Annotated in this window: 33 protein-coding genes and 1 pseudogene; 21 read left to right on the top strand and 13 right to left on the bottom strand. The window is 41.6% G+C overall.

The window, feature by feature from the left end; genetic code table 11:
- Window positions 1–103, top strand: a pseudogene (locus tag L2764_RS10480) (IS1595 family transposase); the annotation flags it as partial.
- Between the two features lie 53 nt (window positions 104–156).
- A complete protein-coding gene (locus L2764_RS10475; protein WP_248940166.1) occupies window positions 157–924 on the top strand; it encodes a hypothetical protein in 768 nt (255 codons plus the stop codon).
- Window positions 925–1206: 282 nt separating this feature from the next.
- On the opposite strand, the gene L2764_RS10470 is transcribed toward L2764_RS10475, so the two are convergent.
- The 9 genes from L2764_RS10470 to hisG all read right to left on the bottom strand — a co-directional run bounded on the left by L2764_RS10470 (window position 1207) and on the right by hisG (window position 10316).
- Window positions 1207–2310 carry a phosphoribosylaminoimidazolesuccinocarboxamide synthase gene (locus L2764_RS10470; protein WP_248940165.1) on the bottom strand — a complete coding sequence of 368 codons (1104 nt, stop codon included), beginning with the start codon at window positions 2308–2310 and terminating at the stop codon, window positions 1207–1209.
- A gap of 386 nt (window positions 2311–2696) precedes the next feature.
- Window positions 2697–3323 (bottom strand): bifunctional phosphoribosyl-AMP cyclohydrolase/phosphoribosyl-ATP diphosphatase HisIE, encoded by a 627-nt coding sequence (gene hisIE / locus L2764_RS10465; RefSeq protein WP_248940164.1) that lies wholly within the window; start codon window positions 3321–3323, stop codon window positions 2697–2699.
- Between the two features lie 101 nt (window positions 3324–3424).
- Complete coding sequence (gene hisF, locus L2764_RS10460; RefSeq protein ID WP_248940163.1) at window positions 3425–4198, bottom strand: imidazole glycerol phosphate synthase subunit HisF; 774 nt, start codon at window positions 4196–4198, stop codon at window positions 3425–3427.
- 108 nt (window positions 4199–4306) lie between these two features.
- Window positions 4307–5044 (bottom strand): 1-(5-phosphoribosyl)-5-[(5-phosphoribosylamino)methylideneamino]imidazole-4-carboxamide isomerase, encoded by a 738-nt coding sequence (hisA, locus tag L2764_RS10455; protein ID WP_248940162.1) that lies wholly within the window; start codon window positions 5042–5044, stop codon window positions 4307–4309.
- A complete protein-coding gene (gene hisH / locus L2764_RS10450) occupies window positions 5041–5781 on the bottom strand; it encodes an imidazole glycerol phosphate synthase subunit HisH (RefSeq protein WP_248940161.1) in 741 nt (246 codons plus the stop codon). The genes hisA and hisH overlap by 4 nt, the downstream gene beginning before the upstream one ends.
- Window positions 5778–6845, bottom strand: a complete 1068-nt coding sequence (gene hisB, locus L2764_RS10445; protein WP_248940160.1) for a bifunctional histidinol-phosphatase/imidazoleglycerol-phosphate dehydratase HisB — start codon at window positions 6843–6845, stop codon at window positions 5778–5780. Before hisB ends, hisH begins: the two co-directional genes overlap by 4 nt.
- An 80-nt stretch (window positions 6846–6925) precedes the next feature.
- Entirely contained in the window at window positions 6926–8008 is a 1083-nt protein-coding gene (gene hisC, locus L2764_RS10440) for a histidinol-phosphate transaminase (RefSeq protein ID WP_248940159.1), read from the bottom strand.
- A gap of 111 nt (window positions 8009–8119) precedes the next feature.
- Window positions 8120–9412 (bottom strand): histidinol dehydrogenase, encoded by a 1293-nt coding sequence (gene hisD / locus L2764_RS10435; RefSeq protein WP_248940158.1) that lies wholly within the window; start codon window positions 9410–9412, stop codon window positions 8120–8122.
- A 4-nt stretch (window positions 9413–9416) separates the two neighbouring features.
- Window positions 9417–10316, bottom strand: coding sequence for an ATP phosphoribosyltransferase (gene hisG / locus L2764_RS10430; protein ID WP_248940157.1), 900 nt, complete (start codon window positions 10314–10316; stop codon window positions 9417–9419).
- Between the two features lie 567 nt (window positions 10317–10883).
- Between hisG and yoaA the strand changes: the two genes are divergently transcribed.
- Window positions 10884–12827: a DNA repair helicase YoaA gene (yoaA, locus tag L2764_RS10425; RefSeq protein ID WP_248940156.1), complete on the top strand. Its 1944-nt coding sequence runs from the start codon at window positions 10884–10886 to the stop codon at window positions 12825–12827.
- Window positions 12828–12841: 14 nt separating this feature from the next.
- Here the strand turns inward: yoaA and L2764_RS10420 are convergent, their stop codons facing one another.
- Together L2764_RS10420 and L2764_RS10415 are read right to left on the bottom strand one after the other, a co-directional pair.
- Window positions 12842–14224, bottom strand: coding sequence for a metallophosphoesterase family protein (locus tag L2764_RS10420; RefSeq protein WP_248940155.1), 1383 nt, complete (start codon window positions 14222–14224; stop codon window positions 12842–12844).
- A gap of 264 nt (window positions 14225–14488) precedes the next feature.
- Window positions 14489–15583 carry a metallophosphoesterase family protein gene (locus tag L2764_RS10415; RefSeq protein ID WP_248940154.1) on the bottom strand — a complete coding sequence of 365 codons (1095 nt, stop codon included), beginning with the start codon at window positions 15581–15583 and terminating at the stop codon, window positions 14489–14491.
- 367 nt (window positions 15584–15950) lie between these two features.
- Here L2764_RS10415 and L2764_RS10410 point away from each other — a divergent pair, with 367 nt between their 5' ends.
- From L2764_RS10410 to L2764_RS10365, 10 genes are all read left to right on the top strand, one after another.
- Window positions 15951–16349 (top strand): glycosyl hydrolase family 18 protein, encoded by a 399-nt coding sequence (locus L2764_RS10410; RefSeq protein WP_312018351.1) that lies wholly within the window; start codon window positions 15951–15953, stop codon window positions 16347–16349.
- On the top strand, window positions 16322–16915 hold the full coding sequence (locus L2764_RS28515; protein WP_446539679.1) for a carbohydrate-binding protein: 594 nt from the start codon (window positions 16322–16324) through the stop codon (window positions 16913–16915). Before L2764_RS10410 ends, L2764_RS28515 begins: the two co-directional genes overlap by 28 nt.
- Window positions 16916–17163: 248 nt before the next feature.
- Window positions 17164–17298, top strand: a complete 135-nt coding sequence (locus tag L2764_RS10400) for a DUF2835 family protein (RefSeq protein WP_248940167.1) — start codon at window positions 17164–17166, stop codon at window positions 17296–17298.
- 350 nt (window positions 17299–17648) lie between these two features.
- Complete coding sequence (locus L2764_RS10395) at window positions 17649–19709, top strand: DUF1302 domain-containing protein (protein ID WP_248940151.1); 2061 nt, start codon at window positions 17649–17651, stop codon at window positions 19707–19709.
- Between the two features lie 72 nt (window positions 19710–19781).
- The gene (locus L2764_RS10390; RefSeq protein ID WP_248940150.1) at window positions 19782–21146 is read left to right on the top strand and encodes a DUF1329 domain-containing protein; all 1365 of its coding nucleotides are present in this window, start codon (window positions 19782–19784) and stop codon (window positions 21144–21146) included.
- 144 nt (window positions 21147–21290) lie between these two features.
- Window positions 21291–22328, top strand: a complete 1038-nt coding sequence (locus tag L2764_RS10385; RefSeq protein WP_248940149.1) for a WD40/YVTN/BNR-like repeat-containing protein — start codon at window positions 21291–21293, stop codon at window positions 22326–22328.
- A 24-nt stretch (window positions 22329–22352) separates the two neighbouring features.
- Window positions 22353–24656 carry an efflux RND transporter permease subunit gene (locus tag L2764_RS10380; RefSeq protein ID WP_248940148.1) on the top strand — a complete coding sequence of 768 codons (2304 nt, stop codon included), beginning with the start codon at window positions 22353–22355 and terminating at the stop codon, window positions 24654–24656.
- 260 nt (window positions 24657–24916) lie between these two features.
- Window positions 24917–29761: an NAD-glutamate dehydrogenase gene (locus L2764_RS10375; protein WP_248940147.1), complete on the top strand. Its 4845-nt coding sequence runs from the start codon at window positions 24917–24919 to the stop codon at window positions 29759–29761.
- Between the two features lie 61 nt (window positions 29762–29822).
- Complete coding sequence (gene pyrD / locus L2764_RS10370; protein WP_248940146.1) at window positions 29823–30842, top strand: quinone-dependent dihydroorotate dehydrogenase; 1020 nt, start codon at window positions 29823–29825, stop codon at window positions 30840–30842.
- 164 nt (window positions 30843–31006) lie between these two features.
- On the top strand, window positions 31007–31546 hold the full coding sequence (locus L2764_RS10365) for a cell division protein ZapC (RefSeq protein WP_248940145.1): 540 nt from the start codon (window positions 31007–31009) through the stop codon (window positions 31544–31546).
- Between the two features lie 122 nt (window positions 31547–31668).
- Here the strand turns inward: L2764_RS10365 and L2764_RS10360 are convergent, their stop codons facing one another.
- The gene (locus tag L2764_RS10360; protein WP_248940144.1) at window positions 31669–32238 is read right to left on the bottom strand and encodes a TetR/AcrR family transcriptional regulator; all 570 of its coding nucleotides are present in this window, start codon (window positions 32236–32238) and stop codon (window positions 31669–31671) included.
- A gap of 1136 nt (window positions 32239–33374) precedes the next feature.
- Here L2764_RS10360 and L2764_RS10355 point away from each other — a divergent pair.
- From L2764_RS10355 to L2764_RS10345, 3 genes are read left to right on the top strand one after another with little or no spacing between them, the layout of a single operon-like run.
- A complete protein-coding gene (locus tag L2764_RS10355) occupies window positions 33375–34349 on the top strand; it encodes an HlyD family secretion protein (protein ID WP_248940143.1) in 975 nt (324 codons plus the stop codon).
- A complete protein-coding gene (locus tag L2764_RS10350) occupies window positions 34346–35275 on the top strand; it encodes an ABC transporter ATP-binding protein (protein WP_248940142.1) in 930 nt (309 codons plus the stop codon). Before L2764_RS10355 ends, L2764_RS10350 begins: the two co-directional genes overlap by 4 nt.
- The gene (locus L2764_RS10345; protein WP_248940141.1) at window positions 35272–36423 is read left to right on the top strand and encodes an ABC transporter permease; all 1152 of its coding nucleotides are present in this window, start codon (window positions 35272–35274) and stop codon (window positions 36421–36423) included. The genes L2764_RS10350 and L2764_RS10345 overlap by 4 nt, the downstream gene beginning before the upstream one ends.
- A gap of 122 nt (window positions 36424–36545) precedes the next feature.
- On the opposite strand, the gene L2764_RS10340 is transcribed toward L2764_RS10345, so the two are convergent.
- Window positions 36546–39617 carry an Ig domain-containing protein gene (locus tag L2764_RS10340; RefSeq protein WP_248940140.1) on the bottom strand — a complete coding sequence of 1024 codons (3072 nt, stop codon included), beginning with the start codon at window positions 39615–39617 and terminating at the stop codon, window positions 36546–36548.
- 421 nt (window positions 39618–40038) lie between these two features.
- Between L2764_RS10340 and nirK the strand changes: the two genes are divergently transcribed.
- From nirK to L2764_RS10315, 5 genes are all read left to right on the top strand, one after another.
- Window positions 40039–41226 (top strand): copper-containing nitrite reductase, encoded by a 1188-nt coding sequence (nirK, locus tag L2764_RS10335; protein ID WP_248940139.1) that lies wholly within the window; start codon window positions 40039–40041, stop codon window positions 41224–41226.
- 173 nt (window positions 41227–41399) lie between these two features.
- Window positions 41400–42278, top strand: coding sequence for a hypothetical protein (locus L2764_RS10330; protein WP_248940138.1), 879 nt, complete (start codon window positions 41400–41402; stop codon window positions 42276–42278).
- Between the two features lie 56 nt (window positions 42279–42334).
- The gene (locus L2764_RS10325; RefSeq protein ID WP_248940137.1) at window positions 42335–43075 is read left to right on the top strand and encodes an SCO family protein; all 741 of its coding nucleotides are present in this window, start codon (window positions 42335–42337) and stop codon (window positions 43073–43075) included.
- Window positions 43076–43180: 105 nt separating this feature from the next.
- On the top strand, window positions 43181–43645 hold the full coding sequence (locus L2764_RS10320; RefSeq protein WP_248940136.1) for a copper chaperone PCu(A)C: 465 nt from the start codon (window positions 43181–43183) through the stop codon (window positions 43643–43645).
- Between the two features lie 98 nt (window positions 43646–43743).
- The gene (locus L2764_RS10315) at window positions 43744–44565 is read left to right on the top strand and encodes a Crp/Fnr family transcriptional regulator (protein ID WP_248940135.1); all 822 of its coding nucleotides are present in this window, start codon (window positions 43744–43746) and stop codon (window positions 44563–44565) included.
- Window positions 44566–45350 lie beyond the last annotated feature (785 nt).

Below are 45350 nucleotides of genomic sequence, written 5' to 3'. Positions count from 1 at the left end.
AAGGTTCTCGCTTGAAGACATGTTGCCACGATTTATGTATGTCGCACTACGAACTGCTCCTATGCCACAGAAGTATTTAAGCATGGCTGAGCTTTATGGGTAATCAGGAAAGTTTTTGCAAAAAAAATGGGCCAGCATCGTGATGTTGAAATGGCTGTGAATGCGTTAATTAAAGGAATGCAGTCAACGGGTGGTTTAAGAGAGAGGGGGAAGATTGTTACTGCCTATATGGCTCAACGTCAACTTTTACAAGATTTGGGGACTGCACGCAAAGATATCTATGAAGTGGGTAGCATCGGGGCGCTTGAAAGGACGATAATGGATCTCCGTAATTGGTGGTCAATAGCGCCAATGAAAACGAGAGTGTTTACAGCAATGACAACACTGAGTATTACTCTAGGTATGTCAGCGGCAGCAGTAAGCTTTTCTTTGTTATCAACGGGTGTTGGGGTTATGGGGTTAATTGCTGCATCAATATTTGGAACCGCTGGTGCTGTCATGGGGCTGTTGACGAGTCGGAGTGTTGTTAATCGATTAAGTGCCACATCTTTATTTGGTTTAGACAATATAAGAAGTAAAGTTGTTGATAAAATGACAGAACATAGGATAGATCATATTTTTAAACAATTAGAATTACGCCAGAAAGGGACAGTAAAACCTGCAATGTTAGAACAGTTTAAAGCCGGGGTTGTCAATAAGTTGAGTAATGTAAAAGAGGCTTTACGTGGGGAAGAGTTAAGAAAGGTGATATTACAACAAGCTTCTATAGAAGAAAACAAACTTAATGTAAAAATGAAAAAGCATAATAAAACGCTCATTGAGAGTTCAAGAGATACACTCAATTTACTTGGTATCAATGAAACAATAATGATGACTTCTTTATCAAAAATAGATGGCGCTTTAATGTCATTTAATAATAAATGATAACTCTATCGTTTGCTATATTCAGATTAAGAGTAAGGGGAGACTTACCGTCTTATGGGAGACTAAATGGTGTTTAATTTGTATTTGAGATAAGCCATATAATATAGAGGGCCGTTGATGAGCTGGGGATCGTTCGGTGAAACCGACATGAATGGCATGCATTGGGAATACTGTTCTCAAACCGACCAAGATGATGAAATGTTAGCGATGTGATCTGAGACTTAATTTAAAAGATAAGCGTCAAACAAGTCTGGCGCTTACCTTATCAGTTTACATTAATGATTAATCAATGAGTTGATATTCATTACGTAATACGTCGATAATTTCTTGTTTTGGATGTAAGCTCAAAGGTAGGCTTTTACCAATAATTTTTTCTGCTATACCGATATAAGTATCTGAAATCATCATCATGATCTCTTGAGGCAATAGATTATCGCTTGCTAAGGCTAAGCGCTCTGGCATGCGGTTTTTATTGAGTAGAATATCGGGTTCAGGGAAGTGGTTCAGTAACCATTGTCTAAAGCCTTCTTTAGATTGCTCGATAATATTACCCTGCTCAAAGGCTTTACCTTCCCAAATTCGTGAGCTATCGGGCGTACCCACTTCGTCCATATAGATCAACTTATCATTACCTGCTGCATCTTTCACGTAACCAAATTCGAATTTGGTGTCGACAAAGATTTCATTTTGTTCAGCTAAAGCATTACTGATGACCTCAAAGCCCTCTTTTAATAGTTTTTCATACAGACTGACATCGTGTTCATTATTAAAATTAAACCCTTCAAGATGACGAAGAATATCCTCACGCGACACATTGACATCATCGGCTTCAGGGACGCCTTCAAGACCCGTGAGGATCCCTTTTGTGGATGGGGTGATCAGTAATTCAGGTAGTTTTTGATCTTTTCTCAATCCTTCGGGTTGGATAATGCCACAAAAATCACGCTCCCCTTGGCTGTAACTACGCCACATTGAGCCGGTAATATATTGGCGGGCAATGGCCTCAATCATGACGGGACGGGCTTTTTGTACAATCCAGACTAACGGATGAGGAATATCTAAAATATGGCTATCAGCCAAGCCTTTTTCTTTGAAAAGTGTAAACCAATGGTTAGAAATGGCATTAAGTGCCATGCCTTTTCCCGGTACACCATTGAGGCCATCTTCACCTTTCCAAATGCAATCAAAGGCAGAAATACGATCGCTTATCACCATAATCGCAAGCGGGGTGTTGGCTGGAATATCGTAGCCTTTTTCTTCAATTAAGCGGGCACTGTCACTGGCCGTTAGCCAGTAGACGCTGCGAACTTTTCCTGAATGGACGGGTTTATCGGTACGAATGGGAAGATTATCATTAACGACTAACACTTTATCTGCAAGAACCATAGGGGGACACTTTTATGAGAGTAGTAGGCTTAATTTGAAGCAGATTGTAGCAGAAGTTAAATGACCCAACACTAAGATAAATTGATAAATTGGATATAAAAAACAGAGTTCTGAATAATAGGTTAATGGAGGTTGCTGAGGATTTTTTATGATATTGATGATTGTTTTTGATGCCGTTGTTTAACGTTCAGTTTAAGGGTGAACGGAGAGGTTAAAATGGCTTTATTGTGTTTACAACAAACGTCACTTTAAGCAATAAATAGATATTCGTGAACGATCATTATCGATGATGAAAGCGCGAGCGTATGACTCGAGCGTTCATCTTTAGCCCATTATCTTCACTCATGAAAGTTTCATTAACGCCACTTAGGTGGGTGTTTTATCTTTTACTTATCGGCGTTATTAGCTTTGAGGTGTCGCTGCATTAAATTTTGCGTAATATCACTTAAACTCAGCTGCTGATCTTCAAGGAGGACCAATAAATGATAAAGCAGATCGGAGGCTTCATCGATAAGCTCAGGTTTATCATGGGTGGCTGCTGCTAGCGCTGTCTCTAAGCCTTCTTCACCCACTTTTTGAGCGATACGTTTGGTGCCACGATCAAATAAATAGGCGGTATAACTGCTTTTAGGATCTTGGCCTTTCCGCTCGGCAATGAGTTTGGATAAATTATCAATAAAGCTATGACTTTTACCGTCTTTCCAGCAACTTTCAGTGCCTAAATGGCAGGTTGGGCCATTGGGAAGTACTTGTACAAGCAAGCTGTCATTGTCACAATCTTTATCGATGGCGATGAGCTCGAGCGTATGGCCTGAACTTTCGCCTTTGGTCCATAATCGTTGTTTGCTACGACTGAAAAAGGTCACTTGTTTGCTACTGAGGGTTTTTTCCAATGCGGCTTTATCCATGTAACCGAGCATAAGCACCTTACCACTTAAGTGATTTTGCACGACGGCAGGAATAAGTCCATCTTGTTTGTCCCAGTCAAGTTGCGTAATAAGAGAGTCTGTCATGGTTCAATCCTTGGCGCTAGGTTTTTATAACGCGTTAATGTTAAAGAGTAATAGATTTATCAAAGTCGATTGCGGTTTGAAGTTATATGCCTAACTTTATACTAGCGTCGGATAGCGATACCTTGTTGTTGTAAGTAGGCTTTTAATGCTTGAATATTAATAATGGCTTTATGAAACACACTTGCGGCGAGAGCTGCATCGACTTTAGCTTCTAAAAAGACGTCTTTAAAATGCAACAGGGTGCCCGCACCGCCTGAAGCGATAAGCGGTACATCACATAAGGCACGTACAATAGACAATTGTTTTATATCGTAACCTTGCCTAACACCATCTTGATTCATTACATTGAGCACAATTTCACCGCAGCCTCTTTTTTGCACTTCTTCTACCCAATCTTGGGTATACCATTGAGTGTCTTTGGTCGCCGTTTCATCCCCAGTAAATTGTTTGACTTTGTAGCTCTGGCTGTCTTTATCAAAATAAGAGTCGATCCCAATGACGATACATTGGCGGCCAAACTCATCTTGCAGTCTTGAAATAAGCGAAGGATCGCTGAGGGCTGGTGAGTTAACCGATATTTTATCAGCGCCATAGGCGAGCAATTGTCGTGCCTGAGCCAGCGTTTTAATGCCGCCTGCCACACAAAAAGGGATATCAATTTGCTCAGCGACTCGGCTGACCCAAGACTTGTCAATGACTCTGTCATGGACACTGGCGGTGATATCATAAAAGACTAGTTCATCGGCACCTTCAACGGTATAACGTGCGGCTAAGGGCACAATGTCACCGACAATTTCATGATTGCGAAATTGTACGCCCTTGACCACTTTGCCGTCTTTAACATCTAAACAAGGAACAATACGTTTAGCGAGCATGAAAGACTCTCCTGATGATTAAGCTAACCGCTTGATTGACGATTGAGTAAGGTATTTTGTCAGTGATTTCAATGGATAATGTGTGCATGGTTTTTTGTGGATCATCCATTAACGATTTGGCCAACATGTGATTGCCTCTTTAACATCAAATGCTTCAATGAGTAAGGCTTTACCGATAATAATACCGGATGCACCGCTGTCTCGGACGGCGGCGACATCATCAATATTGGCAATACCGCCAGAAGCTTGCCATTGAATATCAGGGTAAGCTTTTGCAATTTCTTGATAAAGCTGAGTATTTGCGCCTGACAAAGTGCCATCTCGACTGATATCGGTCACTAAAGCATGTTTGAGACCAAAAGGGGTAAATTGAGCCACAAGTGACTCTAATGTTTTACCGCCACCGGATTGCCAGCCAGAGACGGCCACGATTTTTTCACCATTGTCATTAATGTTGACATCTAAGGCTAGACAGATGGTCTCTGCGCCGTACTTTTCAAACCAAGACTGCACTAATTCAGGTTGGCTGACCGCAAGGGAGCCGATGACGACACGGCTTACGCCGAGATCAAGTAGCTCAGCCACTTGCGCCTCACTGCGAATGCCACCACCCACTTGAATTTTGGTTTGTAAACCATCCACTAAGGATTTTATCAAGGCTGTTTGGCGTTTGTCGGGATCTTTCGCGCCCGTTAAATCCACGATATGCAATAAATTAGCCCCTTGAGCTTGGTAGGATTGCAACTGCTCCAGCGGACTGAGCTTAAAGGTGGTTTGCTTGTCGTAATCTCCTTGATAGAGGCGAACCACTTGTCCATCAATGAGATCGATAGCAGGAATAATCATACATTTGTCTCTACAGGGTTTGAAAGAGTTAAAGGGGTGAAAGCGTTAAAGTCAGTATTGCTGTTCATGTTGACAAAGTTGCTGAGAATGTTAGCGCCCACATCGCTACTTTTTTCAGGGTGAAATTGCACGCCCATGAAATTATCTTTGGCAATGGCTGCACTAAAGGTTTCGCCGTATTGGCAGCGGGCAATCGTATAGTCGCTTAATGGGGCGCGATAACTATGGACAAAATACACATAGCTGCCCGCCTTAATGCCATCAAATAAAGGGTGCGCTGAAGGCATGATTTGATTCCAGCCTATATGGGGCAGGGGCGCACCTCGACTGTCCAGTTCACTGATCTGTGTCGGAATAAGGCCTAAACATTCACAGTCTTTATCTTTGCCGCCGCGCTCGCTAGACAATGTGCTCATCATCTGCATGCCTAGACATACGCCCAATACGGGTTGGGTTAAGCCTTTAATGAGATTAATTAATTGCTTATTTTGCAATGAATTCATTGCCGCCCCTGCGCTACCAACACCGGGCAGCACCACGCGAGTGGCCGCTTTGATGAGAGTGAGATCATCTGTGACTAACACATGTGTGTTGATCGCAGCGTCATTATTGAGGCGTTCAAAAGCGTAACGGACTGAATTGAGGTTGGCACAACCCGTATCGATGATCACCGTGGTATCTTGGACAGTATTACTGATACTGTCATTGCTTGGGTTATTGAGACTCTGCTGGCTCATAACACACCTTTACTCGAAGGCAGGGTATCGCCTTCAATAGTGACCGCTTGGCGTAATGTACGGCCAAACACTTTAAATAAACTTTCGACTTTGTGGTGATCGTTATCGCCATGGGTTGATAAATGCAAGGTGCAACGAAGACCATCAGCCAGTGAACGGAAGAAATGCGGCACCATTTCCGTTGCCATGCTGCCGACCATTTCACGTTCAAAATCGCCATTAAATTTAATGAAAGGGCGACCCGATAAGTCTAATAAGCATTGTGCTTCGGCTTCATCCATGGGGATGCTAAAGCCGAAGCGGGCGATGCCGCGTTTATCGCCTAAGGCTTGGCGCAGTGCATCACCGATGGCTAATGCCGTATCTTCGACACTGTGGTGATCGTCAATGTCGAGATCGCCATCTACCACCACATTCATCTTGAAATTTCCGTGGGTTGAAATTTGATCTAGCATATGGTCAAAAAAGCCGATCCCCGTATCGATTTTGCCTTTTTGGCTTGAGTCGAGATCCACCGTTACTCGAATATCGGTCTCTTTGGTGGTACGTACCACCGTTGCAACGCGATGACGACCGAGTAGCTGATCGCAGATCGTGTCCCAATTGAGAGTGTGTGGATGATATTGTAAGCCTTGAATGCCCATGGCGTCGGCCAGACTGAGATCCGTCACTCTATCGCCAATGACTGCCGATTGGGTGAAGTCGATTTTACCTTGAGTCAGGTAGTTTTTGACCAGTCCCAGTTTCGGTTTACGGCAGCTGCAATTTTCATCATTAAAATGCGGGCAAATTAATACATCGTCAAACTGGATCCCTTGGCTTTGTAAAATCTGCATCATCATGTTTTGTGGCGCATCGAAGTCTTCTTTTGGAAACGACGGGGTGCCCAAACCATCTTGGTTACTGATCATGACCAAGCGAAAGCCCGCTTTTTGCAATTTAAGCAGTGCAGGAATGACGTTGGGCTCAAACACTAACTTGGCTAAGGTATCGACTTGTTTATCGGTGATCGGCTCTTCAATCATGGTGCCGTCTCTATCGATAAAGAGTATTTTCTGTTTCATGTTTTGCTTACCTGTAACTTTCAATTCAAATTTAATGTCTGCTAACTGACGCATTGGCTTTTAGCAATGTACGATCTGTCTTATTCGCTGTTTTTAGCTTGGCTTAAAAAGGCGACTAAGCGATTAGTTTGCGCTTCATTGGTAAAACTAAAACGAATGAAGCGGCTTAGTCGGGGATCGCTATACGCTCTGGCGACGATGCCAGCCGTTTTCAGTTGTGCTGTTATTGCATCGATGTTGTCAAATTTAGCGAGGACATAGTTACCGTTTGCCGGTAATACCGTGGCGCCATACTGTTTCAGTGCCTGAGTCAAACGTCCACCTTGATTGAGAAGCTCATCCACCTGTTGTTGCATCATGATCAATGATAGTGGGGTTAAGGCTTTGGTGGCTATTTGATTCACCGGCTCAGAAATAGGATAAGGCGCGATGACACGCATGACCATGTCTATAATATTGCTGTTAGCGAGTAAAAATCCACAGCGAGCCCCCGCGAGTGAGAAGGCTTTGGAGAGGGTGCGCAGCACCACAAGGTTGGGGTATGTATCGAGTAAATCACAGACACTGTATTGAGGACAAAATTCAATATAGGCTTCATCAACCACGACCAAGCAATCGGGCAGGCTTTTGATAATCTCAATCAGTCTTGGTTTTTCAATAATGGTGCCCGTGGGGTTATTGGGATTACAAATAAACACCAATTTAGTTATTCCCAATGATGCTTGGTCTTTTATTTGTGATAGATAATCTTGCGGTAAATTATAATCGGTGGTTAACGATAATGCTTTTACGCCCACATTAAAGGTGCGTGCACTGATGGCATACATACCATAGGTGGGACCAAAAATGGCGATGTTATCTTGAGCGGGGACACAAAAAGTGCGAATGAGTAACTCAATGGCTTCATCTGCGCCGCGACTGGCGATAAGCTGGGTTTTGTCAATGCCTGCATATTGACTATAAGCACGTAAAAGGGCCGGAGGTTGGCATTCAGGATAACGATTGATATTGTCAATATCACTATTGTTAAAGGGAGATTCATTGGCATTAATCCAAATATCACCCTGTCCACCAAGACGACGAGCCGATTGATAAACTTCAAGATCCAGTAGCTCAGGGCGGGCTAGGCGCTGGGCTAAATTAAGCGAGTTGAGTGCGGTCATTATCGTTTTTACCTCGTCTACCTTGTTGATGACTCATTGTCATATCGCTTAGATAATCTCTATTGCGATGATGATTGCCGCTAGGGTATTGGCGGCTATCATTGCGGCGAATTATGATGTTGTTAAGCTTGCCAGCCTAATGGCGATGGCATTTTTGTGGGCATCTAATTGCTCTGCATTGGCCAGTGTCATCACCGTTCCCCCTAAATGGGCTAAACCTTGAGCGGTGAGCTCCTGTACTGTAAAGCGGCGACAAAAATCGGCCAAAGACAGGCTGGAAACTGTACGGCTGTAACCATAAGTCGGTAAGACATGATTGGTACCACTGGCGTAATCGCCAACCGATTCTGGCGTATAAGCCCCGAGAAAAATAGAGCCCGCGGCGCGAATATTCTGGAGCAGCGCTCGCGGCGCTTGTGTTTGAATAATCAGGTGCTCAGGCCCGTAGCGATTGGAGACCTTGACGGCTTCATCCAAATTGTCAACGATGATGGAGCGACTGCTACTTAACGCTTGTGTGGCTATGTCAATACGAGAAAGCTGGGCCAGCTGCGACTCGAGTGCCAGGTTAACCGCCTTGGCTAAAGTGTTACAGTCCGTGACGAGTATGACTTGTGAGTCGGGGCCGTGTTCTGCTTGTGATAATAAGTCGGCGGCCACAAAATCAGGGTTGGCCAAGCCGTCAGCAATGACGAGCACTTCTGAAGGGCCTGCAGGCATGTCAATACTGACGGTACAACGGTTATCTTGACTGACGCTGCGTTTAGCCTCGGTGACAAAACGATTACCCGGACCAAAGATTTTATCCACTTGAGGGACTGACTCTGTGCCGAACGCGAGTGCTGCAATGGCCTGTGCGCCGCCGACTTGGTAGATCTCTTCTATACCGCAGGCATTAGCCGCATAAATAATGGCATCATCAATCGGCGGTGGACTGACTAACACTCTTTGTTGACAACCTGCGATTTTAGCGGGTAAGGCGAGCATCATCACCGTTGAAATAAGGGGCGCACTGCCACCAGGGATATACAAACCCACTTTTTCAATTGATTCAGACCGCAGTTCACAGCGGATCCCAGCGGCTTCAATATCGACACCTTGAAAGGTTTGGGCACGGTGAAAACGCTCAATATTGTCCATGGCTTGCTTAATGGCCGTTTTGAGCGTGTCATCAAGATTGTCACAGGCGTGTCTAATCGCCGTCTCATTGAGTTTGATATTGTTCAAACTGACACCATCAAACTGCTGACTATAGTCAAAAAGGGCCTGATCGCCTTGATTGATCACGGTATTAATGATCTGACTGACATCATGCTCAACGTGTTGACTCTGTGCCATTGGCGAGCGAGCTAAGGCTTGGTCTTTTTCCGTGTCAGATAAAGATTGCCAAGTTAGGATCTGCATGGCTTTACCCCATCATTTTTTCGATTGGCATGACAAGGATTGAACTTGCCCCCAATTGTGTTAACGCTTCCATGGTATCCCAGAATAAATCTTCGGTACTGACAGCGTGGATCGCGACACGATTAGTATCGTCATTGAGCGGCAGGACCGTTGGATTTTCAGCGCCAGGCAGTAATGCCACAATTTCTTCTAACTTATCAGTCGGCGCGTGTAGGAGAATGTACTTACTTTCCTTAGCCCGTACCACGCCATTGATACGAGATAATATTTTGTCAATCAAGGCTTGCTTGTCAGGATCTTGTGCCTGAGTGGATTGAATGAGACAGGCCGCTGAGCGATAAATGACTTCGGTTTCATACAAACCGTTGGCTTCAAGGGTGGCCCCAGTGGATACTAAGTCACAAATACCATCGGATAGGCCTGCTCGAGGGGCGACTTCAACCGAACCTTTTAGCATACAGTCACGATATGAAATGCCTTTTTCCTGCATATAGCGACGTAACAAATTAGGGTAAGAGGTGGCAATGCGTAAACCTTCTAATGAGCTGGCATCTTGATAGTTAAATTCATTAGGCACGGCGAGTGATAGACGACAAGCGCCAAAATCCAATTGTCTTAGTTTATTAAAAAGAGCGGGCTTACCAAGCATTTCACGTTCAATTTGCTCTTCTTCAAGCACATTTTCACCGATAAAGCCTAAGTCAACCACCCCATCCATGACCAGACCAGGAATATCATCATCACGGACACGCAATAAGTCGATAGGCATATTGTCGGCGTGTGCAATGAGTCGTTGTTCGTTGATGTTGAATTTAACGCCACAACTTTTCAATAATTTAAGGGACTCTTTAGACAGGCGACCTGATTTTTGAATGGCAATACGTAATCGATTTGACTCAGACATGATGTGTTCCTATAAACTTGATAATTAAACGTTAATTTGAATATATCTTAATTAAAAATTAAACTAAAACTTCAATCTTGCTATTTTATTTCGTCTTAAAACGAAAAAACCCTCAGAATTTCTTCTGAGGGTTTTTGATATTATTTCTATCAACCGCCAGAAGGGATCATTCCTTCGGCAGTGAGCTTCCGAAGGCTACCGCTGATGATGGTGATGGAGCGTGCTTGGAAGCTGTGTCATATTGGTATCTCTTTTCTTTACAGTGAGTCATTTAACGGTGTTAAATGACTAAAAAAGGTCTTGGCTGTAGACGGTTTAAGCTTAAATGATCAATGTGACTCGAATAATTTAATCAAGAAATCCCTGCCTCAGCGTTAATTTAAGGTAGTCACTTTTTCAAGGGATTGCAACACCTAATTTCAAGCCATGAAAAAACATCATCTAAATAGCATTTATTCGACGAAATAGCCTATAAATAAGCGGTCCATGCACTATTTACAAACAAAGGGTTTACATTTTTTAAACTTGTGATGTGGGCGGAAATCAGGATAATACGCTTTTTTACTGATGATTGAGTTTATTGCTTTGACCCGTCAACTTGCCCAGCGTAGCGCCGCTGTTTTTTCTGACACTGGAGTGCTCGCACAGCATGTTCAAGGTTATCGGATCCGCCAAGCACAATTTGATATGACTCAGGCTGTGAGCGATGCGTTGAGTCATACTGAGCCTCTCGTTGTTGAAGCGGGCACGGGGGTTGGGAAAACCTTTGCCTATCTAGTGCCAGCCTTACTCAGTGGGCAACAGGTTATCATCAGCACTGGAACCAAAACGCTGCAAGAGCAGTTAGCGTATCAAGATATTCCCGCCTTACTTGCAATGCTTAAACTCACTCCAAAAGTCGCGCTATTAAAAGGGAGAAGTAACTATTTATGCCAATTAAGACTCTCGAAGCAACTCGGGAATCCTCAATTTATTGTTCCTGAACAACTTGATGACTTATTGCGGATCCATCAATGGGCGGGCAAAACCTTGGATGGGGATTTCGGTGGACTGACGTCGGTGTCTGAGTCCGCTAAAGCCTTAGATTTAGTGCGCAGTCAAAAGGAAGATTGCTCTGGTCAAGATTGTCACTATTTTGATGCCTGTTTTACGCGAAAGGCGCGTCTTCGTACGTTAGATGCCAAGATTATCGTGGTGAATCATCATTTATTTTTTGCTGATAAGTTATTGCAAGAATCGACGTTAAAAACATTATTGCCGGATGCTGATGTGGTTATTTTTGATGAGGCTCACCAATTGCCCGATATTGCTTTAGGCTATTTAGGTCAGCAGCAATCTATGGCTTATTTAGTTCGATTATTAAACCAGATCTCCCATATACAGCGCAGTGAACTCGGAGACAGCGCACAAATCGCGCGTTTGGCCATGGCTGGCTTTGAAGCCTTGTCCATTTGGCAACAAGAAATAAGAAAACTAGGCGTAACCGATGGGCGTTTACTCTTGTCGGAAAAATCCTTGGCGCAATATTCATGGGAACTGCTTACGTCAATAAAACACTTGCGTGAATTATTAGCTAAGCATGGATCGCGCAGTTATGCCTTAGATGAGCAGGCTGATAAGTTGACTGATTTTTATCAAGACTTAAGCGCATTTTTTGAGTGTCATAATACGCAATTACTTTACCGCATTGATTTTTCACAGCCTGATTTACGGCTCACCATGGCACCGATGAATATTGCCCGTGAATGTCAGAAAATATTCAATGCCCAAACTCGTTGGATCTTTACCTCTGCCACCTTACAGATGAACCAAACATTGACGCTTTTTTGTCAATCATTAGGCCTAATGAAAGCTAAACAGTTGTTATTAGGTAGCCCTTTTAATTACCAGAGACAAGCGCTATTTTGTGTGCCTCGGCATTTGGCCAATGTGAATAATGAAACGGCCGCAGTCAGACAAATGCGTGATATTTGTATACAAGCTACCAATGCGGCAAAAGGCCGTACTTTTGTGCTTTTCACCAGTCATCGTATGTTGGAAAAAGTGGCGCAAGCGTTATATGGCTGTGTCGATTATCCGATGTTAGTGCAAGGGCAAGATAGTAAGCAAGGACTATTAAAAAAATTCAGGCAGTTAGGTCATGCCGTATTGCTGGGTACCGGCGCATTTTGGGAAGGAGTGGATGTGAAAGGGAAGCGATTAAGCTGCGTCATTATTGAGCGCTTACCTTTTGTTTCACCCGAGGATAAAGTGTTTCGTACTCGGGTGGAGAGCATGAGTCATCAAGCACTGGATCCTTTTACCAGTATTGCCTTGCCGCAAGCCATTATTACGTTAAATCAAGGCGTAGGTCGGCTCATTCGTGATGAAAAAGACCATGGTGTGTTGATCTTATGTGATAACCGCATTGTTAATCGAGACTATGGGCGAGCATTCTTACACTCGTTACCGCCCATGAGTCGAACGCGGGATTTGAATAAAGCTCTCGACTTTTTATCGGCAATAAAATAGTTTTTAAATCACCGTTATTCACAGAATAGCTGATTTTCGCTCAGTAAACAGGCCTCAAGTTCTCGGCCTTCGACATCGCGAAAGCTTATTCGCCAGTTATCTTTTTCATCGCTTTCCATGACAACGAAACCATATTGATACAAGACTTTTGATTGCTTAATGGCCATGGCATCAATTTCAGTTGCTGGGGGCGTGCGAGATACCAACATATTTCCGCCATTTCCAGCCAGTACTTGTACGGGACGTTTGCCATCAAAGTCGAGTATTTCCGCTAAATGGATATGGCCACTGACGATAAGGTTAATAAAGTCTGGTAATGGGGACTTTTTGACTGCGGCTTGTAAAGCTTGGGTTTGCTTGGTGAGAGTGGTGCCTGTGTCGCTTGCGCCGAAACCCCAAATGGGTCGATGACTCAATAGCCAAGCAGGTCGATTATATTGAGGGGTAAGGGTTTTTAGCTGTTGAGCAAAAGTGGTACTGAGGGATTTTTTTTGATTGTTAGTGACAATGGCGCTGTCGATAATACCAAGCTGTAAAGTGTCTAAGGTGATAAACCAAGGGGGGGTATTAGGCTCACAAGTATCGGGTGTGGCCCTAGGTGATAAAAAACGAAACCAACCGATCCCGGCTTTATCGCAGCCTTCGTGGTTACCTCGAAGAAAAACAAACGGTGCTGTTTGTAACATGCGACTGGCGGGAGTAAACCAATCGGCGTCCCAAGTGGCTTGATTATGGCCAAATGGACTGCCGGCACAACCTGCATTACCTTTTGGACAAGCCACTTCTCGGTAAATATAATCGCCAGTATGAATAATCAAGTCAGGTTGATAGTCGGCAATGCGACTGGCGATATGCTTAAATGGCCAAAGACTGGTATTGTTACAGGCTTGATAATGTCGTTGTCCTCCAGATAAACGGCATCCAGTATCGCCTAATAAAACAATGCGTTTAGGTTTGGGTTTTACAGTGGTGAAGACAATGTCATTAAGGGTGATGATGTTGGCTTTTGGGGGAATATGGACACTGCAGACTCGTTTAGGAAAGTTAGGTGTTGCTTTTGTTCTGACTTGCATACTTAAGGTTAAGCCATCGATGCTGATGTGAGGACAGGGATCTTGGCTTTGACTGTCAAGCACGTCATTTGGCGTATTGAGTAATGCATTGAGTTTGGAACTGACGGTTTCATTGGTATCAGTGGGATCGATTTTATCGATATTATTGTTGGGCTTGAGTGTACCAATTTGTGTAGGAATAAGGGCTCTAACCTCTAATCCATCAGCCGTATATTGTAACCAAGCTGAAGTTGTTATGGGCTCGGAAACAGCGATAGATTGCCATAGGATTAAAAAAGGTAATATGGATAGAGTACAAACTTTTCCAGTGATCATATTTTGCATAAACACCTTCCTTATATAAGCATTGCTTAGTTTTATTTTCAATGGTGATCTCGTTAATCGTTCTCTGTTAATCATAGCCTAACAGGACAGTGTCTTAGCTATCAGATTGCAAATGAGGAGTTCATCACCTGCTACATCTTGTAAGCTTATCTTCCAGTGATTGTGTTTATCTTGATCCATGACGATAAAGCCATATTGGTAACGAATTTCTTGTGTATTGATTGAGGCCCCATCGATTTTATCGGGGGAAATGGAGCGATTGGCTTAATCGCTTCCACCGTTCCCGGTGATGATTTGAGTCGGGCGTAGTCCATGAAAGTCAATGAGTTGCGAAAAATGTAAATGACCACTGATGATGGCATCAATAGATGCTGATAAAGGGCTTTTTTTGACGGCTTTTTGTAAGATTTTTGTTTTTCTTTTTCCGATTTGATTAGGCAAGTTGGTGCCATAGCCCCAGAAAGGTCGATGGCTGATGCTCCAAACTGGCTTATTTGACTGACGATTACTATAGGTATTGATTTCGTTCAGTTGACCACTATAAAGTGACGTTAGGGCTTTTTGTTGCGTGGTTTTAATGCTGGCAGTATCGAGTATGGCCAGTTGTAATGAACTTAAGGTGGTAAACCAAGGCGAGGTATTTTCGATACATTTGTCGAAGTGATGCCTAGGGGCTAAATAACGAAACCAACCTTCACCGGCTCTTTTATATGTTTCATGGTTACCCCGTGAAAAAATAAAAGGCGCAGTGAGTAACATGGGCGTAGCTGGTGTAAACCAGTCGGCATCCCAAGTGGCTTGATTATGGCCAAAGGGCGTGTTTGCGCAATTATCGTTGTTTTTAGGGCTGGGAGATTCTCGATAAATATAATCGCCAGTATGGATGATCAAGTCAGGATTAAGTAATGTAATTTGTGTTGAGGTTTGATGGGAAGGCCAGAGGCTAGGATTATTATAAAATTGATAAAATTGTTCATAATCATGAGCTTTACATCCAGCATCACCGATCAAAATAATCCGTTTTACTGGTGCTGGGTTGATGGCAAAAAGCTGTTTGTTCAATGTGATTTGATGAGCTGATAGGGGTAATAAGGTGCGACAGACGAGGGTTGGATAATGAACGGTCGCTAAAGCTCTAACTTGTATTTTACTGGACTTATTATTAATGCTCATATTGGGACAAACTTGATGGGTTTGAAGGTTGTCAATTGGGGATGTTTCTATTAATTCAATCACTTGCGTGGTGTGTTGTAACCAAGGTGACGAATGCATTGTGGCTGAACATACCCATGTAGGTGTCAACAGGAGCAATGTGATGATAAAAGTGACGCGGCGCCACGAAGCAGTAAGGATCAGCATTATGGACTGTTTACCTAATTTGACTTGAGATCTCAGGTGAAGTGTAGACGAATATCACTTTATAGGGGGGCTGATAAGAGTGATAATGCGATTGGTACTGTCGATTAAGGCTTATTTAGTGTTAATTGGCATGAGAATAGATGGAATCGAATACTTATTAGGGGGATTACAGACTGAAATAATGAATGTCCGTCACTAAATAAGAATCTAAATAAAAAGTAAATATAGATTTTACTTTATTTGTTCACTCTGTAACGTATGCACTTTTTTGTTGTATTTTTAATTTCTTCTTTATTAATGTGTTGGCATGATTTTAAATTTGTTTTTCTATTTTGACTAAAGTATACCGTTGGGGGTTTGTTGATGAATAATCGGATGTCTAAATTGGCAATATCACTATGATGAGCAAGCTCAAGCGCCTTATGTGTTTAATTCAACGACAGGCGAGTTGATCACTTTTGATGATGTGAGTTTTGTTAAAGTCAAAGATGCGTATGCCTTATCGCATTCTTTAGGGGGATTATTTTCTTGGGAAATCGATGCTGATAATGGCGACATTCTTAATGCCATGAATGAAGGTCTAGGTAATGGCAGTGACAATGGTGGTGACAGTGATACGGTGACAAACTTAGCGCCGAGTGCCCATGCGGGGCAAGCGCAAAGTGTCACTGGAACGGTGGATGTGGCCTTAGAGGGGTCGTTATCACGGGATCCAGAAGGAGAAAATCTAACCTATTTATGGCAGCAATTATCAGTGGAGCGGTAATATTAAGCAATGCAGATACCAGTCTTGACTCCAGCTTGAGCGTGACAGCGGGTGATACATTCAGTGTTACTGCGGTTGGAAGTGATGCTGACGATGACAGCTTAGTGTATCAATGGAGTGTGCCGAGTGAATTAATGGCGACAGCTCAATGCACTGATATACTTAATCTTGTTGCGCCCAGTGTGGAAGAGCTAAGCCAATATTCTCTTACCGTAATCGTATCTGATGGTGCGTTGGATGTCAGTGCGAGTCTATATGCTGTTTGGCAAGCAGATACTTTTTACCAACAGGGAGATGCAGTGAGCCATGACTCATTGGTTTGGACGGCCAAATACTGGACTAAAGGTGATACGCCTTCATTAACCACGCAGCCATGTCCACTTGAGAGTAATATTAATGTCAGGCGATTGTGTTTCAAGCGGGAGAGCAAACGCAGCATAATGGTAGACAATGGCAAGCGGCGTGGTGGACACAAGGCGATGAACCGGGGACCGCGAAAGTGTGGAAAGATATCGGTGAAGCGGTGTGTGATTGATCACTTAAGCAGACGCTTATGGGCAAAATGAGTGTTTGTCACATTTAACTTGTTAAGGTTTCCATAAGGAACTCTCTATCAATGAGTTTACAAGAAAAAAGAAGGTTAACCATTCTCTTTTTTCTTCATATTGAATGCTTTATTATATCCCTAATCCCGTTGAAATGGCAGGAACCAACGGGATTAGGGATCTCCCTTGGAAAGATGTACTAATCGTTAAAAAGGACATTATTGTTGCGAGTGTTTACGTTTCATTTAAATTTAAGCTATCACGAATTTATGCCTTTCTATCAAGGACACATTCAAAATGTGGAGGTCAGGGATGTGTCAGGTCAGATTATTTGGATCCATGGCCGACATTTCAGAACCTTTTTTACCTTAAAGGCGTTAAAGGGCTGTTTAAACTCACATTGAATGAGCGTGGTGGAATAATTTCTTTGCAAAAAATAGAGTAGTTGCTTCAAACGATTGATTGATTTTTTCATTTGTTGTGATATTGTACGTGTATGATTAAGTATATGTTATCTGTGTTTTTATTGATTTTATTTGTGTCTTAATTCCCTTCTTATTGTTATTCATTCAAATGTCACTGCTTGATTTTTTCGCCGATTATAACGGTTGAAATCGTCTTTTTTATCTATTTTTCAAATTCTTATCTTGCTCATTACATGTGAATGCTGTAACAATAATGTTGCCTGTCGGATAATAATATGTTTAAAAACTCTTAATAACAAAGAAGCGACAGGTTATGGAGAGAAGTCATTATGCAAGAAAGTAGAAGGAATTTTAACCGCTCTGTACTCGCTATTACTATTATGGCTGCAATGGGAATGTCACTTCCGGTCAAGGCGGTTTCTTTTAATTGGGGAGAAGTTGATGGAACGTTTGATTCGACTTTTTCGGCGGGTGCGAGTTGGCGGGCACAAGAGCGGGATTGGGATAATCAAATCGGTAAAGTGAATCATCCTCGTTTTGATTGGACGGGGTATTCCGCCTTCACGGGTAATATTATTTATACACCTGCACAAATTTGGTCTCAACCCGGCTCCTATTCTAGTAATGGTGATTTGAGTGATTTACTTTATTCTCAAGGTGATACCACCTCTGAAATGGTAAAAGGACTACATGAGCTGTCATTGAATTATGAAAATTATGGTGTGTTTGTGCGGGGCATGTACTTTTATGACAGAGTGTTAGTAGAAAGTGATTTCGAATTTACTGATCCATTAACCGATAAATCTTATGATGCTTGTGCTGACAGTAAGGCATCAGAAGTGCAGTGCAAGGATGTGCGCTTATTAGATGCGTTTGTTTACGCTAATTTTGATTTGAATCAAGGCGAAAATCCACTGGCTATTCGTGTCGGGCAGCAAGTAATTTCTTGGGGAGAAAGTACCTTAATTGCTCATGGTATTGGGGTGATCAATCCCGTTGATTTAAATATTCTTAATGCGCCAGGTGCAGAACTTAAAGAAGCCTATCGCCCTCAAGGCATGCTATGGGCATCCCTTGGGATCACCCATGAATTATCGGTAGAAGCTTTTTATCAATATGATTGGCAAGAGGTGTGGGTACCGACTTCAGGCTCCTTCTTTTCCACCAATGATTTTGCCGGTTTTGGCGGTTATCATCAAAATGCACAGTTGGGATTCAATGCCAATCCCGATATGAATATTGATTTCTTATTATCGGAGTACAACGATTTTCTTGCCCTTATGGCCTCAAACAGCTTAACACCCGAGCAGTTAGAGCAATATGCGTTGGCTTACCCGACAAAAGCCACCTTGGTGAAAGACAGTCAATCGGCGAGCAACGATGGTCAGTGGGGGGTGAAGTTTGGCTATTATGCACCTGATTTAGGTGAAACAGAGTTTGGTTTGTATTACATGAATTATCATAGCCGTCGGCCATTAATTAGCGGCACGACGGCCAATTTCACCGCAGAGGCCGTTGCCAGAGATTTGTTATATTTGGGTGGTTTAGCGGAAAATGGTACGACCATGGACCGCAGTGAATTATTGAATTTAGAGACGTTCTCAAAAGCACAAATTGTTTACCCTGAAGATATTCAACTCATTGGGTTTAGTTTTAATACCTTAGTGGGTGATACGTCGGTGGCAGGTGAAATCGCGCACCGTTTAGATGAGCCATTACAAATTGATGATGTCGAGTTGTTGTTTGCAGCGATGCCGCAACAACTTGCTAATGCAGATGATGATCTTGTCGATGATTATAGCCATCTAGATGGTGTATCGCAAATGGAAGTGGTTGAGCCTGGCGAAACGGCTGATGGCTATATTCGCACCGATACTACTCAAGCACAGGTGACGTTTACGCATTTATTTGGTCCCTCACTGGGGAATGATGGTGTGACGGCGTTGGCGGAAATAGGCGCTATTTGGATCCATGATATGCCAGGATTTAATGAATTACGGCTTAATGGTCCGGGTACCGCCAATTCGGGAGGTAATCTAGCAAAGCCTGGGATCATCCAAGCATTACATAACGGTCCTGAAACCAATCCATTCCCGACTGATTTTGCTTGGGGCTATCGTTTTGTTTTAAAAACTGACTACAACAATATTTTTGCGGGAGTCAATATGTCACCTCGGTTTATTTTCTCTCACGATGTTGAGGGGATAACCCCAGATCCCTTGTATTTATTTACGGAAGATAAAAAATCAATTGCTGTGGGGTTAGGTTTTGACTATCAAAGTAGCTGGGCAGCGGATGTATCCTACAACACTTATTTTGATGGGGTTGGGACGACCAACACCTTAGAAGATAGGGATTATATTTCATTTAATATTAAATACTCTATATAAACCACTAGAAAATAAGCACTCGAGATCAAGTACTAGAAGTTGAGTACTTGAGATCAATATAAGGATATCAGTATGAAAAATTTAGGTTTATTATCTACCGCCTTGGTTATTGCTTTGACAGGCCAAAGTGTTCAAGCTAAAGTGACAGAGGCTGAGGCTGTAAAGTTAACGACCACGTTGACCCCGTTTGGAGCAGAAAAAGCGGGTAATAAAGATGGCTCTATTCCTGCTTGGAATGGGGGGATCACTAAGCCTGTTGCAGGCTATAATACTGGTATGCATCATCTTGATCCTTTTCCAAAGGATGAAATTGAGTTTACCATTACCAATAAGAATAAAGCGCAATATAAAGCCTTGTTAACCCCCGGACAACTGCAGTTATTTAGTTTATATCCTGATACATTCAAGATGAATGTTTATCAAACGCGTCGTAGTGCTTCATTTCCTGAGTTTGTTTATGACGCCACAAAAGCGAATGCGACACGTGCGAAGCTGGTGGATGGGGGCAACGGCATTGTCGGCGCGGCTATCGGGATCCCGTTTCCTATTCCTGCAAATGGGTTAGAAGTGATTTGGAATCATGTGTTGCGTTTTCGTGGTGTGGATCTAAAGAGCTCTCGTAGTCAGGCTGCACCGACATCGGGCGGAAGTTATACGCTTGTTGAGACGAAAGAAGAGCTGCGGTCTGTGTACTCTCGTCCAGAAATGAGTACCGATAAACTGTCTAGAGACAATACCTTGTTTTATTTTAAACAGGTAGTGACACAACCAGCCCGCTTAGCAGGAACGGCTCTATTAGTTAAAGAAACCATGGATCAGGAGAAGCTACCACGTCAAGCATGGACATATAATACGGGTCAGCGCCGGGTACGTAAAGCGCCCAATGTGGCGTTTGATACCCCTGGTACGGTGTCTGATGGGTTAAGAACTACTGATGACTTTGATATGTTTAACGGCTCGCCAGATCGTTATCAATGGGAATTGGTGGGTAAGCAAGAGCTTTATATTCCATACAATGATTATAAGTTGCATTCCGATAAGTTGGAATATGATCAAATCTTACAGCCAGGACACATCAATCCAGAATATGTACGCTATGAAAAGCACAGAGTTTGGGTGGTTAAAGCGACGTTAAAAGAGGGCATGCGTCATATTTATAAGAGCCGTGTTTTCTACATAGATGAAGATTCTTGGCAAATTGCCGCAGCGGATCTCTATGATAACCGTGATGAGCTATATCGGGTGGCAATGGCCCATGGGTTAAATTATTACGAAGTGCCGACCCAATGGAGTACGTTAGAAGTGTTTCATGATCTACAGTCACGTCGATATATTGCCATGGGATTAGATAACGAAGGGCGTATGTATGATTTTGGTGCGCGTTTAAGCGAAGCAAACTTTACCCCAGCGGCTTTAAGGCGAACCGGTATACGTTAACCGTTAATAATGATGCTTGCTTAACTGTTATTTGAGCAAGCATCGCTGTGATTTTATTTATGTTCCGTTGAAAAGCGGGCTGGGTGTGACCCCTTATTATGCTCAGTAAATGATAAGGAGGTGTTAACTTAAAAGGAAGTTTGTATGTGGTTGAGCATACTTCGATATCGCCTATTAGCGATACTCTGTTTATTATGCGTTCAACATCCTCTGGTTGCTGAAGATTTTGAACGTACTGAAACAAATAATTTTTTTAATGATCCTATTCAGCCTTTAGCGAGCCAAGCCTTAGTCCTTGATATTGTGTCAATGCAAGAGACTGCCATTGCAGTTGGTGAGCGTGGGCATATTTTTAGCTTCAAGGAGCAATGGCAACAAGTCCACTCGCCAACTCAAGCGCTGCTCACCAAAGTCTTTTTATTAACCCCTTCTTTAGGCTGGGCTGTGGGTCATGATGCGACCATTTTACATACCCAAAATGCAGGTCAAAGTTGGCAGTCACAAATGCAGTCATCCCGCATTGAAAAACCATTTTTAGATGTGTTGTTTTTTGATGAACAGCATGGTGTGGCGGTTGGGGCTTATGGGCTATTTTATCGTACTCACAATGGCGGGCGTAGTTGGGAAAGTGAGTATCATCAAGAATTATTATTCGATGAAGATATTGCTTATCTTGAAGAGTTAAAAAACGAAGATATGACCTTTTACTTATCTGAGCGTAGCACATTGTTACCGCATTTTAATCGTATTATTGCCTTATCAGATGCTCGATTATTAATGGTGGGAGAACTCGGCTTAGTCGCGGTTTCTCATGACTTAGGCCAACATTGGCACAAGAAAAAATTAACTTATGAAGGTTCTTTTTTCAATGCTATTGAGGCCGGTAATGCGGTGTATGTGATGGGATTGCGGGGCCACTTATTTAAATCATCAGATTTATCGACTTGGCAAGCTATCGACTTACCGATTGAAGCCACCATTAATGGGGTGATGGCGTTAAAAGATCACGGGATTAGGATCGTCGGTAATGCCGGTGTGATCATTGATGTGGATTTAGATGATAAGAGTCGATTGGTACAGCAACGCCAAGGTGAAAGTGTGGTAGCTATTGCAGAGTTATCCAATGGAGAGCGTTGGATTGCAGGCAACAAGGGCCTTGCTCGATTAACAGAAAACCAATAAATATAATAACAATAGGGCTGAAAGATGTTAGAAAAATGGGTTAATGGGCTGGAGTCGTTTCTATTTCGCCAAAGAGCCTTTGTCATTGGTGTCTTTATTATCATTACAGTGTGTTTAGGCTATCAAGCCAGCTTACTGAAGATGGACGCGGCTTTTGTGAAAAACATTCCGCTAAACCATCCGTATATGCAGACTTATCTTAAGCACCAAAAGCAATTTGGTGGTGCTAATAGCATCATGGTTGCGGTTGAAGATACCAGCGGGAGTATTTTCAATCCCGCCTTTTTTGATACATTGAAGAATGTGCATGATCAATTGTTCTTCATTCCCGGTGTTGATCGTGCTCAGGTGAAGTCTCTTTTTTCGCCTTCAACGCGATTTACCGAAGTGGTGGAGGATGGTTTTGCGGGCGGCCCTGTGATCCCCGCTGATTTTACGGTGACGCCAGAAGGATTAGCCGTTGTTCGCAGCAATATTGAAAAGGCAGGAATTGTAGGGCGGTTAATCGCACAAGATTATTCTGCGGCTATGGTAAAAGCGCAGCTGCTGGATTTTGACCCACAAACGGGCGAGCCATTAGATACGCTAGCGTTTGCGGCGCAGTTAGAGCAGCAGCTTAGAAAGCAGTATGAAACCGATGGCATAAAAATTCATATTATCGGCTTTGCTAAAATGGCTGGTGATGTGGCTGACGGTGCCAAAGGCGTTGTACTGTTTTTCTTATTGGCGATTTTCATTACTGCCATCATGGTGTATTTGTTTTCACGTTCTTTATTATTAACCTTGTTGCCACTCGTGTGCAGTTTAGTGGCGGTCAGTTGGCAATTAGGTTTATTGACCTTAGTGGGGTTTGGTTTAGATCCCATGTCAATACTCATTCCTTTTTTGGTTTTTGCCATTGGGGTCAGTCATAGCGTTCAAATGATCAATGGCGTTAAGCGTCATGTGCTGGCAGGACACAGTACCAAAGCGGCAGCCGCTTTTGCCTTTCGCAGCTTGCTGATCCCCGGTGGTATTGCCCTCTTATCCGATACGGTGGGGTTTTTAACGTTACTGACCATCGATATTGGGATTATACGTGAGTTGGCCATTTCGGCATCACTGGGTGTTGCAGTCATTATTTTAACCAATTTAATCTTATTGCCATTATTGATTTCTTATACCCATATACGCGTGAAGGTGCAGCCGAGCGCGGTGGCGATGATTCCCGTTTGGCGGCGGTTATCAAGATTTGCCACGCCCAAATATGCGGTGGTTATTTTGTCTGTCACTGGCGTGTTATATCTTTGGGGGGCGCAGCAAGCGAGTCAAATGAAAATAGGTGACTTAAATGCGGGGGCGTCGGCTTTGCATCAAGGTGCGCGGTATAATCAAGATACCTTTTTTATTACCGATCATTTCTCTATCACCACGGATGTGATGACGATCATCGTCGAAGCCTTTCCTGAAGCGTGTACTTACCATGATACCTTGTCTCAAGTTGATGAATTCGAGTGGCTATTAAGTAATACGGTGGGCGTTGAGTCGACGGTGAGTTTGGCATCGGTTGCCAAAAGGGTGAATACGGGATTTAACGAAGGTAATCCCAAATGGCATATTTTACCGCGCACGACAGCCAGTTTAGTGCAAGCGGTAGGACGCGTGCCCACGACCTCGGGTTTGTTAAATCGTGATTGCTCTGTGATGCCCGTTTATGTTTTTTTAACCGATCATAAAGCCGATACGATTGAGCGTGTATTGGCTAAAGTGAAACAGTTAACCCTAGAGATGAATACTGATAAGTTACGCTTTACATTAGCTTCTGGTCCTGTAGGGGTCATGGCGGCAACTAATGAAGCGGTGGCGGCAGCTCAATTACCGATGATGTTATATGTTTATGGCGCGGTATTTATCTTGTGTTTAATCAGCTTTCGATCGCTGAAAGCCACATTAGCAGTCATTATTCCTCTTTACGTGGTATCAACCCTTGCGCAAGCTTTAATGACGTACCTGGGTATAGGCTTGGCGGTCAGTACGTTACCTGTGATAGCGCTAGGGGTCGGTATTGGAGTGGATTATGGTATTTATATTTTATCGACCATGGCAGTGAGGTTACGTGAGGGGATGTCAGTACAAGATGCTTACTATGAAGCCCTTGTTGAACGGGGCAGTGCAGTGGTCTTTACTGGTCTGACCTTGGCCGTTGGGGTCAGCACTTGGTTTTTTTCGGCGTTAAAGTTTCAAATGGACATGGGAATATTACTGACTTTTATGTTTTTAGTTAACATGTTGGGTGCCATAATTATTTTACCTGCACTGGCTGCAGTATTCTGGCGACAGCCCAAGTAATATCAAGTTAAAGAGGAGCTTGGCTCCTCTTTTTTTTGAATAAATAGTCTTAATTCTTGATTGTTATTTCAGTTGACTCGCTTTAGATGTTAAAAACATGTAGGGGAGGTGGATGTACCACTAAAATAATCCTCGAAATATAGTGGATTTAGTAATAAACTTCGCCCCATGACCTAGGTCACATTTTGGGCTCAGGTCATTTCTTTAAAGCATCCAAAAATTATAAAAGCGCGGCTATAGACCCTTAAGGAAACAGCAACATGGCCTTGAAAGATGCAATGCCTTCAGTATTACTTGAAAATGTAGTAAATCTTATTCATTCCAAAGTACCTAATTCTCATGCGAAACAAGTTGAGCAATTTGCCAATTGCCTCTATGCGCATATGTCAAAAGACGATCTCAATGCCCGTAATGACAGTGATCTGTATGGTGCGGTGTTGAGTCAATGGAACGCATTAAATAAGACATCGGTAGGCAAAGGACATATTCGGGTTTATAACCCGAGTCAATCAAAGCATGGGTGGGAGTCGGTTCATTCGGTGATTGAAGTTATTCAGCCGGATATGCCTTTTCTCGTTGATTCAATTGGTATGGCAATCAACCGTTTTGGCATTACTGCCCATATGTTGTTACACACGCCGATGTCGATTGAACGTAAAGATGGCGATGTTACCCATGTCAGTTACAGCGATGAAGGTCGTGAAGGGATTGAAAATGTAGCTGTTTTTTTGATTGAAATTGACAGACAAAGCAGCAACGAAGACATTAAATTATTAGAAAAAGAAATTGCTTCTGTTGTGGGTGATGTCGCGGCTTCCGTTGATGATTGGCAAGCCATGGCAACCAAATTAACCGAAACTATCGCAGAATTGGATCATCGTCCTTATCCTGGTGCAAAATCTGAACTGGAAGAAACTTCTCGTTTCTTAACCTATCTTAATAATCATCATTTTACGTTATTGGGTTATCGTCGTTATGACTTACGTAAAGTGGAAGGAGATGTCGAGCTGATAGCGGATAAAGAGTCCAGTTTAGGACTCTTTAAAAAGTCGGCCAAATCGCAAACTGAAAATGGATTACTGTTATCTAATTTTTCAGAAATGGCCCGTAAAGAAGCCTTGGATGAGAGTTTACTGGTACTGACGAAAAGCAGCGAGAAAAGCCGTGTGCATAGGCCTGCGTATGTCGACTATATCGGTATTAAACGTTTCAATGAAGCAGGTGATGTGATCGGAGAAGATCGTTTTATCGGTCTATACGCGTCAAATTTATATAACCGCAGTCCGCGTGAAATCCCGTTATTAGCTGAAAAAGTGGAGCGTGTGCTACTGGCTTCTGGACTCGCGCCACGTTCACATGATCATAAAGCATTGCTACATATTTTAGAAACATTGCCCCGTGATGAACTTATTCAGGCTAATGTTAAAGAGCTTTCCCATATCGCTCATGGTGTATTGGAGATGCAAGATAGGGACAGATTGAAACTGTTTGTTCGCAAAGACGGTTTCGGACGTTTTCTGTCATGCCTAGTGTATGTCTCGAAAGATCGATATAACACTAAGTTACGTGAAGATACGCAACGCATTTTAGCGCAACATTTTAGCAGTAATGAAAGTGTTGAATTCACCACTTACTTTTCAGAGTCGACATTGGCTCGAACTCATTACATTATCAAAGTTGATAATAACAATATGGATGTGGACGTGGCTGCGATTGAGAAAAATTTAATGGAAGCTGCGCGCTCTTGGGAAGATAAATTAAGCAGTGCCTTAGTCAGTGCGCAAGGTGAAGAAACGGGAACCAGCTTAGTGAAACGCTACGTTGATTCCTTTCCACGCAGTTATAAAGAAGATGTGCTGCCGACTTCATCCGTGGTGGATATCGAGCATCTAGAAGCGTTAGATGACGATCATAAATTGGGTATGTTGTTCTATCAGCCTCAGGAAACGGCGCTTAAAAACAGTAAAGTACGTTTAAAACTCTTTCACAAAGATGAACCTATTCATCTGTCTGATGTGCTTCCTATGTTGGAAAACTTCGGTCTTAGAGTGATTAATGAACGCCCTTATGAAGTGATCACCGCTGATGGTGCGACTTATTGGATTTTAGATTTCCTGATGACGGCGCAAGCCGTTGCCAGTGATAATTTGACAGATAGCCAAGATCGATTTCAAACGGCATTAGCTCAAGTTTGGAATAAAAAGCTTGAAGATGATGGTTTTAACCGTTTAGTCCTGTCAACAGGGTTAACGGGGCGTGAAGTGTCTGTATTACGTGCGTATGCGAAGTACATGCGTCAAATTGATTCGACTTTCAGTCAAGCTTATATCGAAGAGACCTTTAGTCGCTATCCTCAAATTGCGGACTTATTGGTTAAAATGTATATCCGTAAATTTAATCCTAAATTGAAAACACGTACCGTCAATAAGTTCGTGGAGCAAATTGATTTACGTTTAAATGATGTATCCAGCTTGGATGACGACCGTATTATTCATCGCTACCTTGACTTGATCAACGCCACTAATCGAACCAATTTCTATCAAGTGACAGAGCAAGGCGATGTTAAGCCTTATATTTCTTTCAAATTTGCGCCAGGGCAAATTCCTGAAATGCCACGTCCTTTGCCCAAATATGAGATTTTTGTTTATTCACCGCGCGTTGAAGGTGTGCACCTTCGTGGTGGTAAAGTGGCCCGAGGTGGATTACGTTGGTCGGATCGCCGAGAAGATTTCCGTACAGAAGTCTTAGGCTTAGTGAAAGCACAACAAGTGAAGAATACGGTGATTGTGCCTGTGGGCGCGAAAGGGGGCTTTGTTTGTAAACAGCTGCCAACAGAAGGAGGTCGTGAAGCCTTTTTTGCTGAGGGACAAGCTTGTTATAAGTTGTTTATCCGTGGGTTATTAGATATCAGTGATAACATTATTAATGGTGAAATTGTGCCGCCTGATAATGTCGTGCGTCACGATGAAGATGATGCTTACCTTGTTGTCGCTGCCGATAAAGGGACCGCAACCTTCTCTGATATCGCCAATGGTATTGCGCAGGAGTATGACTTCTGGCTGGGCGATGCGTTTGCCTCCGGTGGCAGTAATGGCTATGACCATAAGAAAATGGGGATCACGGCTCGTGGCGCTTGGGAATCCGTTAAGCGTCATTTCCGTGAAATGGGCGTTAATTGTCAAACAACTGATTTCACTTGCTTAGCTGTAGGGGATATGGGCGGTGATGTGTTTGGTAACGGTATGTTGTTATCGACCCATACACGCTTGGTTGCTGCTTTTAATCATATGCATATCTTTATTGACCCAAATCCTAATGTTGAAAAGAGTTATGCGGAACGTGAACGTTTATTCGTGTTACCGCGTTCAAGCTGGGAAGATTATAATAAAGAATTGATTTCTAAAGGCGGTGGGGTTTTTCTTCGGTCGGCTAAATCGATCCACTTATCCAGTGAAATGAAAACCATGTTGGGCACACAAAAAGCCAACATGACGCCAATTGAACTGTTAAAACAGTTACTGAAAATGGAAGTGGACTTACTCTGGAATGGCGGTATTGGCACCTATGTGAAGGCATCGAGTGAATCGCATGCTGAAGTGGGTGATCGCGCCAATGACAACTTGCGTGTCAATGGTAATGAAGTGAAGGCAAAAATCATTGGCGAAGGCGGAAATTTAGGCTGTACTCAGCTGGGTCGTATTGAATATAGTGCCAATGGTGGCCGTATGAATACTGACTTTGTCGATAATGTTGGCGGTGTAGATTGTTCTGATATCGAAGTCAATATCAAAATATTATTGAATGCGGTTGTCGCTGAAGGTGAGATGACACTGAAGCAACGTAATCGCCTGCTTGAGGATATGACGGAAGAAGTCAGTCGCATCGTATTGGACGATTGCAAAGCCCAAACTCGTAGTATTTCGGTCACACAAGTGACAGGAGGAGACGATCTTAAAGAACAAATTCGTTTCATTCATTATCTTGAAAAAGAAGGAAAGCTCGATCGCGCCTTAGAGTTCTTGCCTACAGAAGATGATTTAGCGGATCGCTTAGTCAAAGGTTTGTCTTTGACGCGTCCAGAGCTATCTGTGTTGGTGGCTTATGCGAAAATGATATTGAAAGAACAGTTATTAATCCCTGAAATAACAGAAGATCCTTTCATCAAACAGGCATTGGTTGCGTATTTCCCCGAGCAATTACAAGCGAAATATACGGTAAACATGGATCAACATCCATTGAAAGGTGAGATTATTGCCACTTCTTTGGCGAATGGTCTTGTCAATGACATGGGACTGAACTTTGTTCAGAGAATGCAGGATGAAACAGGGGCAACGATCACTGAAGTGGCGACCTGTTATACCATAGCCAGTGAAGTCTTTAGCTTAGGTAATATGACTAATGACATCATTGCATTGAATGGTTTGATGCCCGCATTAGTTCAGTGTGAAATGTTACATCAATTAAGGCGTAATATTCGTCGCGCGAGTCGTTGGTTCTTACGTCATCGTAACCGCAATATGAGCATTGAACAAGGTGTGGCTTTCTTTAAGCCCGTCTTTGATGAACTCAATGAGACCGTTCATCAGTATATGGTGCAAGGTGAAGTGGAGACTATTCAGTCTGAAGCTGAGGCGTTGGTGAATGAAGGCGTTCCTGAAAAACTGGCCATGTCAGTTGCCAACATCAGTACCTTATTTTCAGTATTGGATATTGCTCAAATAGTCGATTTAGAATCTAAGTCAATTAGTTTAGTGGCCGAAACGTACTTCAAGTTAGGCTCTAAAGTTGATTTACATTGGTTCTTAGATCAAATCAGTGCACAGCCCGTGAGTAACCACTGGCAAGCATTGGCGAAAGCGGCCTTCAGAGAGGAGCTTGATTGGCAGCAACGCTCGCTTTGTTCTGTTGTGCTACGCAGTTGCACAAAAGAGTTAGCGGCAGAGCCTTTGATAGAAGAGTGGGTTGAAGGTCATAAAGGTTTACTGGAAAGATGGTTCCATATGTTGGCTGATTTTAAAACATCACAAAGCCATGAGTTTGCTAAGTTCTCTGTTGCATTACGTGAGCTGAATTTACTCATCCTTCATTGTGAAGGTCACACCTAAATCATCATTTTATTAATGGCCCTGGCAATTGCTGGGGCTTTTTTTAGTGTTAGAGGAAAGCATGTTTTATAAAATTGCACAAAAGTTCATGTTTAAAATGGATGCAGAGCGCGCGCATGAGCTTGCACTTTGTAGTTTAAAGTTAACGGCACATTCTCCTTTTAATGGACTTTATGCACAAAAGGTCAAATCTGCCCCTGTGACGGTGATGGGGATTACTTTTCCCAATCCTGTTGGCTTGGCAGCAGGTTTAGATAAAAATGGTGAGTGCATTGATGCCTTTCATGCCATGGGTTTTGGATTTGTGGAAGTGGGCACAGTGACTCCCAAAGCGCAGTTTGGTAACCCTAGACCGCGATTGTTTAGGCTTGAGAAGGCTCAAGCGATTATTAATCGTATGGGGTTTAATAATAAAGGGGTCGATTATCTTGTCAATAATTTAAAGTTAATGCAGTCGAACGCTTTGGTTGGTGTCAATATTGGTAAGAATAAAGATACGCCCGTTGAGCAAGGTAAAGATGATTATTTAATCTGTATGGATAAAGTTTATCCTTATGCTGCTTATATTACGGTAAATATCTCATCACCCAATACACCTGGGCTGAGAAGTTTACAATATGGCGCCTTACTCGATGAGCTGTTATTGAGTCTTAAAGATAAGCAGGCCGAGTTGACACAAAAACACGGAAAATATGTGCCGCTGGCATTAAAAATTGCCCCTGATTTATCCATGGATGAAATCAAAGACATCGCAACGTCGGTGATTAATAGTCAATTTGATGGCATTATTGCCACCAACTCGACGTTAGAGCGAGAAGCAGTCAAGCATTTACCGTTTGGGAATGAAGCGGGAGGCTTAAGTGGTCAGCCACTCAATCATTTATCGACTTCAGTGGTGCAGCAGCTATCAGATTGTGTTGATGGCAAAGTGCCAATCATTGCCGTTGGGGGAATTACTACGGCGATTGATGCGCGGGATAAATTTGATGCCGGGGCGAGTTTAATTCAAATTTATTCTGGATTTATTTACCAAGGTCCTCAATTAATAAAACGCATTATGGATGCTTATAGTATTAAATAACAGGTTATTCAATTTATAGTTGTATTTGAAATAAGATTTCTTTATCTTATGGGACATAATGTAGATCTTATTTCGATGTTTTGTTTATAAGGATATAAATTAACTTTGATATAGGTGAAAATATCAACTATTATCACCTTGTATGACTATGATAGGTAGAGGTTATGTTGTTAATGCCAAACAAGGAATGGCAATGGGTGTATAACGATAGTTACAATGTATTAAGTATTTCGTTAGGCGATGAAATGGAATTTTTAACGCCATATACACCAAAAGTCTTAATCCCCGATGCGCTAGCATCACTGACATTTAGTGTCGAACATGCTAAGTTTTATATTCAGGTACTCGATCGTTTGAGTAGAGCATTGTCTTGCGATGATGCCTATATTGTACAGATGGCGTTAAACGCCACTGCAGCTCACTTTTTATTGAAACCTGAGATGCCTAAATCTTGGTATTTCTCTGTGTCTGACTTTTGTGTTTTTAGTGAGACAGGAAAGTTATTTCATTTACAAACGCGCAATGATCAAGTCACTGTTTTAGTGATTGAATCAGGTTTTCAGGCTTCTTTAGTGATGTTACTTTCAGAAAGCTGTTTATTATCGGATAAAAAAACGTTAAAGCAATTTGAGACCATAAAAGTGATGCATGATCGGCTGATCCCGTTACTGATCAGGGAGCAAGTGCAAGTGGTTGCAGCATAGAACCCTTTTTTGTTTTATTGATAATTTATCTTTTTGATTGAAAGGGTTAGGCTGTATTTTCTCTCATCGGCCAGATGATTTGTTGTTTTATTCTGATCCCAATCTTCTTAAAATGGGTTGGTTTATTGTTTATGCCCAATATGCCCATGAAGAAATGTGTCGACATGCGCTTTTGCATCGAAAATATGATCGAAAGAGAGTCCAAGTGAACGTTCAAAAGTGGCTTGCACCATTAAGGGGGCAATAAGCTGGCTCAGTAAGATCATCAACTCTCCTGAGACCAGTTCACCCGTTTGTTGATATTGTTGCAATATGCCCGTAATACGGGCTGTGTTTTTATTGAGTATAGCAGCGGCTGGCCGCAGTTCTTTATGCCTGGGGAGCTCAGTCATCAAGTTAAGTACCGCGGCGCCAAATAAGGCATTGCTTTTCTTATAAGCAATCACAATATTATAAAGATCATCTTCTAGTCTTCCTGAAAAAATCACTTGTCCTATCTCTGATTTTGCTAAAAGATCGGTTAAAGCTTGAGTGATTAAGTCCGATTTTGAACCAAAACGCCTGAACAAGGTGGTTTCATTAATGGACACTCGCTTTGCTATTTCACTCATCGAAGTGTTGATATACCCTTGTTGGGAATAGACATTGACGGTCGCAGTAAAGATATCGGATTGGTTAATTTTTTTAGGCATGAGGGTTTCTGCTTAACTGTTGGTGTTTATTATCATGATATTCATCACTTATATTGTTATGTTATCGTGATAAGTGATTTAGCTATTTTATAATAAAATGAGACAAAAAGGGATATATTACCTCAATTTATCTTATTTCTATTGATAGTTAAATCCATTGAATATGCATGTTTTCAGAGTCCGTAAAAATGCGTCATTCAAGGCGCGTTATTGTATTAATGCTTATTGCCTTTTAATATGTGCATGCCGATGTCGGTGTCGGTGTTTTTATTGGTTCCCAAGGGGTTGACTCTTATAAATAAAGAGGAAACACGTTTATCCTGCGTTATTCAGTATCGACTTAGGATCACTAAGTCATCAACTCAAGAAGACCGTCATGGTCGTTCACTCACATCCATGCGATCACGACATTTGTCATCTGACCTATATGGATAGAGGAAATGTCCTATTGTTGTCTGGAACCACAAAGACCTAAACATCAGATGACGGGAATGTCATTCATGCAGGAGCAATTAACGACCTTGCCTAAAAGCGTTTTAATGCTAGCGGGATCCTGCATCTTCAAGTGGCTTGGGATATATTAACCTGAACTCGGGATAATGAGTGTCAGATTTACTTTTTATCATTTATAAATCATACCATTATGGAACATCGGGTGAGTCTATCTCCTCACCTCCTGCTGAGTGCCAACATTATTGTCGATATTAAGGTGGGTTAATATTGTAATAGACTGTTATTGCTATAAATTACAATAAAGATAAAGATAAAGATAAAGATAAAGATAAAGGCAAAGTAGTGGGATTAAACGGTGCTGATTAAATAGAGTCCAGATCATATTATCTTCTTTTGTTTTTTGTTCTCGTTAGCTTGTTTCTCTAATGGATGGTTGAATATTGATCGCTCTTATTGCAGGTTATGGCTTGCAATAAAGTTTTTTTACGCCTATATTCTCAACTCAAAATGAGATGTTGTTTTATACTTTTAAAAATGTCGGTTATTGAGGCTCTATATTCTTCACTGGACATAATGGCTTTTGTGCCACATCGAATATGCCATAAATGAATAATTGTCCTAAATTTAAATAGATGAAAGTTTAATAACGTGATAATGCTTGAGTGATTGAAGGGGAAGGTAAAATGCACCAGTTTAAATGTAAGATTGGTATGTTACGTTACGTTTGTGTGGTTTTTGGGATAGTGTTTTTGGCCAGCTGTGGGCAGAAGCGTGATGGTAATGTGGCATTAGGTTCCCTTATCAGAGAGCGTGTGGCGCTAACGGCGACGGCTAATGAAATTGTGACAGCATTACCTTTTAAAAAGGGAGATCGTGTTAAAAAGGGAGATTTACTTGTCCAGCTTTATAACTTACGTCAAAAAGCAATTGTGGATAAAACCCTTGCCGATGTGGCTGAACAAGAAGCTAATCTTATCAAATTGCAAAATGGTGCTAGAAAAGAAGATATTGCTGCAGCCCAAGCAACGTTAAATGATGCTGAGGCAAGTTTAGTCTTTGCAGAGAAAACGCTCGCGAGAACAAAAGATCTATTAGCATCTAATTTAACCTCTAAGGCACAATACGACCAAGATGTGGCAAATCAAAAAACCAGTGAAGCGAGCCGAAATAATGCTAGAGAAGCACTATTAAAGCTCACTAATGGGACGAGACCGGAAGATTTAGATTCCGCTGAAGCCAGTGTAAATGCGGCCAAGGCGGCTTATGAGGCTGAAAAGATAACCTATGATCAGCTCAGTGTGGTTGCCACAAGAGATGGCATTTTAAATAATTTACCTTGGAACTTGGGCGAGCGAGTCTCTGAAAACTCCCCTGTGGCGGTGATTTTAAGTGGAGATACTCCCTATGTGCGGGCTTATATTCCCGAGCCTTATCGCGCAAAATTAAAAGTGGGCAGCCAAGTCACGGTGAAGGTGGATGGGGTTGAGAACTCTTTTCAAGGGACGATTTCATGGATTTCAATGGATTCTGCTTATACACCTTATTATGCATTAAATGAAAAAGAGCGCAGTCGATTGGTTTATTTAGCGGATGTTGATTTACCTGATTCGGCGAATGACTTACCGAGTGGTCTGCCTGCACAGGTGGTGATGCCATGAGTGAATATGCGATTCAAGCGAAAGGATTAACACGAAAATTTGGTGACTTTACAGCCGTTGATAACTTAAATATCAATGTTCCTCGCGGAAAAATATATGGGTTTTTAGGACCTAATGGCTGTGGTAAGTCCACCAGTATTCGACTGTTAACAGGGTTGTTGACCCCTACACAAGGCAGCGTGAATGTACTCGATTTAGACTTGCCTAAACAAGTGGAGGCATTACGATTGCGAATTGGCTATATGACACAAAAGTTTTCGTTATATGAACAGTTGAGCATCGAAGAGAATCTACGTTTTATTGCGCAAGTTTTTGGTCTTGATAGGCATGCACAAAGAAAGCGAATTGAAGAGTTACTCAGCGTTTATGAATTAGATAAGCGCAGAAAACAACGTGCGGGTAGTCTCAGTGGCGGGCAAAAGCAGCGACTTGCCCTCGCGGCCGCGACGTTACATAAACCAGAGTTATTGTTTCTTGATGAGCCCACCTCAGCAGTCGATCCTCAAAATAGACGGGAATTCTGGGAAAGGTTATTTGATATTTGTGATACGGGCTCGACCATTTTAGTCTCCACTCACTATATGGATGAAGCGGAGCGTTGTCATTCTTTGGCTATTTTAGAGGCAGGTTGTTTACGCGCTGATGGTACCCCGCAGCAATTAATGCAAGATATGGGGGCGAAAGTGGTTGAAGTGGGAGGCGAAGGATTAAGGCAATTGAAAGAGGTGTTAACTCAGCTCGATTCGGTTATTTCGGTTGCACAACAAGGGGTGCATTTGCGGGTGTTAATTAAGGATTTAATTACAGAGCCGATAGCTTGGTTAAGGGCGCAAGTGCCAGAGCAGATGAATACTCGGGATATTAAATTGGTTCGCCCCAGTTTAGAAGATGTGTTTGTGAATTGCACTGGGGAGGGGCGCCAATGAAAATGCTTAACCGTATTACAGCGGTGACTTATAAAGAGTGTATTGAGCTTATGCGCGATCGCGTCACCTTTGGTATGGTGGTGATGCTGCCTTTAGTCCAGTTGTTGTTGTTTGGCTATGCGATTAATACGACGGTCAGGGATATTCCTGTTGCCATCGTTGATCAAGCCAGTACGGCATTTTCACACTTATTGATTGATTCAGTGTCAGCGACACAAGTCGTCAATTTCACTGAAAGTTACTTTACACCTGAAGAAGCCATGCAAGCCATTACTGATGGTAAGGTGCGCGCGGCATTAATCATTCCTAGCGATGTGACAAATCGTTATGCAAAAAAATTAGTGGCTGCATCGCAGCAGGGGGAAACGCCGCAATTTGAGTATTCATTAAATCGACCCATAGGGCAATGGATTGTTGATGGCTCAGATACAACCATCGCCAGTACGATTAAACAGTTGCGAAATATGCCGATGATTAATTTGACGGATTACCCCAAAAATCAAACGGCAGCAACCTTTGAAGTGGTGCAATTTTATAATCCAGAGCAGCGCTCTGCGGTGAATATTGTCCCCGGTATCGTTGGCATTATTTTAACCATGACTATGATCATGTTTACCTCTATTTCGATTGTGCGAGAACAAGAGAAAGGTAACTTAGAATTATTGATCACCACCCCCATTCGCTCTATTGAATTAATGATAGGCAAAATCATTCCTTATATTTTTGTCGGACTGGTGCAAATGGGTATTATTATTGGGGCGGGGCATTTGTTCTTTAATGTGCCGATTAATGGGAGTCTGTGGCAGTTATTACTGGTGACTTTATTGTTTATTGCGGCCAGCTTAGTGTTGGGATTAATTTTATCGACAATAGCGAAAACACAGATGCAGGCGATGCAACTGACTTTTTTCCTGATGTTACCTTCTATTTTACTATCCGGTTTCATGTTTCCTTATGAAGGCATGCCTGTGGCGGCGCAGTGGATTGCTGAAGTATTACCTGCAACCCATTTCATGCGATTAATACGGGGGGTAGTGCTTCGAGATGCGAATGTAATGGGGATGATGAATGACAGTTTGTGGTTGCTGGGATTTACTATTTTAGGTTTGATTGTGGCGTCGATCCGCTTTAAGAAATCGCTCGATTAGGCAAATAGTATAATATTTATGACCATATTGAGTTGACCTTGCTTTGATGAAAAATCAATCAGCCCTTAAAGGGCTGATTGGTTGTCAGGCTCATTTTTGAGTAAAGTGGTATTAACGACGTTTTATTTTTTGCGACTGTAACCAAAAAGAGACAAAAGCAATAGTGATACAAACCCTAAAGCTCCGCCCGAATCATCATCAGACTCTATATCTAGACTGATGTTGGTGTTTGTACTGAGCGCCATTTCATCAATGGCTTGAACGGTAAAGCTATAATGACCATTTTGGTTGACTGAACCACTAATGATGCCAGTGTCAGATAAGGTTAACCCACTGGGTAAACTGGACGTTTCAAAGGTTAACCTGCTGTCTTCGGGATCGCTAAATACGTTATTGAGGTCAATTGAAATGGCTTCATTTGAGCTGAACTTAAAGGCATTATTTTCTAACACAGTCGGCGCAGCGTTGACGTGCATGTCGAGTGTTAATACATTTTGGATGCCTTCATCTAGCGTGACGGCAATCATTATGCTGTGCACTCCCGCATCCACTAAGGTACCGGTTAACAATCCATTTTCAGTTAAGGTTAACGTGTTAGCTGTTGTATTACCGTCAGAAATGGTTTCACTTGTGAGTAAAGTAAATGTCATTTCACTTGGGGCTAAAGTGCTGTCCTCTCCAAAGAAGTGAGCAACCAAATCGAGTGAGATTGCTTGATTTGGGTTAACCATTATGACAGTGGTGGTACTTTGTTCAAATGCAGGCGCTTTAATGTCATATTCAAGCGTTAAGTCGGTGGTTAACTCGTCCTTATCGGTTGCCGTTATTGTCAAGAAGCCTGAAGTGGCTTGAGTGACAACGCCTACAACATGATTATGTTCATTAAGGCTAAGCCCTTGAGGTAGGTCTTTAACGCTAAAGGTTAACGTATCATCAATATCTTCTTCAATAAATAAGCTTGATAAATCAAGTGTAATGTTACTGCCCGTTAAAAAAGTATATTTGTCTTTTTGGCTACGAATAAGTGGTGCTCGCTTGACAGGTAGCTGATAGATTTCTTTAATCGCATTATCGTCTTGTAGTAAGTTAATATGCTTTAAAAAATGATTATTTGAAGGGATAAAGTCAAGGCTATTTTTTGAGGGTAGCGGCATAGCTTCTGCACTCTCTGACCATATACCCGTTGTTGGGTTGATATGATAAAAATCGATATTATCAGTGTCATTATTTAAGGATGCAGCCAAGTATGGGCTCATCAAGGTAAAATTACGATCATTTTCTTCAACGGGAGATAAAGATAATAAAGTGAGCTCACCATTGTCTTGTTTAGCATACGCTTGCATTGTACGGCTATTGTAATTAAATAAATAGACATTATTTTCAGTGAGTAAAATGTCCTGTGTACCGTAAGGGATAGCCATTTTAGCGGTTTTAGCGACAGTGTTTAATGCTGCATCATAAGAAAAGGTGGTGAGGAGGTCGTCATTGTTAATATAGAAATACTGACCCAATGTGCTCAATCTTTCATTATAAAAATAATCATTTTCATCTTCATCTTCAATTAAAGTGATTAATTCAAACCTTGACTGATCATTGAGCTTGAAAAAGTAGAGTGCATTATAATCAAATGTCATTAACACGTTGTTTTCTTGATTAAACTTAGCTTTTGATGTGCGGAGATAGTGATTATCCGTGCCTGAATAATTTTCTTGATGGATAAATGACAGTGTATTTTGCTCGTTAACAGTGAATACCATGTAACTCGATTGACTCACAATGATGAGCTGATTGTCGTTAGTGAGTATGAGTTGACTGTTATATAGATCATCATTATTACTGAGAGATGACAGATCAATAGTCTCTGCATGAATAAAGGCTTGATTATCATCTTTGATTAATAAAAGAAGGTTGTTTTTATTTTCATCGAGTAAAAATAACTGTTTTCCATCAGCAGAGAGTAATGAATGCTCAACACTCGAAAGGTAAGGTACATTCTGCTTTCCATCTGTTAATAATTGAGTGGAGTTGATTGTGGCATTGCCATTGATTTGACTAATAAACAGTGCATCAAGTTCAAAAATAAGTCCAACTAACTCATTGTTATGGAATGTTAGGCTGTGTAAACTGGCAGGGTTACCGTAATTGTCACTATAAATATTGCTATTTTCAATTAAGGTTAATCCCGTGTCATTGATGGTGAAACTGGTTATATTTGAATTGGGGTTATAGCTTCTTTCATTAAAGTAAAGAGTATTGTTATGTATTACAGCATCCCTGATATCATAATAATCGCCTAACTCATTGTAGGTATGGACTTGCCATTGCTCTGTTAATGTATTGTCAGTGATATTATAATTCAGGCTGGTTAAGTCATAACCCGTCTGTATCAGGACATTATTACTACTTTCACAAATAACATGATAAGAATCATCATTGTTATAGCTGATTTTATGAGTGAGTTGATGGCTCGCTTCATCCATTTTAAACACTGATAGTGCGGGTCGATTATCCCAAGAGTAGCCATTACCTGCAAAAAAGAGATGATTATTAGTCTTATCGGTACAGGCTGAGCTAATATTGTTTGGAAGCAGGTTATCGTTTATCGTGCCACTTTCAATCAGCTTATTGTTATCAATATAAAGGAAAGTGTTATTGTAATAACTTGTAAGAAAAATATGCTCATTAAACAACTTCATAGAAGAGTAATCATTATTTAATTTTAGGAAGTGGTCTTCTATTAAGTTAAATGTATCATTAAACGAAAATAAGCTTAATCGAGCTTCAGTGTGATAATTATTATCTTCAATGTCTATTTTGACATCACCCCAAATGAGTACTTGTTTACCCTCATTGATGAGTTCAACTTGCCTGATATTACTATATTCATTACCTAAAGTGTTGAGGTTGATTTCAGTCAATAACGTGGGAGTAGCCGACTCAGTACTCAATAATGCGATATAATCTTGATTGTTATCCCAGCCTAGCACTTTAGTTCCGCTTGATGATAAATCATCTAGCGCGTTAATCGTGCCAGAATGCCAAGTAGTCACTTCGCCTAATTGAATTTGCCTTTGTTGGTTTTTTTGCTGACTTTCACTGAGTGTGTGTGTTTCAAATTGTGGAATGGGTGCTTGTGCGTGTGAATATTGCGCTGACAATAAAGTGAGTAGTGCCAGTTTACTTAGATGTTTCATACAAATCCTTTTGATGGTTTTGGTGCGATGATGTCTTTCATTTTTATGTGAAAATGTCTTCCATTTTCTAATGTCGCGGGAGTATAACCGTGTCATTTAAATGTTTCAATAATGTTTCTCGATGTTTTAGTCTGTTTGTGGGCTATTTAGCCTTATTGAGGAAGTTGTCATTTTTTCTTGTTTTTTATTTATCACTTATCGGCTGCTTAAACTGAGCGCCATAATCAGTGAACAGTCGAGTATAAGTATGGCTTAACGTGCACAAGTTCACATTTTAGCTACAAATAACCCGCTATTTTTTGTCGACTTGACTCTTGTCAATTTCAACGTTAAAAAACGCGTTAGTTTATGTCTATGAAAGGCTTTTTAATTTTTATCTGTTGTATTCGCGGTGACCTCTGGCCAACTAATGGAGTATCAAATGGAAAATAATCACTTAGACAATGGAACAAGCATTGATGAAAATCGTAGGCACTTTATTGGTGGCTCAGTCGGCGCCAGTCTTTTAGGGGCAGGAGTCGCAGCAGGGCTATTATCCAGTAGTGTGACAGCAAGTACTTTGGTAAGTCATGGGCCTTCCAAAGCACATCGAATGGCCCATTATAAAGCGGAACAACTTGAGCGGGTAACGCAAGATTTAGTGCCGCCACCGGCGGTTCCTAAACATGAATTAGTGGCAACAGGCAAACCTAAAGTGGTCGAAGTAAGAATGACCGTAGAGGAGAAACAAATAGAGCTAGAAAATGGCACTAAAGCCTGGGTATGTGCGTTTAATGGCAGTGTTCCTGGCCCGATGATTATCTGCCATCAGTATGATTATGTTGAACTAACACTAGTCAATCCTAAGACCAATATGTTGGCACATAATATTGACTTGCATGCTGCAACGGGGGCGCTAGGAGGGGGGGAATTGACCTTAGTGGCGCCGGGTGAAGAGGTAGTGTTTCGCTTTAAAGCCAGTAAAGCGGGCACCTTTATTTATCATTGCGCGCCGGGTGGCGTGATGATCCCTTGGCATGTAGCCATGGGCATGCATGGTGCGATAATGGTCTTGCCACGAGAAGGCTTGAGAGACAGTGACAATAATATGATTAGTTATGATAAAGCGTATTATATTGGAGAAGCGGATTTCTATGTGCCTAAAGATCCCAAGGGAAAATATAAGGCTTATGACACGGTCATGGGCAGTATGAACGAAGTATTGGAGGTGATGAAGAGTTTAACCCCTTCACATATTGTCTTTAATGGTGCGGTTGGGGCGTTAACCGGCCGAGGTTCTATGACGGCAAAAGTGGGGGAGTCAGTGTTGTTTGTTCATTCACAAGCGAATCGCGATACGCGACCGCATATTATTGGCGGACATGGGGATTATGTTTGGGCGGCGGGTAATTTTGCCGACAGTCCTCAACGAGACTTAGAAACGTGGATGCTGGCGGGCGGCAGTGCGTGCGCAGCGGTTTACACTTTCCGTCAACCGGGTCTCTATGCTTATGTGAATCATAATCTTATCGAGAGTTTTTTGAAGGGGGCTGCCGGACATATTAAGGTCGATGGCGAATGGGATGATGATTTAATGGTTCAGGTGAAAAAACCCACAGCCATTGTTTAATGCATACTTGGATGTCGATTTTATACTCAAGCCTGTTGAAGATGCATTGTCATCTGGCTTGGATATCTCTCTCTAATATGCGTTTAATATCAATTTAGGACTCACTCTAAGGTTGAGTAATATATTGCTATTGTGATTGTATTCTCTACGGAAAGGTTTTTAAGGAGAGCCTTATGAAAATCATTCTTTCCCTCTTATGCGGTTTGTTTTTTTATCAAATAGCCTTTATGACTCATGCAGAGGAACGTAAAAAAGATTATGCACTCTATAGCGCCATCTATTTTTGGTATGCTCAACTCGACTTAGGGGTCGATCCTGAAAAACACACACCTACATTACCCTCCCTTAGTGCGGGATCATATGATTTATCTCATTACATTAATGCGAACACGACAGCAGGTGCACATCATATATTAGACATAGCGATAGTCAGTGAAAATAATACCCAAATACAAGTTGAGGTGACAGTCGAGTACTACTATCAAGCGCCCCAGAAAGAGAGCGAAACAGCATTGCCTGGGCGTTATTTAGTTCAAAGATTGACGTTAACGCAGGCACCTTTTCAGGTTGTAGCCAGTCAAAATATCATCAATGAATTGGACGATTTTAATTCTCGCTTTATTCCTTCAGCCGATCGTAATCTTATTCGATCACTGGTTTATCAATGGACTGATTTACTCGACCATCCTTACTTAGCGAGTGCTAGGCGTCATATGGATGAGATCATTGACATGAATAGTCTGTTTCAAGGGGCTGAAATGGGGATAACCGATCCTTATCAATATGTGTTATTGCTTGAAGCATTAGGCCATAGTCAGAGCCGCCGTGAGATTAAAAACATGCGTATTATCCCATTGGAAAATAAAGAGGACTCATATCAAGTGATCTTTGAATATCAATGGACAGTGATGAACAGTTTGGGTGAGCGAGAACTTGCGCAAATTGGGGTTAAACTCAGCGTTGATATTGTTGGTAAAAGGGCCGTCATTAACGCTTACCAGGAGCAATACTTACCGCCAGTGACCGATTTAGGTGCCGAAACCCGCTGCTAGCTTAATCGTTTGAATAAAAAGTAAAACAGGAACCGCATCCAAAAGGAGTTGTTAAGATGAGAATATTTCACTCTATTTTACACGGTATCTTTCATTATATGGTTCAGAAAAATAGCGTTATGAAAAATATAGTCCAGCAAAAAAAGCGCCAGAAACTCGTCACGCTAGCGCTTGCCAGAGTCAGGTTTGCTGGATTATTAACGTGTTGCATTGTGCTTATACCCATTCAGGGAATGTCTGCTGAAAATATGCCTATTTTAAAAGGGATAGGGGGTCCCTTTAGTCTTCAAAGCACGCAAGGAAGACAGGTTTCACTATCAGATTTTAACGACAAAGTGGTCATGATGTTTTTCGGTTATACCAATTGTGCAGATGTTTGCCCCACGACGATGGCGCACATAAGCCAGTTAATGGAGCGATTAACGCCAGAAGTGCGGCAGCAAGTACAAGTTTTGTTCATTAGTATTGATAGCGATTTTGATACTCCAAAACACCTCAATAAATATTTGAGTTATTTTGATCCCAACTTCATTGGATTAGTCGATACACGTAGCAAAATTGATCATGTGGCCGCTTTATATCAAGCCGACTATACCAAATTGGCCAATGAGAGAGTCACCACAGAATATAAAAAATTAAGTATGGATAATAAAGAAAAAGAGAAAAAGCAGCGCGGTTATTTATATTCCCACAGTGCTAAAATTTTTGTGCTTGACGGCAAAGCGCGAGTGAGAGGTTTCTTTTATACTGGCACCTCTATTGAGGATATGAAGCAGAAAATAGAAAGTTTACTGTGATGCGACTCCTATTGGATAACAAAAAATTAGCAAGTGAAAGAACGTCATCTCTATTAAAGTCATTGCGATGAATTAAGTGACTATAATAATCAATAAGGACATACAATGAAAAAGTGTATATTGAGTCTATTGATGTTAATGGCATCGATGAGTTATAGCCAAGGAAGTGAACTTGTTATAAACGACGCATGGATCCGAGCGATGCCACCTTCATCTCGGGTGGTGCCTATTTATCTGAACATCGATAATCCCACTGCGAGAGAACGTAAGTTGATCGGTATTGAAGCTGAAGCAGGAAGTATCGAAATACACCAGACTATTGAGCGTGATGGCATGATGTATATGAAGCCCGTCGATGAAATCGTTATTGCTGCTAATGATCAGGTTAGATTAGCCCCATCGGGCTTTCATGGCATGATGTCTCATTTTACGCAGGGAGTGCCAGAGCAGGGAGAAAAGATCTTATTAACATTAATTTTTGATAATGGGGCAAAGCAGTCCACTGAGGCCAAAGTCATCAAAGAGACTCTTGTCAAAGAGGTTAAAATAACACATGTCATGGCTCAATAAATGATGACTCATTTTCTTAAGGTTTCAAATGAGTGCTTTATTTAATGTGCTAACTTACATTGTCCCGACTTTATAATACTTATAAATAGGATGTTAACGTGATCACCGATAACAATATAAAAGCGAGTATTGCGCACCATCATCTTTTTTCTTCATTGGCCGCAGAGGAGTTCAGCGAGGTATTAAAACAATCGGCAAGGTTATCTTTTGCTTCGCAAGCACATATATTTTATCAGGGGGAACCTGCGCAGCGATTTTACTTAGTTGTCGTCGGGCATTTACAGCTCTATCGTACCAACCTTCAGGGGCAGGAAAAGGTCATTGAAGTGGTAAGGCAAGGGCAAACCTTTGCCGAAGCCCTGATGTTTGCGGAGCAATCTCGTTATCCGGTATCGGCTCAAGCCATTTCGCCCTGTGAGCTGATTAGTGTTGATAGTCATGTATATGCCAGGGTGTTAAAACAAAACCCTGATGCAGGGTTTGCTATTATGGCTAATATGAGTAGAAGGCTCAGAAAACACCTAAACGAGGTGGAAATATTGTCGCTTCAAAATGCGCAAAATCGTTTTTTACTTTTCTTACAGACTAATGTGAGCCATGTTAAAAAAAATACATCGAATATGAAAAAAAGCCCACCATGGAGACAAGACGAACACAAAGATAAAGCAGACGTTGATGAAGGGATCATCGTATTGGATATTCCCAAGCAAATGCTGGCGTCACGTCTATCGATCCAGCCCGAAACCTTTTCACGCTTAATGAAGAGAATGACGCAAGAAGGTTTTATTTGGGTGAAGGGAGACAAAATCCATATTCCCTCTTTGACTAAACTCTATGCTTGTTCAGAGTTCACGTTTTCTCAGGCTGAAGGTCAGTGTCCTGGGCATGAAGACGAAGGGGGATTTAAAATAAAACCATAGCAAATAGAGATGACTCGCCTATTGGCTCTGCTTTAGATTAATAGCTAAAGAAGAACACTCATTGTTATGTTGCAATTGTTTTATACTGTTTAAATATCACCTTCTTGAATTTTTATTATTGGTTGCTTGGATATAGATTAGATTGCTTTATTATTGCTGGGATAAGTAGAGCTGATAAAGAAGGGGCTACAAAAATAGTGGGGACCATTGCTAATATTATATGGTTTATAAGGTTCTCTAAAAGTGAAAGTAGGTTTCATTCACAGAGGGTGAGTAAATTTGTGTGTTATGCTAATAAGATTCTACGTTGAATATATTAATCGTTTAAAGTTTAAGAGCCTCATGAAACCGTCTGTTTATTTTTTAGAGGTTAATTTGTTGTGTTTTTTTATTTAACCTATTCCTTGCTTGTTTTATTAACACTAGCTTCTTAAAGCTTGCATGTTGTTATCTATTCTCTTTAATCAGTCCATACAATGTTATCTATTTACCATTGTATGGACTGATCGGTTTTTAACAGCAGTTGAGTTTACCCATAGTGAAAAATAAATGACAAATAATGAGATAAAAAAGCAGGGTTATTCTGATAGGCATCTATAGCTATGTTGCTGTCAATAATAATGCCTTTAATTTTGATATGTAATTAAAAGACAAAAAATTATTATATTTAGCTTTAAGTGCTTAACTAAAAGTTATCGTATATTTTGACGGATAATTATCCATGATGTTTTTTACACTCTCTTTGAGTGCATCAAAAGTGATAAAATCATGGCAAGATAACCATT

Source organism: Shewanella surugensis, assembly GCF_023284005.1.
Classification (GTDB): domain Bacteria; phylum Pseudomonadota; class Gammaproteobacteria; order Enterobacterales; family Shewanellaceae; genus Shewanella; species Shewanella surugensis.
The sequence above is the reverse complement of the archived record's forward strand: the minus strand, read 5'-3'. Positions and strand labels throughout refer to the sequence as shown.

Excerpts from the sequence above, each read along its gene's own strand:
- L2764_RS10385 (WP_248940149.1), top strand. The coding sequence starts at position 21,291 with ATGTGGTTGAGCATACTTCGATATCGCCTATTAGCGATACTCTGTTTA.
- pyrD (WP_248940146.1), top strand. The coding sequence starts at position 29,823 with ATGTTTTATAAAATTGCACAAAAGTTCATGTTTAAAATGGATGCAGAG.
- L2764_RS10320 (WP_248940136.1), top strand. The coding sequence starts at position 43,181 with ATGAAAAAGTGTATATTGAGTCTATTGATGTTAATGGCATCGATGAGT.
- nirK (WP_248940139.1), top strand. The coding sequence starts at position 40,039 with ATGGAAAATAATCACTTAGACAATGGAACAAGCATTGATGAAAATCGT.
- L2764_RS10470 (WP_248940165.1), bottom strand. The coding sequence starts at position 2,310 with ATGGTTCTTGCAGATAAAGTGTTAGTCGTTAATGATAATCTTCCCATT.
- L2764_RS10380 (WP_248940148.1), top strand. The coding sequence starts at position 22,353 with ATGTTAGAAAAATGGGTTAATGGGCTGGAGTCGTTTCTATTTCGCCAA.
- L2764_RS10365 (WP_248940145.1), top strand. The coding sequence starts at position 31,007 with ATGTTGTTAATGCCAAACAAGGAATGGCAATGGGTGTATAACGATAGT.
- L2764_RS10420 (WP_248940155.1), bottom strand. The coding sequence starts at position 14,224 with ATGCAAAATATGATCACTGGAAAAGTTTGTACTCTATCCATATTACCT.
- yoaA (WP_248940156.1), top strand. The coding sequence starts at position 10,884 with ATGATTGAGTTTATTGCTTTGACCCGTCAACTTGCCCAGCGTAGCGCC.
- L2764_RS10350 (WP_248940142.1), top strand. The coding sequence starts at position 34,346 with ATGAGTGAATATGCGATTCAAGCGAAAGGATTAACACGAAAATTTGGT.
- hisIE (WP_248940164.1), bottom strand. The coding sequence starts at position 3,323 with ATGACAGACTCTCTTATTACGCAACTTGACTGGGACAAACAAGATGGA.
- hisB (WP_248940160.1), bottom strand. The coding sequence starts at position 6,845 with ATGAAACAGAAAATACTCTTTATCGATAGAGACGGCACCATGATTGAA.
- L2764_RS10360 (WP_248940144.1), bottom strand. The coding sequence starts at position 32,238 with ATGCCTAAAAAAATTAACCAATCCGATATCTTTACTGCGACCGTCAAT.
- hisD (WP_248940158.1), bottom strand. The coding sequence starts at position 9,412 with ATGCAGATCCTAACTTGGCAATCTTTATCTGACACGGAAAAAGACCAA.
- hisF (WP_248940163.1), bottom strand. The coding sequence starts at position 4,198 with ATGCTCGCTAAACGTATTGTTCCTTGTTTAGATGTTAAAGACGGCAAA.
- L2764_RS10345 (WP_248940141.1), top strand. The coding sequence starts at position 35,272 with ATGAAAATGCTTAACCGTATTACAGCGGTGACTTATAAAGAGTGTATT.
- L2764_RS10400 (WP_248940167.1), top strand. The coding sequence starts at position 17,164 with ATGCCTTTCTATCAAGGACACATTCAAAATGTGGAGGTCAGGGATGTG.
- hisH (WP_248940161.1), bottom strand. The coding sequence starts at position 5,781 with ATGAGCCAGCAGAGTCTCAATAACCCAAGCAATGACAGTATCAGTAAT.
- L2764_RS10355 (WP_248940143.1), top strand. The coding sequence starts at position 33,375 with ATGCACCAGTTTAAATGTAAGATTGGTATGTTACGTTACGTTTGTGTG.
- L2764_RS10395 (WP_248940151.1), top strand. The coding sequence starts at position 17,649 with ATGCAAGAAAGTAGAAGGAATTTTAACCGCTCTGTACTCGCTATTACT.
- L2764_RS10390 (WP_248940150.1), top strand. The coding sequence starts at position 19,782 with ATGAAAAATTTAGGTTTATTATCTACCGCCTTGGTTATTGCTTTGACA.
- L2764_RS10375 (WP_248940147.1), top strand. The coding sequence starts at position 24,917 with ATGGCCTTGAAAGATGCAATGCCTTCAGTATTACTTGAAAATGTAGTA.
- L2764_RS10415 (WP_248940154.1), bottom strand. The coding sequence starts at position 15,583 with ATGCTGATCCTTACTGCTTCGTGGCGCCGCGTCACTTTTATCATCACA.
- L2764_RS10330 (WP_248940138.1), top strand. The coding sequence starts at position 41,400 with ATGAAAATCATTCTTTCCCTCTTATGCGGTTTGTTTTTTTATCAAATA.
- hisC (WP_248940159.1), bottom strand. The coding sequence starts at position 8,008 with ATGACCGCACTCAACTCGCTTAATTTAGCCCAGCGCCTAGCCCGCCCT.
- L2764_RS28515 (WP_446539679.1), top strand. The coding sequence starts at position 16,322 with ATGGCAGCAATTATCAGTGGAGCGGTAATATTAAGCAATGCAGATACC.
- hisG (WP_248940157.1), bottom strand. The coding sequence starts at position 10,316 with ATGTCTGAGTCAAATCGATTACGTATTGCCATTCAAAAATCAGGTCGC.
- L2764_RS10325 (WP_248940137.1), top strand. The coding sequence starts at position 42,335 with ATGAGAATATTTCACTCTATTTTACACGGTATCTTTCATTATATGGTT.
- hisA (WP_248940162.1), bottom strand. The coding sequence starts at position 5,044 with ATGATTATTCCTGCTATCGATCTCATTGATGGACAAGTGGTTCGCCTC.
- L2764_RS10340 (WP_248940140.1), bottom strand. The coding sequence starts at position 39,617 with ATGAAACATCTAAGTAAACTGGCACTACTCACTTTATTGTCAGCGCAA.